48 protein-coding genes and 1 tRNA gene (1 of these 49 only partly in view) are annotated in these 57,671 nt (G+C 57.3%); 28 read left to right on the top strand and 21 right to left on the bottom strand.

The genetic code is table 11. The features are described from left to right. Positions 1 to 163: 163 nt before the first annotated feature. Positions 164 to 1,408 (bottom strand): phosphopantothenoylcysteine decarboxylase, encoded by a 1,245-nt coding sequence (locus H6G53_RS03315; protein WP_099535365.1) that lies wholly within the window; start codon positions 1,406 to 1,408, stop codon positions 164 to 166. A 362-nt stretch (positions 1,409 to 1,770) separates the two neighbouring features. Beyond that, the gene (gene lepB / locus H6G53_RS03320; protein WP_190530910.1) at positions 1,771 to 2,367 is read right to left on the bottom strand and encodes a signal peptidase I; all 597 of its coding nucleotides are present in this window, start codon (positions 2,365 to 2,367) and stop codon (positions 1,771 to 1,773) included. A 378-nt stretch (positions 2,368 to 2,745) separates the two neighbouring features. On the opposite strand from lepB, the gene H6G53_RS03325 reads away from it, so the two are divergent. Continuing rightward, entirely contained in the window at positions 2,746 to 3,885 is a 1,140-nt protein-coding gene (locus tag H6G53_RS03325; RefSeq protein WP_370567778.1) for a DegT/DnrJ/EryC1/StrS family aminotransferase, read from the top strand. Here H6G53_RS03325 and hemB read toward each other — a convergent pair. Next, positions 3,882 to 4,955 carry a porphobilinogen synthase gene (hemB, locus tag H6G53_RS03330; RefSeq protein WP_190530911.1) on the bottom strand — a complete coding sequence of 358 codons (1,074 nt, stop codon included), beginning with the start codon at positions 4,953 to 4,955 and terminating at the stop codon, positions 3,882 to 3,884. The two genes, H6G53_RS03325 and hemB, sit on opposite strands and share 4 nt — an antisense overlap. A 410-nt stretch (positions 4,956 to 5,365) precedes the next feature. On the opposite strand from hemB, the gene folE reads away from it, so the two are divergent. Next, positions 5,366 to 6,001 (top strand): GTP cyclohydrolase I FolE, encoded by a 636-nt coding sequence (folE, locus tag H6G53_RS03335; protein ID WP_190354324.1) that lies wholly within the window; start codon positions 5,366 to 5,368, stop codon positions 5,999 to 6,001. A gap of 617 nt (positions 6,002 to 6,618) precedes the next feature. Here folE and H6G53_RS03340 read toward each other — a convergent pair. Beyond that, positions 6,619 to 6,831 carry a chlorophyll a/b-binding protein gene (locus H6G53_RS03340; protein ID WP_099535357.1) on the bottom strand — a complete coding sequence of 71 codons (213 nt, stop codon included), beginning with the start codon at positions 6,829 to 6,831 and terminating at the stop codon, positions 6,619 to 6,621. A 46-nt stretch (positions 6,832 to 6,877) separates the two neighbouring features. Beyond that, entirely contained in the window at positions 6,878 to 7,000 is a 123-nt protein-coding gene (locus tag H6G53_RS18900; RefSeq protein WP_255512332.1) for a hypothetical protein, read from the bottom strand. Positions 7,001 to 7,143: 143 nt separating this feature from the next. Between H6G53_RS18900 and H6G53_RS03345 the strand changes: the two genes are divergently transcribed. Together H6G53_RS03345 and H6G53_RS03350 are read left to right on the top strand one after the other, a co-directional pair. Next, positions 7,144 to 9,201, top strand: a complete 2,058-nt coding sequence (locus H6G53_RS03345) for an NAD(P)H-quinone oxidoreductase subunit 5 (protein ID WP_190354327.1) — start codon at positions 7,144 to 7,146, stop codon at positions 9,199 to 9,201. 748 nt (positions 9,202 to 9,949) lie between these two features. Beyond that, entirely contained in the window at positions 9,950 to 11,530 is a 1,581-nt protein-coding gene (locus tag H6G53_RS03350) for a hypothetical protein (protein WP_190530912.1), read from the top strand. Here the strand turns inward: H6G53_RS03350 and H6G53_RS03355 are convergent. The 5 genes from H6G53_RS03355 to H6G53_RS03375 all read right to left on the bottom strand — a co-directional run bounded on the left by H6G53_RS03355 (position 11,527) and on the right by H6G53_RS03375 (position 16,122). Next, positions 11,527 to 12,786 carry an ATP phosphoribosyltransferase regulatory subunit gene (locus H6G53_RS03355; protein WP_190530913.1) on the bottom strand — a complete coding sequence of 420 codons (1,260 nt, stop codon included), beginning with the start codon at positions 12,784 to 12,786 and terminating at the stop codon, positions 11,527 to 11,529. The two genes, H6G53_RS03350 and H6G53_RS03355, sit on opposite strands and share 4 nt — an antisense overlap. A gap of 47 nt (positions 12,787 to 12,833) precedes the next feature. Then, positions 12,834 to 13,814: a J domain-containing protein gene (locus tag H6G53_RS03360; RefSeq protein ID WP_099535347.1), complete on the bottom strand. Its 981-nt coding sequence runs from the start codon at positions 13,812 to 13,814 to the stop codon at positions 12,834 to 12,836. Positions 13,815 to 14,093: 279 nt separating this feature from the next. Beyond that, on the bottom strand, positions 14,094 to 14,954 hold the full coding sequence (locus H6G53_RS03365) for an inositol monophosphatase family protein (RefSeq protein WP_190354335.1): 861 nt from the start codon (positions 14,952 to 14,954) through the stop codon (positions 14,094 to 14,096). Positions 14,955 to 15,029: 75 nt separating this feature from the next. Further along, complete coding sequence (locus tag H6G53_RS03370; protein WP_190530914.1) at positions 15,030 to 15,734, bottom strand: thermonuclease family protein; 705 nt, start codon at positions 15,732 to 15,734, stop codon at positions 15,030 to 15,032. After that, on the bottom strand, positions 15,724 to 16,122 hold the full coding sequence (locus H6G53_RS03375; protein WP_099535405.1) for a 2Fe-2S iron-sulfur cluster-binding protein: 399 nt from the start codon (positions 16,120 to 16,122) through the stop codon (positions 15,724 to 15,726). Before H6G53_RS03375 ends, H6G53_RS03370 begins: the two co-directional genes overlap by 11 nt. Positions 16,123 to 16,256: 134 nt before the next feature. On the opposite strand from H6G53_RS03375, the gene H6G53_RS03380 reads away from it, so the two are divergent. From H6G53_RS03380 to H6G53_RS03400, 5 genes are all read left to right on the top strand, one after another. Further along, positions 16,257 to 16,343 (top strand) — tRNA-Ser (locus H6G53_RS03380). A 102-nt stretch (positions 16,344 to 16,445) separates the two neighbouring features. Beyond that, on the top strand, positions 16,446 to 17,585 hold the full coding sequence (locus H6G53_RS03385) for an aromatic ring-hydroxylating dioxygenase subunit alpha (protein ID WP_190354339.1): 1,140 nt from the start codon (positions 16,446 to 16,448) through the stop codon (positions 17,583 to 17,585). Between the two features lie 315 nt (positions 17,586 to 17,900). Next, the gene (gene ilvB, locus H6G53_RS03390) at positions 17,901 to 19,757 is read left to right on the top strand and encodes a biosynthetic-type acetolactate synthase large subunit (RefSeq protein WP_190354341.1); all 1,857 of its coding nucleotides are present in this window, start codon (positions 17,901 to 17,903) and stop codon (positions 19,755 to 19,757) included. Positions 19,758 to 20,304: 547 nt separating this feature from the next. Next, positions 20,305 to 20,925 (top strand): phosphoribosyltransferase, encoded by a 621-nt coding sequence (locus H6G53_RS03395; protein ID WP_190530915.1) that lies wholly within the window; start codon positions 20,305 to 20,307, stop codon positions 20,923 to 20,925. 365 nt (positions 20,926 to 21,290) lie between these two features. Further along, positions 21,291 to 21,965: a hypothetical protein gene (locus tag H6G53_RS03400; protein ID WP_190530916.1), complete on the top strand. Its 675-nt coding sequence runs from the start codon at positions 21,291 to 21,293 to the stop codon at positions 21,963 to 21,965. A 207-nt stretch (positions 21,966 to 22,172) separates the two neighbouring features. On the opposite strand, the gene H6G53_RS19140 is transcribed toward H6G53_RS03400, so the two are convergent. After that, entirely contained in the window at positions 22,173 to 22,523 is a 351-nt protein-coding gene (locus H6G53_RS19140) for a DUF565 domain-containing protein (protein ID WP_099534799.1), read from the bottom strand. Positions 22,524 to 23,287: 764 nt separating this feature from the next. On the opposite strand from H6G53_RS19140, the gene H6G53_RS03410 reads away from it, so the two are divergent. The 4 genes from H6G53_RS03410 (at position 23,288) to H6G53_RS03425 (ending at position 30,115) form a co-directional block, all read left to right on the top strand. Next, positions 23,288 to 24,715: an LCP family protein gene (locus H6G53_RS03410; RefSeq protein ID WP_347278295.1), complete on the top strand. Its 1,428-nt coding sequence runs from the start codon at positions 23,288 to 23,290 to the stop codon at positions 24,713 to 24,715. 64 nt (positions 24,716 to 24,779) lie between these two features. Further along, positions 24,780 to 26,528 (top strand): phospholipid carrier-dependent glycosyltransferase, encoded by a 1,749-nt coding sequence (locus H6G53_RS03415; RefSeq protein ID WP_190530917.1) that lies wholly within the window; start codon positions 24,780 to 24,782, stop codon positions 26,526 to 26,528. Between the two features lie 349 nt (positions 26,529 to 26,877). Further along, on the top strand, positions 26,878 to 29,391 hold the full coding sequence (locus H6G53_RS03420; protein ID WP_190530918.1) for an adenylate/guanylate cyclase domain-containing protein: 2,514 nt from the start codon (positions 26,878 to 26,880) through the stop codon (positions 29,389 to 29,391). 61 nt (positions 29,392 to 29,452) lie between these two features. Then, entirely contained in the window at positions 29,453 to 30,115 is a 663-nt protein-coding gene (locus H6G53_RS03425) for a hypothetical protein (RefSeq protein WP_190530919.1), read from the top strand. A gap of 519 nt (positions 30,116 to 30,634) precedes the next feature. Here H6G53_RS03425 and H6G53_RS03430 read toward each other — a convergent pair. Beyond that, positions 30,635 to 30,964 (bottom strand): DUF3155 domain-containing protein, encoded by a 330-nt coding sequence (locus tag H6G53_RS03430; protein WP_099534815.1) that lies wholly within the window; start codon positions 30,962 to 30,964, stop codon positions 30,635 to 30,637. A gap of 455 nt (positions 30,965 to 31,419) precedes the next feature. Between H6G53_RS03430 and H6G53_RS03435 the strand changes: the two genes are divergently transcribed. Further along, positions 31,420 to 32,970 (top strand): sensor histidine kinase KdpD, encoded by a 1,551-nt coding sequence (locus H6G53_RS03435; RefSeq protein WP_190530920.1) that lies wholly within the window; start codon positions 31,420 to 31,422, stop codon positions 32,968 to 32,970. A gap of 40 nt (positions 32,971 to 33,010) precedes the next feature. On the opposite strand, the gene ispE is transcribed toward H6G53_RS03435, so the two are convergent. The 4 genes from ispE to H6G53_RS03455 all read right to left on the bottom strand — a co-directional run bounded on the left by ispE (position 33,011) and on the right by H6G53_RS03455 (position 38,445). After that, positions 33,011 to 33,982: a 4-(cytidine 5'-diphospho)-2-C-methyl-D-erythritol kinase gene (ispE, locus tag H6G53_RS03440; protein ID WP_190530921.1), complete on the bottom strand. Its 972-nt coding sequence runs from the start codon at positions 33,980 to 33,982 to the stop codon at positions 33,011 to 33,013. Positions 33,983 to 34,063: 81 nt separating this feature from the next. Further along, positions 34,064 to 35,932, bottom strand: coding sequence for an EamA family transporter (locus H6G53_RS03445; RefSeq protein WP_190530922.1), 1,869 nt, complete (start codon positions 35,930 to 35,932; stop codon positions 34,064 to 34,066). A 146-nt stretch (positions 35,933 to 36,078) separates the two neighbouring features. Beyond that, positions 36,079 to 37,167, bottom strand: coding sequence for a thiamine-phosphate kinase (gene thiL / locus H6G53_RS03450; protein WP_190530923.1), 1,089 nt, complete (start codon positions 37,165 to 37,167; stop codon positions 36,079 to 36,081). A 210-nt stretch (positions 37,168 to 37,377) separates the two neighbouring features. Beyond that, a complete protein-coding gene (locus H6G53_RS03455; RefSeq protein ID WP_190354526.1) occupies positions 37,378 to 38,445 on the bottom strand; it encodes a peptidylprolyl isomerase in 1,068 nt (355 codons plus the stop codon). A gap of 466 nt (positions 38,446 to 38,911) precedes the next feature. On the opposite strand from H6G53_RS03455, the gene efp reads away from it, so the two are divergent. The 6 genes from efp to cysK all read left to right on the top strand — a co-directional run bounded on the left by efp (position 38,912) and on the right by cysK (position 43,867). Then, the gene (gene efp, locus H6G53_RS03460; protein ID WP_099534808.1) at positions 38,912 to 39,472 is read left to right on the top strand and encodes an elongation factor P; all 561 of its coding nucleotides are present in this window, start codon (positions 38,912 to 38,914) and stop codon (positions 39,470 to 39,472) included. Positions 39,473 to 39,795: 323 nt separating this feature from the next. Then, complete coding sequence (gene accB, locus H6G53_RS03465) at positions 39,796 to 40,293, top strand: acetyl-CoA carboxylase biotin carboxyl carrier protein (protein WP_099534809.1); 498 nt, start codon at positions 39,796 to 39,798, stop codon at positions 40,291 to 40,293. 22 nt (positions 40,294 to 40,315) lie between these two features. After that, the gene (locus H6G53_RS03470; RefSeq protein WP_190354367.1) at positions 40,316 to 40,657 is read left to right on the top strand and encodes a DUF2288 domain-containing protein; all 342 of its coding nucleotides are present in this window, start codon (positions 40,316 to 40,318) and stop codon (positions 40,655 to 40,657) included. Between the two features lie 467 nt (positions 40,658 to 41,124). Further along, positions 41,125 to 41,973 (top strand): hypothetical protein, encoded by an 849-nt coding sequence (locus H6G53_RS03475; protein WP_190528740.1) that lies wholly within the window; start codon positions 41,125 to 41,127, stop codon positions 41,971 to 41,973. Between the two features lie 263 nt (positions 41,974 to 42,236). Continuing rightward, complete coding sequence (locus H6G53_RS03480) at positions 42,237 to 42,674, top strand: Rrf2 family transcriptional regulator (protein WP_190528741.1); 438 nt, start codon at positions 42,237 to 42,239, stop codon at positions 42,672 to 42,674. Positions 42,675 to 42,907: 233 nt separating this feature from the next. Beyond that, positions 42,908 to 43,867, top strand: a complete 960-nt coding sequence (gene cysK, locus H6G53_RS03485) for a cysteine synthase A (protein WP_190530965.1) — start codon at positions 42,908 to 42,910, stop codon at positions 43,865 to 43,867. Between the two features lie 129 nt (positions 43,868 to 43,996). On the opposite strand, the gene ald is transcribed toward cysK, so the two are convergent. Then, positions 43,997 to 45,079, bottom strand: a complete 1,083-nt coding sequence (gene ald / locus H6G53_RS03490) for an alanine dehydrogenase (RefSeq protein ID WP_190530924.1) — start codon at positions 45,077 to 45,079, stop codon at positions 43,997 to 43,999. Between the two features lie 306 nt (positions 45,080 to 45,385). Between ald and menB the strand changes: the two genes are divergently transcribed. Next, a complete protein-coding gene (gene menB / locus H6G53_RS03495; protein WP_190530925.1) occupies positions 45,386 to 46,219 on the top strand; it encodes a 1,4-dihydroxy-2-naphthoyl-CoA synthase in 834 nt (277 codons plus the stop codon). Positions 46,220 to 46,600: 381 nt separating this feature from the next. Here menB and H6G53_RS03500 read toward each other — a convergent pair whose 3' ends face one another. The 3 genes from H6G53_RS03500 to H6G53_RS03510 all read right to left on the bottom strand — a co-directional run bounded on the left by H6G53_RS03500 (position 46,601) and on the right by H6G53_RS03510 (position 48,348). Beyond that, a complete protein-coding gene (locus H6G53_RS03500; RefSeq protein ID WP_099534814.1) occupies positions 46,601 to 46,942 on the bottom strand; it encodes a hypothetical protein in 342 nt (113 codons plus the stop codon). A 418-nt stretch (positions 46,943 to 47,360) separates the two neighbouring features. Then, positions 47,361 to 47,816, bottom strand: a complete 456-nt coding sequence (locus H6G53_RS03505) for a hypothetical protein (protein ID WP_190530967.1) — start codon at positions 47,814 to 47,816, stop codon at positions 47,361 to 47,363. Beyond that, positions 47,773 to 48,348: a DciA family protein gene (locus H6G53_RS03510; protein WP_190530926.1), complete on the bottom strand. Its 576-nt coding sequence runs from the start codon at positions 48,346 to 48,348 to the stop codon at positions 47,773 to 47,775. The genes H6G53_RS03505 and H6G53_RS03510 overlap by 44 nt, the downstream gene beginning before the upstream one ends. Before the next feature lie 615 nt (positions 48,349 to 48,963). On the opposite strand from H6G53_RS03510, the gene H6G53_RS03515 reads away from it, so the two are divergent. The 6 genes from H6G53_RS03515 to H6G53_RS03540 all read left to right on the top strand — a co-directional run bounded on the left by H6G53_RS03515 (position 48,964) and on the right by H6G53_RS03540 (position 55,379). Next, positions 48,964 to 50,271 carry an SPOR domain-containing protein gene (locus H6G53_RS03515; protein ID WP_190530927.1) on the top strand — a complete coding sequence of 436 codons (1,308 nt, stop codon included), beginning with the start codon at positions 48,964 to 48,966 and terminating at the stop codon, positions 50,269 to 50,271. A 200-nt stretch (positions 50,272 to 50,471) separates the two neighbouring features. Next, on the top strand, positions 50,472 to 51,680 hold the full coding sequence (locus H6G53_RS03520; protein WP_190530928.1) for an RNA-guided endonuclease TnpB family protein: 1,209 nt from the start codon (positions 50,472 to 50,474) through the stop codon (positions 51,678 to 51,680). A gap of 124 nt (positions 51,681 to 51,804) precedes the next feature. After that, positions 51,805 to 52,467: a PspA/IM30 family protein gene (locus H6G53_RS03525; RefSeq protein WP_190530929.1), complete on the top strand. Its 663-nt coding sequence runs from the start codon at positions 51,805 to 51,807 to the stop codon at positions 52,465 to 52,467. A gap of 348 nt (positions 52,468 to 52,815) precedes the next feature. Beyond that, entirely contained in the window at positions 52,816 to 53,595 is a 780-nt protein-coding gene (locus tag H6G53_RS03530; protein ID WP_190528753.1) for a PspA/IM30 family protein, read from the top strand. 211 nt (positions 53,596 to 53,806) lie between these two features. Beyond that, positions 53,807 to 54,157: a co-chaperone YbbN gene (locus tag H6G53_RS03535; RefSeq protein ID WP_099531524.1), complete on the top strand. Its 351-nt coding sequence runs from the start codon at positions 53,807 to 53,809 to the stop codon at positions 54,155 to 54,157. 34 nt (positions 54,158 to 54,191) lie between these two features. Further along, entirely contained in the window at positions 54,192 to 55,379 is a 1,188-nt protein-coding gene (locus H6G53_RS03540; RefSeq protein ID WP_099531525.1) for an LL-diaminopimelate aminotransferase, read from the top strand. 144 nt (positions 55,380 to 55,523) lie between these two features. Here the strand turns inward: H6G53_RS03540 and H6G53_RS03545 are convergent, their stop codons facing one another. Further along, the gene (locus H6G53_RS03545; protein WP_190530930.1) at positions 55,524 to 56,708 is read right to left on the bottom strand and encodes a hypothetical protein; all 1,185 of its coding nucleotides are present in this window, start codon (positions 56,706 to 56,708) and stop codon (positions 55,524 to 55,526) included. Positions 56,709 to 57,052: 344 nt separating this feature from the next. On the opposite strand from H6G53_RS03545, the gene H6G53_RS03550 reads away from it, so the two are divergent. Next, on the top strand, positions 57,053 to 57,671 hold the 5' portion of the coding sequence (locus H6G53_RS03550) for a hypothetical protein (protein WP_190530931.1). Its footprint extends 1,112 nt past the window's final position; the window shows 619 of its 1,731 coding nt (coding positions 1-619); its start codon is at positions 57,053 to 57,055; its stop codon lies beyond the right edge, outside the window.

Below are 57,671 nucleotides of genomic sequence, written 5' to 3' on the forward strand. Positions count from 1 at the left end.
CGCCTATAGCATCGCACCGATCGCTCCAAATCGGCTAACCAGCGCCCCAGCCCCACGGCTTTGCGAGCCGTTAGCCATCGCCATTCGCCAAGCTTGGGAGAATGAAATCAGGAATTAGGACAAGACCTTGAGACCAGAAATTAGGCAAAAAATCAGCCAAAACCTAGAACAGGCTTTCCAGCCAATCGGCAATGCCCATGGCAATTCCCGGCTTGTCTAACATCCGCAGGGGCGATCGATCCCGGGTGACCAAATAGGCCACTTGCTCCCCTCGGGGCCCCGTCTCATTCCCCCGATTGGCCACCACTGCCAAGTGACCCCGCTGGAGTCGATCGTGGGCAATTTGCATCAGGGCTTCGTGAGTCACCCCCTCTTGATACTTGAAGCTGATCAAACCCAACTGGGGAGCCAACTCGCTCACCAGGTCAATCACCTTCTCTGTGGGTTGCAGTTGAATCGTCTTCCACTGGCCGCCGCTGGGAATTTTGCCCGGGTGAATCTGCACGGGTTGATAGTCCGCCACGGCCGCCGAAAAAATCCCAAACCGATAATCCCGTTCCTGCAACAGCGATAACACCCGATCGCGATAGTCGTGATAGGTCGGTGTAATGGTGTGGGGGATCCAGTCCGGTGGCGCGGTGCTGCCCGCCCCATGCACCAGATGCACTTGGGATCCCCGGAGATAGAGTTCTTTGGCGATTTCAATTCCCAGTTGCCCCGTGAAGCAGTTGGTAATTCGACGAATGGCATCCAAGGGAACCGGCGTTGGCCCACCGGTCACCATCACCGGCACACCGTGTAGGGGCGATCGACTCAGCACCCGACAGACCTGCACCACAAGGGTTTGCGGATCGGGCAAATTGTTCTTGCCATAGGCGCGGCGGGGTTGAATCATCCGTACCCCAATCGATCGCAGGGCCTGCAACGAATCCGTCAGGAGGGAGTTGTGCATCGTGCCATGCATCGTCGGAGCCACCAACACCTCCGTGCGGCCCGCCTCCATGCGCCCAATGGCCGAAGCCAGGGTCGCCGTCACCACGCCATCGGCAATCCCCAGCCGCATTTTATTAATCGTGTCGTAGGTGGCGGGGGCCACTAAGTAAGCCGCGAAGGGGTGCGCATCGCTGAGGTGTTCGGCCGCGGCCGTGAGTTTGGTGACAACGGGGTTCGTGGTGCTCCATTCCAGGGCCTCCAAGGTGACGTAGCGGCGGGCCTCCTTCGACACAAAGGCCACCACATCCGCTCCTTGGCGACGCAGGGCCCGGGCCACATCGGGCGATCGATAGGCGGCAATGCTGCCACAAACGAGGAGGGCAATGCGCCGGCCGGCCAGATGCATCCCATCCAACAGCACCTCGCGATCCCCCATTTCAGAGGGCGGCGGAGGCGACAAATCCCAATCATCCATAGGGGGATTGATAGGTCTAAACGAGGGGTCAAAATCCCAGGAAAATGAGTCGGCAACGGTCATGGAGCGATCGGGGTCAGGAAGCTACCTGGATGGCTGGAAGGGTTGCCAACGGATGATGAAAAGTCTATTGAAAAATGGCTATGGCGTGAAAAAAGTCTTCAGAAATCGAGTCAATAGAATTCAAACGGCTGAAATAGTCGAATCAATAATTAAAAACGATTCAAAATGATTAAAAACGATTGAAACAGTTGAATTTAAGTTGCATCTGAGCGAGATCAACTTCAATCCAAGAAAACTTACACGGAGTCATCTTGGATTTAAGCGGTGGGTTGGGTCGCGCTTCCGGCCAGTGGCTGGGGCTAGCGGCTGGTGAGACCGAACCGATCGAGCGGCCAAAACCGCCACCAGGCCCGCCCGATCGCGTTCTCGATCGGCAAAAAGCCCCACACATGGGAATCATTGCTATTGTTGCGGTTATCACCCATGACAAACAACATTTGTGCAGGAACGGTGACGGGCGCTAACTCGTAGGTGGGTGGTTCCAGGGTGTAAGGCTCCGTGAGGGGTTGGTCATCCAAATAAACCTGGCCGTTTTTGACGGCGATGGTTTGGCCCGGAAACCCAATAACCCGCTTAATAAACGCTTGATCGCGGGGGTAACCCAGGGCTTGCAGTTGGGGCGGCGGCGCAAAAACCACAATGTCGCCCCGTTGCAGGGGCCGGAACCAGTGGGAAATTTTTTCCACCACCAACCGATCGCCCACGGCCAAGGTGGGATACATCGACTCAGAAGGAATGACGCGCGGTTCTGCCACAAAGGTGCGAATCAACAGGGCCAGCACTAGGGCAATGCCGATAATTTGCACGCTTTCCCGCCACCGCTGCCAACCGGATGGGCGATCGGGGAGGGGGCTGGACTTGGGGCGATCGACTGAATCCTGACTCAGTGGGGCCATGAACAACGTTCTCCAAAAGTTCTGTTGATTAACCCCCAACAGCATGGGTGGGAACAATGGGGCTGTGTGCCTTGTGGGGTTCCGGACGGTGTTGCCTGAATGGTGTTGCCTGAACGGTGTTGCCTCGAAGATTAAGTGCCCGAGACAGTTACCTAAAGATGGTTGCCGGAGGCGATTCGGGACGATTCAGGAAACCGCAAACGGGACACTGAACGCATGGTACAGGAGCAACTACCACCCGGTGCACACCAATTGGCGAAATCAGGCTCCAAAATCGAGATACTGAACGATCTTCCCGCTACTTTTTGGATTGAGCAATTGACTATGACCGATGCTGTGCCGGCTTCCCTGACCCATGCTCCAATGGTGACCGCTCCGATTACGCCCATGGCAATGCCGATTCCCCTGGTGGATTTGTCGATGCAGCACGAGAGCTTGCGGGCCGAACTCGATCGCGCCATTGCCAGCACGCTCGATCGGGGCGATTTTGTGCTCGGCCAGGCTTTGGCTACCTTTGAGGCGGCTTTTGCGGCGGCTTGTGGTGTTGAACATTGTGTCGGCGTGGGTACGGGAACCGATGCGTTGGCCTTGGGGCTAACGGCCTGTGGCGTGGGGCCGGGAGATCAGGTGATTGTGCCAGCCAACACGTTCATTGCCACGGTGCTGGGGGTGTTGCGATCGGGGGCCCAACCGGTGTTGGTGGATTGCGATCCGGACACGGCGCTGATCGATTTGGCGGCGGCGGAACGGGCGATCGGCCCCAAAACCAAGGCCCTAATTCCGGTTCACCTCTATGGGCAAATGGTGGATCCTGAAGCCCTGTTGGCTTTGGCCGATCGCACCGGTCTGTTGATTTTTGAGGATGCGGCCCAGGCCCACTTGGCGCGGCGGGGCGGGCGGTTGGCCGGCTCCTTGGGACGGGCGGCGGCCTTTAGTTTCTATCCGGGCAAAAATTTGGGGTCGATCGGGGACGGTGGAGCCGTGGTCACCAGCGATGCAGCCGTGGCGGCAAAGGTGCGGATGTTGCGCAATTACGGCGCACCTCGCAAATATTTCCACGAAGAGTTGGGCATGAATTCGCGGCTTGACACGTTGCAGGCGGCGGTGTTGTCCGTGAAGTTGCCCCATTTGCCCCGCTGGAATGAAGACCGGGCCCAGTTGGCGGCGGCCTACGATGCGCGGTTGGCGGCCCTGGCCGATCGCGGCATTGTCCCGATCGCCAATCAGTCGGGGCTGGGCCATGTGTATCACCTCTATGTGGTGCGGGTGCAGCCCACCTGTCGGCTCGATCGCGATCAACTGCTGGCGGCCCTGCAACAGCAACAGATCTTTGCGGGCATTCACTACCCCATTCCCTGCCATCTGCAACCGGCCTTGCAATCCTTGGGCTACGGAGCTGGGGCCTTCCCGGTGACGGAACAGTTAGCCAATGAAATTCTCTCGTTGCCCCTGTTTCCGGGCCTGACCCTGGAGCAGCTCGATCGGGTTGTGGGGGCGATCGAGCTAGCCACCCGCTAGGGCCGCTCCCTTAACCAGCGGGCCGCGTCCACCGCGTGATAGGTCAAAATCCAATCGGCCCCGGCCCGCTTCATGCCCAACAGGGTTTCCAGCACGATCGCCCGTTCATCAATCCACCCCTGCTCGGCGGCAGCTTTCACCATGGCGTATTCCCCAGACACGTTGTAGGCCGCCACCGGCAGTTGGGTTTGGGCCTTCAGTTGCCAAATGATGTCCAAATAGGCCAAAGCCGGTTTCACCATCAACACATCCGCCCCTTCCGCCAAATCCAACAGCGCCTCCTTGAGCGCTTCCCGTCGATTAGCCGGATCCATCTGGTAGGTTTTCTTATCGCCAAACTGCGGGGCGGAATCTAGGGCATCCCGAAAGGGGCCGTAATAGGCCGAGGCATATTTGGCACTGTAGGCCAGGATGCCCGTTTGCCAAAATCCAGCCGCATCCAGGGCTTGGCGAATGGCCCCCACTCGGCCGTCCATCATGTCGGACGGGGCCACAAAATCCGCCCCTGCGGCCGCTTGCATCAGGGCCTGTTGGGTCAAGACCGCCACGGTTTCATCATTCAAAATCCGTCCCGCCTCATCCACAATTCCATCGTGGCCATGGGTGGTGTAGGGATCGAGGGCCACATCCGTAAAGACCAATAGATCGGGAAAGGCGGCTTTGATGGCTTTGACGGCCCGGGGCACAAGGCCGTTGGGGTTGTGGCTTTCGGAGCCGATCGCGTCCTTTTGGGCGGGCGGAATCACGGGAAACAGGGCGATCGCCCCAATGCCCACCCCTTGAACCATCTGCAACTTTTCCAACAACCGATCGAGCGATCGGCGATCGCAACCGGGCATTGAGGGAATTGGCTCCACCAGCCCCGTCCCTTCCATCACAAACACCGGATAGATCAAGTCTTGGGCCGTCAACACCGTTTCCGCCACCATTCGCCGCAGGGTGGCCGATCGGCGCAATCGCCGTGGCCGCGCGATTGGTTCCGCTGTTGGCTCCAGGATTGGTTCCAATGTGGATTCCGGGGCGATCGGGTCTGTGGTCTGGGTGGTCGGTGAAATGGGGGTGACGGTCATTAAAACACTCCGATTTTCAAAAGTCGTTTTCAAAAGTCAGTGCGATCGAGATGGCGCGGTTCGAGACGGTGCTGTTAGAGACGGTGTGGTTAGGTATGGCGCGATCGATGGGTCAGCCTCTCGCTTCAGCCGGCATCAGCGATCTGTATTAGCGATCTGCATCAGCAATTTGATGCAAAAGTGATTGTATGAGAATGATTATCATTATAATTTCTCAAGGGAAATTCAAGCCAGTTGCTCCAAATAACTGGTCTGATGCCAACCCAAGTCATGGAGCCAATGCTGGTTTCTAGGGCTGGATGGGTTGCGCCGCCCAAACTCTGAATCTCTTCAACCTGCACGCTCACCTACCCGATCGGGCTGGGTGGGCGTTTCCCAATCCACTCCAATTCACCGCGATCTCAATTCCTATGACCCTTTCGATCGAGTCACCTCGGCCCAACCTGATCACCACGGCGGCCAAACCCCCCGTCAGCCAGGCCGAGATGGAGCAAGCTGTGCGGACGCTGTTAATTGGATTGGGGGAAGATCCCGATCGCGAAGGCCTGCGCGACACCCCCAAGCGAGTGGTCAAAGCCTTGCAGTTTCTGACTTCGGGCTATCGACAATCCCTAGATGAACTGCTCAATGGTGCTGTTTTTCACGAAAACGCCAATGAGATGGTCTTGGTGCGCGATATTGACCTGTTTAGCTCCTGTGAGCACCACATCCTGCCGATCATTGGCCGGGCCCACGTGGCCTACATTCCTGATGGCCGAGTGATTGGCCTGTCCAAAATTGCTCGGATTTGCGAAATGTATGCCCGACGGCTCCAGGTGCAAGAGCGGCTGACGGCCCAAATTGCCGATGCGATTCAAGGGTTGCTGATGCCCCAAGGAGTGGCCGTGGTGGTGGAAGCAACCCACATGTGCATGGTGATGCGTGGGGTGCAAAAGCCAGGATCCTGGACTGTGACCAGCGCGGTGCGTGGAGTGTTTGCGGAAGATCCGAAAACCCGCCAGGAATTCATGGATTTGGTGATGCACCAACGAGGATTCCGCGCCTAGATCTCTAGGCTCTAGATTTTTAGGCTAGGTCTCTAGGCCTGGGTCTCTGGGCCTGGGTCTCTAGGCTACAGATCTAGAAGTCTCTTGCTGGCGGCGATATTTGGGGGGCTGTTGGCCCCCTGCCAGCCAATCTGGTCTTTTGAGGTGGCTGATTAGACCTCTTGCACGAATCAGCTCGTTGCCCTCATCCCCCAACCCCTTCTCCCAAGGTGGGCGAAGGGGAGCCAGAACTGCTGGGTTACGGCGATCTCGTGGCGGGTGATCAAGTCCCTCTCCCGACTTGGGAGAGGGATTTAGGGTGAGGGTCTTGATTAATGCAAGAGGTCTATTGGGCCAAATTAGGCAACCCCAATCCATCGCCGCCAGGGCTGTAACCAGCAAGGAATTGATCAAAAAAGGGATGAATCCAATAAAGAATTCAGAAATCAAAAATAGAGCAGTAAAAATAGAGCAGTAAAAAATAAAAAAGGACTGCCTAGGCAGCCCTGGATGATTCCTTAGGTGATGGATTCTTTAGAGATCGAAGGGAAACTTAATGTTGATTGACCAAAAGAAGACTTGCTGAGAACGGATCCCCTGAAAAATGAGAATCCGTGAGTCTTGGGGTGGTGGGTCAATTACAGGTTGGTGAGCCAAGTTACAACGCCATGGCCGGTGACCAATTCCACAGCCAGGGCAGACAGGAAGCCAATCATTGCCAGGCGGCCGTTCAGTTGTTCGGCGTATTGGGTGAAGCCCACACGCTGCACGTCGTCTACATAGACCTTGGGTTCAACGGCGAAGTTGTTCAAACGACCCAGTTCTTCCGTGGTGTAGCCGCGTTGCGTCATGGTGGTTGCTCTCGGTTGGGGTGCTGTAAACAATTGTAACTGCTTTTTAAGAAATGTAAAGAGGTTTGTAACTCGTTTTTAACTCAGGGGCTGCCCGATCGCCCCGTGATCCCAAATACCAACGCAAAACTGCCCGATCGCCCTCGGCCACCCATGCCACAATAGTCACTGGTTTTGCCGGATCGTGACGATTACTCTGGGGCCGTTTGTTGGCTGCATCCGTCACTGGCTGCATTCCCCGCCACCAGCCCCAGCCCGATCGCCCGGCCAGACAACTTTTGAACGTCCTGTCTTGTAACACAGGCTTGTGCGATGGAACCGCTTTACGAGTATGCGTGGCTCGTGCCGGTCTTGCCGTTGCTTGGTGCAGCGCTGGTCGGCCTGGGTCTGATTTCCTTTAACCAATTCACCAACAAGCTGCGGCAAATTAACGCGATCGTCATCCTCACCACGATCGGTGGGGCCATGACCATGGCCTTTGCCCTGTTTTGGAGCCAACTCAACGGCCACGAAGCCTTCGCCCGCAGCATCGAATGGGCAGCCGCCGGAGACTTCCACATCACGATGGGCTACACGATCGACCACCTGAGCGCCCTGATGTTGGTGATTGTCACCACCGTGGCGTTCTTGGTGATGATCTACACCGATGGCTACATGGCCCATGATCCGAGCTATGTGCGGTTCTATGCCTACCTCAGCCTGTTCAGCTCCTCGATGCTGGGCCTGGTGATCAGCCCCAACCTGGTTCAGATCTATGTGTTCTGGGAACTGGTGGGGATGTGCTCCTATTTGCTGATCGGCTTTTGGTTCGATCGCAAACCCGCCGCCGAAGCCTGCCAAAAGGCCTTCGTGACCAACCGGGTGGGTGACTTTGGCCTGTTGTTGGGGCTGTTGGCGCTCTACTGGTGTACCGGCAGCTTTGACTTCAACGTGATGGGCGATCGCCTGCAAGAGCTGGTGTCTTCCGGCTCCCTGAGCGCGGGCGTGGCCAGCCTGTTTTGCATCCTCGTATTCCTCGGCCCCGTCGCCAAGTCTGCCCAATTCCCGTTGCATGTCTGGCTACCGGACGCAATGGAAGGCCCCACGCCGATTTCTGCCCTGATCCACGCGGCAACGATGGTGGCGGCGGGTGTGTTCCTGATTGCTCGGATGATTCCGGTGTTTGAAGGGCTGCCCGACGTGATGACCGTGATCGCCTGGACGGGTGGTTTCACGGCCCTGCTGGGCGCTTCGATCGCGATCACCCAAAACGACATCAAAAAAGGCCTCGCCTACTCCACCATGTCCCAGTTGGGCTACATGGTGATGGCCATGGGCGTTGGCGCATCCAGCGCCGGGATGTTCCACCTAATGACCCACGCCTACTTCAAGGCGATGCTGTTCCTCGGTTCCGGCTCCGTGATCCACGGGATGGAAGCGGTGGTGGGCCACAACGCCGTGTTGGCGCAGGATATGCGCTTGATGGGCGGTTTGCGGAAATATATGCCGATTACGGCGGGCACGTTCTTTATTGGAACGCTGGCCATTTGCGGAATTCCGCCCTTTGCCGGGTTCTGGTCGAAGGATGAAATTCTGGGTCTGACCTTTGAGGCCAACCCTGCTCTCTGGGCGATCGCCTGGGTCACGGCCGGTGTGACCGCGTTCTACATGTTCCGGATGTACTTCAACACCTTTGAAGGCGAATTCCGGGGCAATGACAAGGCGATCCAAGAACAACTGCTGGCGGCGGCCGCTGTGCCCGTGCCCGTGGAAGTGGCCCCGAACTTCGGGCCCGGCGCGATGGATCCCAAGGAACTGAGCCACGACCACGACCATCACCACGCCCACGAGCCGCACGAGTCGCCCACCACGATGGTGTTGCCTCTGGTGGTGTTGGCGATTCCCTCGATGCTGATTGGGTTGCTGGGTGTGCCCTGGAACAACTTGTTTGAGCATTTCCTGGAGTCGCCCCACGCCGCCGAGCACGCGGAGCACGCCTTTAACCTCACCGAGTTTTTGGTGATGGGCGGCAACTCCGTGGGCATTGCGCTGATCGGGATTACCTTGGCTTCCTTGATGTATTTCAAGAAGTCGATCGACCCCAGCGCGATCGCCCAAAAGATTCCCTTCTTCTATCGCCTGTCCCTGAACAAGTGGTACTTCGATGAAATCTACGATCGACTGTTTGTCCAAGGCAGCCGCCGCCTGGCCCGCCAGGTGATGGAAGTGGATTTCCGAATCGTCGATGGCGCGGTGAACCTGACCGGTTTCGTCACCCTGATTTCCGGCGAAGGTCTGAAGTACTTCGAGAACGGTCGCGCCCAGTTCTATGCGTTGATCGTGTTTGCGGCGGTTTTGGGCTTCGTGGTGCTATCGGGCATCACGGGCTAGCGGTCTTTTGCTTTGTGGTGCTCTCGGGTATCACCCATTAACAACTGAATTGACGGTTGAACGACCTGTTGAATTGCCGGTCAATTCATCACCCCCTGAACTGGTTCCTGGTTCAGGGGGTTTTTTGTTGAGCGATCCAAACCCTTGAACTCAGCCTGATAGAAATTCCAGTGTCCCCACGTAGAGCTAGGGAATTTTCCCCAAACCCATGACAGCCAACAAAGCTTGATTGTTGAACTGTTAGTGGCTAATGGTGAAGTATTTGGGGGGGAGGGCTGACAACACTCTACCGATAGTGAATCTGAATTTGCTAGACTCGGAATATGTTCATACTTAAGTGTTATTAAGTGCCTTTTTTTACACCAATTTGCTGGTGCTCGTGGTTGCCCCCTGGTTGTCATCACAAACCTTCGCGACTGATGAGCCAGAATTGGCAGAACTTGTCAGGAATTGGCGCTGACCAATGCAAATCCCTACTGAATTGATGTTGATTAAGTTGCTCAACTGTAATCATCAAGCAGCGGCCCTCAACAGCGATCACACAGCTATCACTGAGACTGATGGCTGCGATTTCAGTGAGTGAAGGTTCCGGGCTAATGCGGCAGGTTGGTGATCAGTTTGGAATGAGCAATTTCCAACATTCAACCCCATTTAACGTATTGTTTCTGTTTCATTGCATCTACAACCGATGGGTTTTCGGCACAACTCCACCATGGACGCTCTCCTGCCCTCCTCTCCTCTTTCTGCCATGAGCGATCGATCTGCCAGCCGCCATCAGTCCGATTCTCAGGGACTGGGAGCTTCGCCTGCGCCCAAGGGTGAACTTCCAAGCCGTTTAACGGTTCCGCAAATTCAAGACATTATTTTTCAACACCTGATTCGATCGGTGCAGAATCTTTCGCCGGAGGAAGTTCTGCACGAATTTTGCTGCTTGTTTATCAACTGCTGTGACACAACCGATAGCAAGCCTTTACATGCTTTATATCAACTGGTTTTTCTCAATAATCAAGAGGCCTTTCAAACTACTCTCAAGCGGTCTTGCTACATCTTGATTAATAACTGGGCTAGTCGTCGGAATGAGGCTTTTATTTATCGCCTGATTGCGATGTTTGAGCATTCCCATGAACATAGTGATAGCGCGTCCTTGTCGTTGAATCGGGTGCGCCAGTGGGTTGCGGATTTCATTAGTAGTAATGACTATGATGAGCTAAAACTTTTCATTGCGCGTCACGAACTGGATCACTCCCAAGCTTCTGACCAAAGCCAGTCGGAAATGACGGCCACGCGCACTCGATTACAGTCCGATCAGATCACGGAAACTGCCATTGCGCCCGAGGAGCAGCATTGGAGCAGTCGTTATGTGGGACAACTATTGGTGGCTCAATCGGTGGATCCCAACAATCCCTTGGAGCAACGGGAAGCGGCGGCGGCCTATGCGCGACAGTGGCGGGAGCGTTTTAAGTTTGATTTGGCGATGTATATGGCCAAGTCTCAATCGAGCCGGAGCGATCGAGAGCGCCTGAAAAATCCAACCAATTTGGGTGATCAGGTGCTCAAAATTGTGAAGTCAATTGTTTTGCGGACGGGAAAATATAGCTACTCCAGTTTGGCCAATTTGTTTTTGCAACAAACGGAAGGGCTGAGGTATCACGGCTATAAAAAAAGTCTGCTGAAATACATCATCTTGGAAAGTACCCAAGATCACATGACGAAGGTGGTTCGCCAAAAGTTACAAGACAAGTTAGCGAGCTTGCTGGCGGAACATCATGATGAGGTGATTACGGAAGATTTGCAGGCGGAGACCTGCCGCCACTTAATTCAGTTTCTGACGACGGAAGATTTGCATAATCCCTCGCGGCTTTTTCTGCTCATTTTGTCGAATGGCAGTGCGTTAACGCTGACCATTTTTCTGTTGAAGTTGGTTTTGATTGCCCCCAGCACCCGATCGCACTTGGATTTGTGTATTGCGCGATTGGTGAAATATTACGAACAGTTTGATGAGGAAAAATGTCGCTGGGCCATTTATTTCTTTGACATTTTCAATGTGACGTTTGCAATTTACACGGAAAATGTCCAGTACAACCTGGTTTCGATCGATGGGCCGGAGCCATTACCCTTGGCCCCGGAAACCACCCAGAAGGAAGATCGGGTGGTGTTCGAAGGGTTGTATGACAATGAGTTGCGCCGCAGCCTGCGATCGGCCCAGTTAGATCGCTATCGGCTGTTTTTGCAAATGGCTCCCCATGCTCAGTTGCCGTCCACGGGGGATTTGTTGGAAACGGATCCGGTGCTCGCGGATTCGCTGATTGCCGATGGGCCCGATCACTAGGGGGCTTCAGGCCCTTTGCGTTTGGTGATCGTTTCCGTTTCGATCGAGCCGTCCTCTTGCACCCAAGCCAGCCGCCCGATGCGACGGGCCCGGGCGCGATCGCGGGCCGACTCCCGCGTCACGGTGGCTTGCAAGTCCAATTCCACCCGAATCAAGCTGGGGGCTTCCGTGCGCAGACGACGGGCATAGACAAAGGCCGCGGCCCGGGCGCGCGGCCCCGCTGGAACCACTAACCAGTCACTGGCGGGCAGTTGATTGGGCAGGCGCTCTCCGCTGGAAAGGACGCGGTGCAAAGGTTCCAGGTTTAAGCAAAAGCCAATGCCGGGATAGCTGTTGCCGTCGGGGTCGTATAGGCCCAGCAGTTGATCGTAGCGCCCCCCTTGGCCGAGGATTTCGTGACCGGTGTCGGCGCTGCTGATCGCTTCAAAGACGATGCCAGTGTAGTAGTCAAAGGTTTGAATGAGGCTCAGATCCAGGACGATCGGCAGGGTTTGTTCGGTGGCTCGACCGTAATCTTGCAGCAGGTCAACGGTGGTTTTGAGCCGATCGAGCATGGCTTGCTGGTCGGGGGTTAAGTCCAGTTGGCCCACCTGTTGAATCACGTCCATGGGGCGGCCGCGCAGATCAAACAAAATCAAAGCCCGATCGCGCAGGGCGGGGTCAAGGGGCATGGCTTCGATGGCCAGGCGATCAAGCCGCGCCATGGCTGAACGCACCCGATCTCGCCAGGGTTGGGGGAAGGGTTCCAGGAGCGATCGGGTTAAGCCCGCCTCACTCAAAAGCAAATGCCAATCGGCCACGCCCGATCGCTCCAGGCAGTCCGTCAGCAGCAACAGCACCTCCACATCAGCCGCCACGCCCCCAACACCCAACAGCTCCACCCCCGATTGGAAAAACTCCTGCTGGCGGCTGGCGCTGCCCTTGGGGGGCTTGCGAAACACATTGGCGCTGTAGCAAAGGCGCTGGGGGTGAGTCACGCCGGCCATGCGGGTAACGGCGGCCCGGGCGATCGAAGCCGTCAGCTCCGGCCGCAGCCCCAGATCCTCACTTTCGCTGTCATAGATTTGAATCACCTTGTCCCGGCGCACCGAACCGCCCGCCACCAATGCATCGACCCGTTCCAGGGTGGACGTGACAATCCACTGATAGCCCCAGCGCTGAAACACATCTTGCAGCTTGGTTTCGATCCAATGCTTCTGGGCCACATCAAGGGGCAACAGATCGCGCGCGCCGGTCGGGGGTTGGTGAATTGCCATGGTGTCAGGGGGGAAACGAAATCGATCGGGCAGTGAACATCGGCCCCCTACTTCTTACGGCCAAACAGGCCCCCAAACAACCCACCGCCGGGTTTATCTTTGCCGCCCCCGATCGTTTTGGGCTGTGGTTTGTTGGGTTTGGCGGTTTGGCCCGTGGCTTGGCCCGTGGCTTGGCCGCCCGTGGCGCGATCGAGTTCCTGCTTAGCGGCCAGGGCGATCGCATTGCGCGGATCAATCGCCAACGCCCGTGTCAAATGCACCTTGGCCAAGGTTCCTTGCTTTTGAGCCAAATACACCTTGCCCAACCAGGCATGGCAATCGGCATTGTTCCCATCAATCTTCAGCGCATCCTTCAACTCCTGCATCGCCATCGCAAATTGGCCCTTTGCGGTTAATTCCTCCGCCCGTTGCAAAGCCCGCACCACAAACTGCGTATTGCTGGCGGCCCCTTCTCGGGCCCCCGTGGTTTCCCCGCCGCTGGTGGGAGGGGATGCTGGTCGCTGGGCCGGCGGCGGGGGAGCAGCGGCCGGACGCGCTGGGCTGGCGCTGCCCGATGTGGTTTTGAGCAGGTAAACCAAATTCAGTTCGCTAATTTCGGCAATCCGGTTCAGCACCTGTTCCAAATCGTCGTATTGGTTGGCCGTGAGGGTTTGTAACGCCTTGAGATAAGTACCCTGTACATTGGCAGCCTGACTTAGCTCGCGGGCCAGGGCCCCTTGGATGGCCACCTTGTTGGCCTGCTGGGGCAAGCGGCTATGCAACGTGCGCAACACGGCCTCGTAATCTGCCCGCTTGGCATCGTTGGAGAGGGTAGCGTAGGCGGGGTTCACCAGCCGCGACATCAGTTGCTGGGCATAGGCTTTGCCCTGAGCATTGGCAGCGGAGCAGGTGTCGGGATGCAGTCGGGGGGCAATTTGTAAAAACCGCTTGCGCACGGTTTTGGGATCTGTCCCCAACGGAATGCCCAGGATGGCATAGTGATCCGTCACATCGTGACCAAAAAGCCCTCGTTGAATCTCGAATGACATAGCGCGCCGCCGGTGCTGTGAGTCGCTAAAGGGGGATGGGAGCAGGAGAAGTAGACGAGACAGGGGCAGAGCCTGGCCGGATAGAGCCGGGCTGAATGCCGTTGGGATGGATGCAGCCTGAGGGGCAATCGGAAAGATCGCCGTTGAATTGCTATTTGGTTAATCGCTATCTAGTAGTGTATCGGGTTCCTGGGTTGACCATGGTGATCAGTGACTATGGTGATCTGGGTTGCGGGTGGGGACTGAGGAATCTGGCGGTTGATTAACCCCCAATGGGCCCTATTGACCAACTTTCGGCCAGGTGGCAGGGGGCTGGTGCCACAGGTCAAGCTTGGGAACCGTTGCCAGGGCCGCACAGAGTTGATCATGTAGGTGGCCGTTGGTGGCCACGAGTCGGCCGCTGCTGGGATTGACGGGGCTGCCATCGTAGGCGCTGACTTGGCCGCCAGCCTCTTGCACTAACACGATGCCGGCGGCAATGTCCCAGAGGGAGAGGCCCCGTTCCCAATAGCCATCCAACCGCCCACAGGCCACATAGGCCAGGTCGATCGAGGCGGATCCGCCGCGTCGTACCCCTTGGGTTAAGTGGGTGAGGTAGCAGAATTCAGGATAGTTGGTGTCGTTGGTGTCGCGGCGATCGTAGGCAAAACCGGTCACCAATAGGCTGCGGCTTAGTTGATCGGTGCGTGATACCCGCATTGGGATCCGATCGCGCGTGGCCCCGAGTCCTTTGGCCGCTCTAAACAGTTCCCCGCGCTCGGGATCGGCCACGACCCCAACGATCGGTTGACCCTGAAAGAGCAGCCCGATCGAAACGGCAAAAAATGGGTATTGGTGAGCAAAATTGGTGGTTCCATCCAGGGGATCAATCGCCCAAAGATAGTCACTGTTTTGGGTTCCCCCGATCGCCCCGGACTCTTCCGCCAAAATGGGAATTTGCGGACAGTGGCGACTCAGTACCTCAATGGTGGCGGTTTCCGAGGCGCGATCGGCCGCAGTCACCAGGTCGCCCGATCGCCCCTTTTCCTCGGCCTCAATTTTGCCCAAAAACGATCGCACCACTGCCGCTCCGGCCAGGGCCGCTTCCGTGGCAATTTCCAGCAGTCGTTGCAACGTTGCCTGATCCGGTAACTGACTCATGCTTCAATCCGACGTTGTTTAAGGTTATGCATCCTGCAAAAGCTGTTGATTAACCTCGCAGTCTGTTTCCGCCAGTTAGGAGGGGTTTTGGCGACGGAATTCGCTGGGCCGCAACCGCATGGGCGATCGGGGATCCCAAACACCCAACTCCAAAATCCGCGCATATTCCTGGGCGTAGAAAATGCGGCGATCGTACTTCAGCAGTCCCGATCGACTGGCCGGAACCGCATAGCCCGCCTTGGTCAGTTGCTCATTCACAAGCTGCCCATCCCGCCAAACATAGGCCAAGAGCCGACCGAGGCGATCGCGTGCTTCCCCGGACTCAAATTCCAACCAAACCGTTTGCCCCGCCACCAACTCCATCAGGGTTTGTTGGGCCTTAATCCCCCAGGGCTGTTGGCGCAAGTCCGGAGCATCAATGCCCAGAAGGCGGACGGTTTCCAGCCGCTTGGCATCGGCTCCCGTGCCGCGCACCTCCAGGGTGTTACCGCTGGGCACGCGGTTCACCACCACCTGCACCCCGGTGAGGGCCGAATTGCCACAACCGGTGAGCAACCCCAGGATCAGGCCAAGGGCGATCGCCCTTGGCCAAGGCTGGCTGCGAATGACTTGCGGGAGTGGCCCGGTGCGGGGTTGAGTGGGTATGTTGGCGAGCTGTTTGGGGCTGGTGGCTGTCCCGATGCGTGGGATTGCTGATGGGGTCGCGAATGGGCTGGTTGATGGGGTGCTCGATCGCCCTTGGGGCAATGGTTGACCCCGATCCAATGGCTTAATCTTCATCCAGGGGCAGGCCGCGGCGGACTTTGCCCTTGCCAAAATAGCGGCCAAATTGCAGTTCATATACTTCGTCTTCGTCCTGGGTTTCCACCACCAGATCCGATTCGGCATAGCTGACACAAAGCAAGGCATAGCCCCGATCGCGCAAAGCAGGCGACAGGCCCATGGCCTCCGGCTGGCTCAGTTTGCCTTCCAGCACGCGCACCGCACAGGCCGTGCAAGCCCCGTTGCGACAGGAAAAAGGTAGTGTTGCCCCTTGATTTTCTGAGGACTGCAAAATGTAGCGATCGCCGGGCACTTGCACTTCATGAACCGTGCCCCGCTGGCGGTTATGAATCCGCACCCGATAGGTTTGGGTGGCGGTCGATCGATCTTCAGCACTGTAGGTCATGGGGGATTTGGGCATCTAGGGGCCAACCAGCACAGCGCGATCGGGTCGCAGGGATTGCCGCCGCGCTGAAGCTAGATTTTATCGTTCTCTTCCCATAACCGGCATCAGCCTGATAAGATAACGTCCTGTCATCTGGAGAGATGGCCGAGCGGTTGAAGGCGCAGCACTGGAAATGCTGTTTAGGGGTAACTCTAACGAGGGTTCGAATCCCTCTCTCTCCGTTTCTGCGATCGCGTTTTGCGATCGAGCGACCTAAACCACAAGAACGACGCTGTACTAAGCTGGCAGAGTCGTTTAGTTGCCAATCAGTTGCCAAAGTTGTCATGGTGACATCTGCCAATCAGACTCCTGAGCAGTCTGCCAATTCGGCCTTGGGTGATTCCAGCGACGGAGCAGCCCCCATCAGGGCGATCGCCCTAGAGCAGCACGAGGTGCAAAACAGCGTGCGCCAGGCGGGAATTAATCCCAATTTCTGGTATGCGGTGGCTTGGTCTAGCCAGTTGGCAGCGGGGCAAGTGTTGGGCGTGGAAGTGTGGCAGCAAAAAATAGCCCTCTATCGGGATCGATCGGGAGCCGTCCAGGCCCTCGAAGATGCCTGCCCCCATCGCGGCGTGGAACTGAGCCGGGGCAAGGTGATGGGCGACCATCTCGCCTGTCGTTACCATGGCTGGGAGTTTGACGGAGCGGGCCAATGTCGCAAAATTCCTTACTTGCCACCGAGCCAAAAGCTGCCCTGTGCCCAAGCCCAGAGCTATCGAGCGGTCGATCGCTACGGGATCATTTGGGTGTTTCCCGGCGACCAGAGCCTAGCGGATCAAATGCCGCTGCCGGAAATTCCTGAATTTGACGATCCCCAATGGCTGGCCGTGCCGGTGACGGGACAGTTTCGGGCCCATTTTTCGGTTTGTAATGAAAACTCGATGGATGTGTTCCACGGGTTTTTGCACGAAGAATTGCAGGGCTGGTTTGATCCGGTGTTGCTGAAGCTCAAGGACGAAGGCAACGCGATCGTGGCCGATTACCAAGTGTCCTATAAGGGGCAAATGGCCAAGTTTTTGGGCTTTACGGAGTCGGCCGATCAAGTCACCACCAAAACCGTGACGGTGCAATATCGCTATCCGCACTTTTTCAGTCGCCTAGAAGGGGTTTCGAGCCTTTATCTAATGCGCCTGCCGGTGGGGCTGCGGGAGAGCCGATCGTTTGCGATTTTCTTTTTGCGGTTAGGGCTGCCCGGTTGGCTGGTGCAGGCGTTGCGGCCCTGGGCTGCCAAGCTCATTGAGCAAAAAATCTTTATGCGCTTTCTGAATCAAGACATTGAAATGATGGAAAGCGAGCAACGGGCGATCGATCGCGATCCGCAACGGCGGTATGTGGAAATCAATCCGGCAATTATTGCGGTTCAGCGCATGATTTTGCGCCAATATCAGCAATTTTTGAACGGCCAAGCCAAACCCTCGCGGTGAAGCAACGCCAACAAACAAACTGGATCGCCAACCCGAAGCGGAGCAGAAACCTTAAGCGGATCGAAAATTTGTGATCTACATCACTCTTTGATCCTGAACGGGGGATCACCACAGCGTCCCAATCACAACCGAATTGCCCCCATGCCCAAACTCGCGATCGGGGCCAGAAAACCTTGACAGAGACCTAGCTTCCAATCCCGATCAATCGGTAAACTAGGTTACGATCGCACCGATCGAAGTCATGTTGTGGTAGAGCTTTCCTTCGATGTGATCGTTTGCCCACCGTTTACTCTTCGCCTTTAGAGGTTCCTGCTCGTGCGATCGCGAAACGCTTCCCAAATTGACTCTTCGATCGTGCCTGTGACGCGGCGCACGGGCGCTTATGCTCTGCTCGATAGCCTGTGCCGTCATGGTGTGAAGCACATTTTCGGCTATCCCGGCGGCGCGATCCTGCCGATCTATGACGAACTCTACGGCTTTGAAGTATCGGGCCAACTGAAACATATTTTGGTGCGCCATGAACAGGGCGCGGCCCACGCGGCGGATGGTTACGCCCGCGCCACCGGTCAGGTAGGGGTTTGCTTCGGAACTTCTGGCCCCGGAGCCACCAACCTGGTGACGGGGATTGCCACGGCCCACATGGACTCGATTCCCTTGGTGGTGATTACAGGCCAAGTACCGCGCACGGCGATCGGGACTGATGCGTTCCAAGAAACGGATATTTGGGGCATTACGCTGCCGATCGTTAAGCATTCCTACGTGGTGCGCGATCCGGCCGATATGGCGGCGATCGTGGCGGAAGCGTTCTATATCGCCTCTTCCGGTCGTCCGGGCCCGGTGCTGATTGACGTGCCCAAGGATGTGGGCCTGGAAGAATTTGACTATGTGCCGGTGGAGCCAGGATCGATCCGGCCGGCGGGCTACAAGCCGACCGTGAAGGGCAACCCGCGCCAAATCACCCAGGCGATCGAACTGATTCGCCATAGTCAGCGTCCCTTGCTCTATGTGGGTGGCGGGGCGATCGCGGCTGGGGCCCACGCGGAAATTGCCCGTTTGGCCGACCATTTCCGCCTGCCCACCACCACGACTCTGATGGGTAAGGGGGCCTTTGATGAGCATCACCCTCTGGCCTTGGGCATGTTGGGGATGCATGGCACGGCCTACGCCAACTTCGCCGTGACCGAGTGCGATTTGTTGATTGCGGTGGGGGCGCGGTTTGACGATCGCGTCACCGGCAAGCTCGATGAGTTCGCCAGCCGTGCCAAGGTGATCCACATCGACATCGACCCGGCCGAGGTGGGCAAAACCCGCGTGCCCGATGTGCCGATCGTCGGTGATGTGAAGCAAGTGCTGATTGAACTGCTCGATCGGGTGCGGGAGCTGGAAATCGTCAGCGATCCGGCCCAAACGGCCGCTTGGCACACCCGCATCAACCAATGGAAAACTGACTATCCCTTGGTAGTCCCCAGCTACGACAACGAAATCGCCCCCCAAGAAGTGATCGTCGAACTGGGTCGCCAAGCCCCCGATGCTTACTACACCACCGATGTGGGGCAGCACCAAATGTGGGCGGCGCAGTTCCTGAAGAACGGCCCCCGTCGTTGGATTTCCAGCGCTGGCTTGGGAACCATGGGCTTCGGGATTCCGGCGGCCATGGGCGCGAAGGTGGCCTTGCCAGATCACCAAGTGATTTGTGTGGCCGGCGATGCCAGTGTGCAAATGAACATTCAAGAGCTGGGAACCCTGGCCCAGTTTGGAATCAACGCCAAGACCGTGATTGTGAACAACGGCTGGCAAGGGATGGTGCGCCAATGGCAGGAAGCCTTCTATGGTGAGCGCTACTCGTCGTCCAACATGGAAGTGGGGATGCCCGACTTTGGCAAGTTGGCCGAAGCCTTTGGCATCAAGGGCATCTTGGTGACGGAGCGCAGCCAGCTTGCGCCGGCCGTCGCAGAAATGCTGGCTTATGATGGCCCGGTGCTGTTGGATGTGCGGGTGCGGCGCGATGAAAACTGTTACCCGATGGTGGCTCCTGGTAAGAGCAATGCCCAAATGTTGGGTTTGCCGGAAGTGAAGCGGGAAACCCCCGTGAGCCACCAAACTTGCACCAACTGTCAGACGGATAATCACCCGAGCCACCAGTTCTGTTCCCATTGCGGGGCCAAGCTGTAGGGCTTGAGAGTTGGCTAGTAGCGTGACAGGCTTAAGGCATTGGGTCAAAGTTGCGGAGCCAGTCGTGGTAACAAGGGGCTTAAGCCCCTTGCTGCTTAACGATTAGGTGACGGTAACAGTCATGTGCTTTGACCAAGCGAATTAAGGTAGCCGCGCTACTAGGAACTGTTGAAAAAGCCTGTTGGATCTATTGGATCTATCAGAGTTGGCTCTAGTTGGCTCTAATAGACCGCTTTCGATGGGTCTATCCGATCAAAAACAATCAACAGGTTTCAACGGCCCGGCTCGCAATCACTGCCCAAGTCTGAAATTACAGCGGCGATCGACCCATTCTCCATACCCAGATCTACGCGATCGGGCTGGAGGTGAGTTGGTGGCCGCTCTTTGTTGTGGGTTTGGATTCCCGGTTTCCCGGTTGCCCGATTGCCTGGCCCTTGCTGACGATCGCGTTATGGATCGTGCTCTTCAATCTATTTGATCTATTCAGTTTGATCTATTCAATGTTTGTTTGATGATTTGATCGATACTCCTCCTGGATATGGTTGCCATGCCCTCTGATTCGCCCTGCAATTCCCAAGCCCCATCCCCGATCGCCCCTGGAACCCCGATCGAGACTGAAACACCCAAGCGGCAATTACGGATAGAAAATAACGATCTAAGTAATGATTTATACATCTCATGGGAGGACTATCACCGGGCGATCGAACGGTTAGCCTGTTCAGTGCATCAATCGGGCTGGGCATTTGACCAAATTGTCTGTTTAGCCCGTGGGGGCCTGCGAGTGGGTGATATTTTCTCGCGCCTGTTTCACAAACCCTTAGCCATTCTGTTTGCCAGTTCCTATGCCGGAGAGTTGGGGCGGGAACGGGGGCAGCTCAAATTTGCCCAAAGCTTGGCTATGACGGGCGATCGCCTGGGGCCGAGGGTGTTGGTGGTGGATGATTTAGCCGACTCGGGAGCAACCCTGAAGGCTTCGATTCAGTGGCTGCGCGATCGCTACGATCTCAGCGACCTGCGCACGGCCGTGATTTGGTACAAGGGCTGTTCATCGATCGCCCCGGATTATTACGACTGTTATTTACCCCATAATCCCTGGATTCATCAGCCATTTGAGCGCTATGACGTGATGGAACTGGCTGAGCTTGCTTCCTCGATCGAGGCAGATTAATCAAAGTTAACGACAATTCATGGGGCGATCGCATGACCGGGGGGCACTATTGGGGCATGTTACGCTTGAGGCGGAGCCTGAAATCTCGAAAATTCTCCGTAATTACTCGGATGACAAATCCAGTGCCATAATATTCTGAACATGACCAGATTCAACGATGGCAACCCCCTAGGGGGCTAAACCCCACTGAACCCTCCGTTAACTCTGTAATAACGTGGATGGTCAGTTCCGTTGCTTCGTTGCAATCCAGTTCCTTTCCTTCTCTGGTGGTTCCCGAATTCGGCTTTTGCGGAGGGACGCATCTGGATTCTGCCCTGCCATGATCGCGCTCCCGCTTGTATCCCTTGTCGTAGTAGAGGTTGGCTATGGAGAATCAACCGTCTCCCAGCACAGATCGATCGGTCTCAGGACAGCCAGCAGCGCGGCCCCGGTCGATCGGCCTTAAGCCCCTGGGTCAATACCTTGTGGAGGCGGGTTTGCTCGCGCCCGCTCAAGTCACGGTTGCTCTGAATGATCAGAGTGTGACGGGGTTGCGGTTTGGGGAAATTTTGTCGAAACGGGGTTGGGTTCGCGAGCAAACCATCGAATATTTCATGGACAAAGTGATCGAGCCGGAACGTCGATCGCTCCGTCAGTCCATGGCTGTGGCAACCCAGCGCACCAGTGCCGCCCGGGCCGCCGCGCCCGCCAGTCCCCACCGCAAAGGGTTTGTGCGATCGGCCTCGACCTCGGTGGAACCTAACAAGCGGCCCCCGGCTCCCCCATCTGCCAGAATGCCGATTGCTGTGTCGGATCCGGCGGGCAGTTTCCGCACCGATGATGCTAGTTTGCGCCACCGCAAGCATTACGGCCCCACCAGCGCAAAAACCACGGCGGGCTTAACTCCACCACCGCCGCCGCCGCCTTCCTTTCCACCACCGCCGCCCCCACCCGATCGCCCCCGCGATGGTGAGGAGTCCCCGGAAATTACCACCTGTAATGGTGTGTCTGCGTCCGACGATTTTCGAGACGCGGCTGAGAACTTGGTCTGGATTGGCTAGCAAGTCGCTCATGGTGCGTTAGAGCGCGACTAGGAATCATGAGGGCGTTTGGGTAGTGCCGTAATGGGTAGTGCCGTAATTCAGGCACGATCAGCTCGTGAAAGCCTTGCAATGTCAGCGCTCACTCGCTGTAAATCATCACCTCACAGGCACTCCCCAACTTCAGGCCATCCGCCCCAGCAGAGCGGGGCCTTTTTCCTATTTGGGTTAGCTTCCCAACTTGAAAGCCTCTAAGAACAGGCCGTAAACCATTCCTAATTTCAGTAAATTCAAAACCGACAGCCACAGGGGCGATCGCCCGTTAAAATCTGTAGCCCGAGCATTCCAGCGGCGATAGACCACAATGCTCACCACCTCGCAGAACACTGCCAAAATGCCCGCCATGGACAAGTCCCAGGCGGCTTCCTGGCCTGCTGTGGTGATCAAGGCGGAAGCCCCAAAGAACCCCACCAACACCGCCAAACACTGTACAGAAGTGCGCCGCCAAGGATTTTGGAGCCATCCTCCTAATCCCCGGGCGATCGCGCCTAGGAGGTTGTTGAGCCTGGTATCTTGCACGGTTTCAACGCCAGCTTCAATAGTGTTAACGCCGGTTCAATTCAATATTGCATCTCAATATTGCATTCCAATATCGCATCTCAGCATCGCCTCAACAGCGCCTTAACATCGAATCGCCACCAACTCGCCATCGAATTGCCACCAAGTCGCTACTAAATCAAGACTCAAACAAGACCCGCTAGCAGTCAGGTTCCCAGCTTGGCGGCTGCCAACAGCCTGCAATCATGAGCTGGCCCAACCCTACCCCAAACAAATCTGGGGCCGATCCTGGACTGATTCCCAACCCATCCTGAGCAGCCCTGAAAAGAGCTGAGATCTAGGAATGGGATTTGGGAATGATGATCGGGAACCGCTTGGGGAATCGCATTTTCGGCTGAACTCTCAGTCAAAGCTAGTTAAATCCTGCTAAAAAGTTCCGGCGAATTTTTGCTCAGTCTTCTCCGGATGATCCACCGCGATCGCACCAAAACGCCGCTAAAATGACGGCAGTTTTGCGCACCCATCCCCGATGATTGCGCTACGGCAGTTGCACCTAGTGGTTTTCCCCGCCGATGCGGCCGGGTCGCTGTGCTCTGCTTTCCATGGTCAGAACGGTCAGATTGGTGTCTGGGCAGCCACCCCACACCGCACTCCTAGCGGTTCTCAGAGCCTCATCAAGTGGAGATCGCCCTGCCAGAGCCACCTGAGTGCCCCTGCCCGATCGCCCATTCAGTGCGCTACTCTCTCATCAACTCTCCGCCCTTGACCCCCTTTTGAGGAATTCCGTGTCCACTCGCCATTCCAACCGCGCCTCCTCACCCTTGACCGATCGACATCCCCAAACCAACGCTACCGATATGTCTCGCTCCCCAGCGCCGCAACCCAAGCCTCGGGCCAATCGCTTCCGCTGGTTCTGGTTGTTGTTTAGCCTCTTGGGCGTGGCCACCATCTCCGCAACCACGGGGGCGTTGCTGGCCGTTTCCCTCAGTTCCCCCAGCCTCAGTCAGCGGGAATTGAGCAAAGAGGAAAAGGCGGTTTTTGGGAACAATCAACCCATTTCCAGCCTGGGTCTGCAACTGCCGCAGCTCACCCGGCCGGTCAATATTTTGGTGCTGGGGATTAAGGTCATTACCTCCGACGTGGATGATAGCCTGAGTCGCAAGTATGGCTACCATGCGCTGGTGAACTCCTTTGAGGGTCTGTCGGACACGATGTTTTTGGTGCGGTTTGACCCCAGCCAGAAAAAACTATCGGTGCTGTCGATTCCTCGGGATACGCGGGCTTGGGTGGATGGCCTGGGGATGACCAAAATTAATGCTGCTAACAGTCGTGGGGGGCCGGCCCTGAGCGCCAAGGCGGTGAGCGAGCTGCTGGGGGGTGTGCCGATCGACCGCTACATGCGGATTAATGTCCAAGGGGTGGAAAAGCTGCTGGATGCTTTGGGGGGCTTAACGGTCTATGTTCCCCGTGACATGAAGTATCAAGACGACAGCCAACACCTTTACATCAATCTGAAACAGGGACGGCAACACCTGAATGGGGAACAGGCGCTGGCGTTTTTGCGGTTCCGCCACGATGAGTATGGAGACATTGGCCGGGTCCAGCGCCAGCAGATGGCCATGCGCAGCCTGAAGGAACAGGCCCTGAACCCCACCACGCTGCTGAAGTTACCGGACATTTTGTCGGTGATTCGGGAGAATTTGGACACCAACCTCAGCATGGAGGAGATTGTGGCGCTGGCGGGCTTTGCCACTCAGGTCGATCGCCAAAATGTGCAAATGCTGGTGACTCCGGGGGATTACGGAGATATTGCCCGTTACGGCACGAGCTATTGGTTGCCCTACCCGAATCAGATTCGGGACATGATGGCTAAGCATTTTGAACATGGGGTCGGTTCCGGCGACAGTCGATCGATGTCGCAGGTGCGTGTGGCGGTGCAGGATGCCAGCGGCAATCCGGAGGCCGCTAGGGCGGTGGCGCGGCAATTAGAAGCGATGGGCTATCGCCAAACGTTTGTGGCGCGGTCTTGGAAGGAAACGATCAGCACGACGCGGGTGATTGCCCAAAATGGGGATGCGGATACGGCGGAACAGGTGAAGGCAGCGATCGGGCGGGGTGATGTGCGGGTGGATAGCTCGGGCATTTTGGGATCCGACGTGACGATTCAAATCGGCAGCGACTGGCAAGGCACGGGTTCCAACGCAAATCCTTAAGCGTCCGTTCGCGGGGCCTCGCAATTGCGGCCGCTGCAATGGCCCTTAAAATGGCCTTTTTTCCATGGGTTTTGTCATGGCTGATGTGCGATCGCCCCTAGACCACTCACCACACCAGGAAGCTCAAGCCGATCGGGGGGATTTTCCAAGATCTTCCAGGTTGCGATGGGACTGGGAATCCCATTGGTGGTGGATTCTGGGGGCGATCGTGCTGGCGGGGGCGATCGTTCGATTTTGGCACTTGGGCCACCTGAACACCTTGGTGTTTGATGAGGTTTACTTTGCCCAGTTTGCCCGCGATTACTTGGTGGGCAAACCCGTTGAAGATGGCCATCCCCCCCTCAGTAAGTATCTGATTGCGATCGGGATTGCCATCAGTGAGCATTTTCAGTGGGGGCGCGACAACACCAACCAAGCAACCGGTTCCCTGCTAGCCACGGTCAGCTATCGCTGGCTGAATGCGCTGGTGGGATCTTTGATGCCGTTGGTGGTGGCCTGGTTGGCTTGGTTAATTTCCGGGCGGCGGCTGTTGGCCCTGGTGGCGGCGGGGGCGATCGCCCTGGATGGGCTGTTTTTGGTGGAATCCCGCTATGGGTTAAACAATGTTTACCTGGTGATCTTTGGCCTGTTGGGCCACTGTGGCTGGCTGATGGCGGCGCGGGCCATGGCCGGGCGATCGCGCTATCACTGGCAGGTGTGGGCCTGGCTGGTGGTGGCGGGCTTGGGGTTTGGTTGCACAGCCAGCGTGAAGTGGAATGGCTTGGCCTTTTTGGTGGGGGCTTGGGGCAGTTGGGCCCTGTGGCGAGTGTGGCATTGGCTCGATCGCCCTGGTTTCACGACCCGGCAATCAACCGAGTCGATCGAGAATGCCGAACCACCCGAGAGCATTGAAAACAGCCCCAGTTCCCGCATGGGGCGATCGGCCGCAAATCCCTTAACACTCCTTCAGCGCTTCAGCCCGATCCAAATGGGATTGATGTTGGGGCTGCTGCCGTTGGTGATTTATTGGCTGCTGTGGATTCCCCATGCCCAAATGAATCCCGGCAAAAGCATTTGGGAATTTAACCAAGACTTGTTGCGCTACCACCATCGGGTTGGGGGTGATGATGCCCATCCCTACTGTTCCCGTTGGTTCACTTGGCCCCTGCTGTTGCGCCCGATCGCCTATTTCTATGCCCGCACCAGCGGCCCCAACGCCCCGATCGATTATCAAAACCCGATTCCCAAGGATCTCCCGGCCGGTACGCCAACGGTTTATGACGTACATGCCCTGGGAAATCCACTGCTTTGGTGGCTGACGGCGGGGGCGTTGGTTGTGGCCCTGTGGTGGTTGGGGCGGTACAGGTGGCGATCGATCGCGCAACCGGCCGCTTTGGCGAACCCCTTGGTCAGCACCGATTATTTGGAAAGTCCCGTGGTGCGGTTGGGATCCCACCGCTGGCAATTGCGGCTGATGTGGGAACGATCGGGCGCGATCGGGGCCGCCGCGCGATCGCCTGAAGTTTTGATGCTGACCTATTGCCTGGTGAACTACGGGGCGAACTGGCTGCCCTGGGCCAAGGTCTCTCGTTGCACCTTTCTCTACCACTACATGGGAGCGTTTGTGTTTTCGAGCTTGGTCTTGGCTTGGCTGCTCGATCGGCTCTGGCAATCCCGCTCCGATCGCCCCCTCTCGATCGCCGCCATGATTTTGATTGGGCTGTCTTTTCTGTTTTGGCTGCCCGTTTATTTGGGCTGGCCCCTCACCCCCTTTGACTGGCAACTGCGGATTTGGGGAATTGAGGGTGTGCGCTGGTTGCCTTACTGGATTTAACGATCTTCGGGTGGGCCGCAGCGGGTCGATCGGGTCGATCGTCCCGATCATGATCAACCGTCGCGCCGCAGGAAGTCACAAGCTGCGCCTAGGTGTATCACCCCACAAGTTCCCCCGAGAATGCCAGAATCAAACCACCGTCCTCAGCGATTCTGATGCCTGCGCGAAGGCTGTAACCCAGACTCGTTCAAGTCTCGGCACGTTTTTCATCGGAGCACTTTCGTCGGCTGCTGCAATTTGCTGCGCAGGTTTCTCTCAGCCGCAACAAATTGCAACATGGAAACCCAAGCGAGGCCTGGTTTTCCATTCCTGATCCTGACCATGCCCCACCCGCACCGTTAGACACCCTATGAAACTCGTGCAACCCATCCAGTCGATCCCGAAGCGGTTCCGACAACTACGCTTGCGCTGGTTGGTCGTGCCGCTCGTCCTGCAAGTGGCCGGGGCCGTTGGACTCACGGGATGGCTCTCACTGCGAAATGGCCAGCGGGCCGTGAATGACCTCGCGGCCAGGCTCAGTGGCGAAATTGCGGCCAAGGTGGAACAGCATGTGCAGGGGTATTTGGGCACATCCGAGCTGTTTTTGCGCATTGATGCCGCATCCGTGGCGGCGGGTAACCTCAACCTCAACGACTTCGCCGCCCTTCAGCGCTACTTTTGGCATCAGGTACACATCACACCGGCGGTCTCCACCCTCTACTACGGCAACGCGGAGGGCAATTTTTTGCAGGTTGAGCGCGGCAACCCTTCCACGGTCTCCGTGCGAACAACGGCAACGGCTCCCAACTGGAGAATTTACACCCTGAACAAGCAGGGCCAGCGCGATCGCTTCGTTAGCTCCCGGCCCTACGACCCCCGTAAACGCCCTTGGTATCGGGCTGCTGTGGCTCGGGGGGGCTTGGCCTGGTCGCCCATTTATGTGTTCACGGAGCCGCCGGTTTTGGGCATTACTCCGGCCTTGCCCGTTTACACCAGCAACCCCAGTACGGTGACCGCCAGTGGCACACCGCTGACCACGGAAACGCTCAAGGGTGTGCTGGCGATCGACCTTCCCTTGGAGCAGCTTTCCACCTTTTTACGGGGTCTGAAGGTAGGGCGAACCGGAGAAATGTTTATTGTGGAGCGGTTGACCGGGGCCCTGGTGGCCACGTCATCCGAGGAACCCCTGTTCTTGCGGGATGCCCAAAACCAACCCCAGCGGCTGAAACCGGAGGAGAGCCGCGATCCTCGAATTCGGGCAGCGGGTGAGTTTTTGCGGGAGCGCTTTGGCACCTATCGCCAGGTCAGCAAGCGATATCAGGGCATTGTGCGACCGAAGGGGAGCGATCGTGTCTTCATCGATGTGTTGCCCCTGGAAAATGACTATGGACTTGACTGGGTGACTGTGACGGTTGTCCCCGAGCGGGATTTCACATCCCAAATCCAGGAAAATACCCGCATCACCGCTCTGCTCTGTTTGGGCGCTTTAGGCTTGGCCGTCTTAATGGCGATCGCCACCACACGCTGGATTGTGGATCCCGTTAGTCGCATCAGCCGGGCCGCCGAGGCGATCGCTGAGGGCAATTTAAATCAGACCGCCGCCGCCAGCCCAATTCTGGAGGTCGATCGCCTGGCCGAGTCCTTTAACCGCATGGCCTTTCAGTTGCGGCAGGCCTTCGCCGCCTGGGAGGAAGCCAACCAAAATCTAGAGCTGAAGGTGCAACAACGCACCGCCGCCCTCACCCTTTCGGAAGCCAAGCTGCAAGAAAAGGAACGGTATTTGCGGCTAATTCTCGACAGCATTCCCCAACATGTGTTTTGGAAAGATACCGATCTGGTCTTTCAGGGTTGCAACAAAAACTGGGCAGAAGCGGCGGGGCTGGAAAACCCTGAAGCAGTGATTGGGCTAACGGATTTTGACCTGGTGCGAGATCCAGAGGCAGCGGAGGCCTTTCGGGAGCAAGATCGTCGGGTGATTGAGAGCGATCGACCCGTTTGGCACGCGATCGCCCCCAAGCAAAAACCGGGAGCCACGGGCGAAACCATTTGGCTAGATATCAGCAAAATTCCGATTCACGACAATCAACGCCGCGTGATTGGGTTGTTGGGGGTGGTGGAAGATATCACCTTACGCAAACAGGCCGAAGAAGCCCTGCGCCGGGAACAGGAAAAATCAGAGCGATTGCTGTTGAATATCCTGCCCCGCACCGTGGCCGATCGCCTAAAGCAAAATGTGCAGCCCGATGGATCCACGGAATCGGAACCGATCGCCCAACATTTTGAAGAAGTCAGCATTCTGTTTGCGGACATCGTGGGTTTCACGCCCCTCTCATCCCAACTGCCCCCGATCGATCTGGTGACCTGGTTGAACCGCATCTTTTCCCAGTTTGACCACCTGGCAGAACGCCATCACCTGGAAAAAATCAAAACCCTCGGAGATGCCTACATGGTGGCGGCCGGGCTGCCCCTGCCCATGGAAGATCCCACCGCAGCCATGGCTAACATGGCGCTGGATATGCAGCGGGTGATTCACGGCTTTCAGGATGAGTTTCAGCAAACCTTGGGGCGATCGCTGGAAATTCGCATTGGCATGAACACCGGGCCCGTAATTGCAGGTGTAATTGGCATTCGTAAGTTTATCTATGACCTGTGGGGCGATACGGTCAACATTGCCAGTCGCATGGAGTCTCAGGGCTTGGCCAGCCGAATTCAGGTGACCGAAACGGTGTATCAGGCCCTACGCGATCGCTATGAGTTTGAATCCCGAGGCGAGATTGATGTGAAGGGCCGCGGCCCCATGCGCACCTATTGGCTCACGGGTCGCCAAACCACCGCCGTTGTGGATGTGGTGGCCGCTGCGATCGATTCTGGCCCAGAGTTTTAGCGCACGCACGCTTCAGAAAATCCTCATTAGAAAATCCTCATTATTGGTTGATTAACCCCTGGTGATCGCTCCTCTGGGCCCGATCGAGGCCGAATTGGTGATCCTGACTTTCCCCCAACGGCCGCGAAGTAATCAGTTGGCGGATTCGATCGCCCGATCGAGTCCTTCCGTTGGCACTCACAGTCTTCCGTTGGAGAAGTTGGTTATGGCTTGCAAATGGACTTGCGCAGTGATGGGTTCGATCGCCCTGTTGGTCACCACCGCCACCCTGGCCCCCTTGCCCACCCGGGCAGAAATGCCGGAAGTGGTGTGGATGGTGGGGCCCGCTGAGAATGTGGAAATTGTGACCGGCGAGATTCAAGATTTGGTGGGCGATCGGGTGCGATTGTTGCTGACCGATGGTTCCACGCGCTTGGTGGGCATTACCCAGCTCGATCGCACCCGACTGGGCCTCGATCCGGGAGATCAAATCACCTTGGCCTTGGTCGATGGTCGTTTCTTTGCCCAAGCCGTTGCCCTGGGAAACGATGCCCTTGTGATTCGCAATGGCTCCATTCAACTGGCCAATGCTGACAGCGCCTACGTCAGCACCAGTCAAGCCAGCGTGACCACGACCACCACCGTGCAACAACGCACCGTACAACGCAGCGGCCAACAAACCACTGTTCAACAAACCACCGTCATCCCCGATCGCCCCGCACAACCAATTCGCGGCATGTGGTAACTGCTGATTTGCTGATGAACCCATTGACGGGTCGATTTTTCCGTTCCTTGCTGTCCCAGGTTGCCTAGCTCAAAAGAACAGCACAACCCTAGAACCCACACCTGCAAACCCATAAAAAAACCAGCAACGCCCACTGATCAGCGGACTGATCGCGGACGTTGCTGGATTTTTTTGAATTGGAAGCACCCAGGGCCGCACAAGGCCATCGCGCAAGAAGCGATCGCGCTTAGGCCCGTCGTTAGTCGGCTATTGAGCTTTTTGCTAATGAGAGATTGATGTGTCAACTGTGATGCACTTGATCGTCCACTGGCGCTGCGATGTAGGAGTCGATCGCCAAGGGAAGGTCAACAGTCATCACCCACCAATCAATAACAAATCACCAATTAATCCACGTTTCCGTGCATCCATCCCCCAAGACGATTTGCACCTTAACTTTGCCCGAATTGCAGAACAGCCACGACCTCAAACGTCTGATTTCAGGCTCCACACAACGCGGGTTTCAGTTTTGTTGCCATGGACTTAGCGGGCCGCAGCGGCCACCATTCCCAAAGCAGGCACATCCCCTTCTTGATCGCCCCAGAGCCGAAGACTCGGGAACAGGAAGTGGTTTTCTTCAACGTATTGCGCTCCGAACAACCCTTTTTCGGCCCAAAAGTAGCGATCCGTGGTGTGTTCGTTGCGCTTCACCAACACCAAAGCGGGGGGATGAATTCCCTCTGCCTTAATGAATTTGCGAGCGGCCGTGACCGGCTTATCTTCGCCACATTCGATGCTATACTGTGGCACATTCTCAAGAATCCGTCGCCCTTCTTGCCGCCGACGGCTCTTGCGCTTGCGTCTCCTTGCCAACCTCCTTACCTCCCGTGCCAAGATAAGTGTAGTGACGGTTACAAAAGCCGTGCAAAGTATATCGCCTTTGCGCCAAAATTTCAACTTGTTTTAATTGATCGACATGAATTCAATTACAATGTTTTATTCTGTCGATTTCTTAGCAGTTTGATTGTGAGTGCTGGCCCATCCAGAAACCTAGAGACCGCCTGGATTTTGCACAATTGTCGCCCCAGGTTCTTGCGATCCCTCGCGGCTTTTTAATGGTTTTTAATCAGTTTAGATGGAGCAATTTGAATAGAAGCGGTTTGAGATAGCTCCAGCTTAAGGAGTTCTCAAGCCTTGGGGAGAGCAACGCCGTAATTCTTCACAAAGCCGGCGATCTCCCCATGCGGGAAACCGGGCGCGGCCGCTCCCCAATCCCTGGCAACCGCGAATGTTCCCCGATGGAGGCCCCCAGGGGGGAGTGGCGAGCAATGGCGAGTTCAACCTTTTTGGCCCTGTGCCAAGCGCAGTTGGCCTTGATGGCGGAAACGCTGCACCTGGGACGGGGTGTGGTGTATTTGGCGCAGGATTGGTCGGGAACGGCGGAACCGGCTTGGATGCCGGTGTTGGAATATCCGGCTCGGGCCAAGACGCAGTTTTTGGGGGAAACGGGAACGGGCCGATCGCGCAGTCGGGGCCGATCGCGGTTGCTGTCGGGGTCGGGCCCTTGGGCAGCGGCTCCGGCGGAGATCACCTCTGCGATCGCGCCTGAGACTGAGGTTAGTCACCAAGCGGGCGATCGGCCGGACGTGCTGGACTTCTCGATCGCGCCGGAAGCAATTCCTCCGGCGGTTAACCAGATCACGGATGCTGACTATTCAGCCTCTGCCCATTCCACCAATTCCCATTCAGCCAATTCCCATTCAGCCGTTGACCCCGCGTTGAATCCCCTATTCAATCCCCAACCCCACCCGGGCCGATTGGTGCTGCCCTTGGCCCGAGGGGGGATGATGTTGGGGCTGTTGGTGCTCGATCGCCCTAAACCTTGGACTCCCAAAGATCGCCAGCAGGCGGGGCGGGTGGCGGTGACCTTGGCGGCGGCCTGCGAACTCGATCGCCGCAATCAACTGCTGGAGGCGGCCTATCGCCAACAACAGACCACGCAACAGCGCCAGGCGGAATTACTACATAATTGGCTGCACCAGTTTCGCAATCCCCTGACGGCCATTCGGACATTCGGCAAGTTGGTGCTGAAGCGGTTGGGGGGCGAGGATCGATCACGCCCACATCTGGAAAGCTTGCTGCGGGAGGGCGATCGACTCCAAGGGATGTTGACGGACTTTAGCCAAGTGATTGATACGCCGGACTGGACAGGGGCAGCGGCCCCCAGTGCCGACCAGCATTCACCGTCAGAATTGCCCGCCCCCACCGAAAACAGGGCGGCCCTGCTGTTGCCGGGGGTGACGATCGCCCCTTGGCCAGTCGAGGCCTTGGTGATGGATGCGATTGCGGCGGCGGAAGCGGTGGCGATCGAACGCGGGCGATCGTTTCAAATGTCGTTACCCGCCGATTTGCCGCCGGTTTTGGCCGATGGCACGGCTTGGCGAGAGGTGTTTAGCAATTTGCTGGATAACGCCATCAAATACGCCTGCGATCGGGGTCGGGTGCAGGTGCTGGCCCGGGTCGCCGCTTGGCAAGATGCGCCCGCGGCCGGGTGGGGTCTGGCGCTGGTGGTCAGCAATCAGGGCAACAATATCCCGCCAACAGACTTGGAGCGGCTGTTTCAGCGCGGTTTTCGGGGAATTCAGGCCGCCAGCCCGATTCCAGGCACGGGGTTGGGTTTGGCGATCGCCCGTCAGTTGATGACGCAGATGGGCGGCCGCTTGGAACTGTTTAGCCCCCCGATCGCCCTACCTGCTCGGTTGCGGTTGCGGGAAACTCCCGATCGACTCCTTCCCCCGATCGCTCAGGGAACGATGGCCGTGGCTTGGTTGCCCCTGGCGGAAACGAATTCACCGCCTCCTGAATTAACCTCTGAGTAAATCCCTGAATAAATAGCTGAATCCACGGCTGAATCCACCGCTAAACCGATGGGTTAACGGGCCGAATGCCCGCCGCACTGAATTGGGTGACCCAAAATTCTAAATCCGGATCCGGCAGGGCCGATCGCGCGGCGGCTTGGATTTCCTGGGCTTGGCTGGCGGATTCGGCCAGAGCGAAAACCGAGGGGCCAGAACCGGACATCATCGCTCCCAGCGGGGCCAAGCGATCGAGCAAGTCCCGCAACTGCGCAATTTGGGGATGGGCCGGCAACACCACCCGTTCCAGGTCATTGCGCAACAGGGGCCGTAACCCCGACAGACCAGCTCGATCGCCCGTAGCCAAGGCCTGGAGCGATCGCACGAGGGGCCCAGACTTGGCCGCCGTATGCCGAGCCGCTTGGGCCTCTGGAGTGCGGGCATATTCCGCCCCAAACTGAGCGCGATAGGTTTGATAGGCCCAGGGGGTGGAAACGCCCAAACTGCGGTACTTTGCCAACACCAACCACACCTGATCCACCCCCGCGAGGGGATCCAGCACCTCACCGCGTCCCGTGGCCAACGCTGTTCCTCCGCCCACACAGAAGGGCACATCGGATCCCAACTCAGCCGCCAACTCCTGCAATTCTCCTTGGGTGAGGCCCAAGCCCCAGGCCAAGTCCAGCCCCACCAACACCGCCGCGCCATTGCCCGATCCCCCAGCTAAGCCAGCGGCCACGGGAATTCGCTTTTCAATTTCGATCGCCACGCCCCCACATTTGGCGAAGGCTTCGGGAAACCGCTCGCTCATCAGGGCTGCGGCCCGATAGGCTAAATTGCTGGCATCGTTAGGCACACCCTCGGCGGCGCACTCCACTTGGATTACGCCCTGCATTCCCGATCGCACATGGACGAGATCCGCCAAGTCAATGCTCTGGAACACGGTGGCCAACTCATGGAAACCATCGGGACGATCGCCCACAATTTCCAAATAGAGATTAATTTTGGCGGGCGATCGCAGCGAATAGGATTTCATCGGCACGCAAGCATCAGGACAAAAGCGTCCCCATTGTCTCAGAAGGGGCCCACGAGACCATCGATGGTTGATTAACCTGGCCTAGCTTTGGGGCGATTGGCGCGATCGGGGCGATCGGCGCGGCTTGCTCAACTGTTCCACACTCAGCAGCGTCACCCCAAGGGTCACCAACCCAATGCCCAGCCATTGCCCCCCGGCCAGCGATTCTTGGATCAAAATCCAGGCCGCCAGGGCCGTCAAAGCATTGCCCGAGGCGCTGAGAATGGCCGTCCAAGCGGCTCCCACCCGTTGCACCGCCAAGTTATTCAGCAGGTAGCCCCCCAAGGTCAACAGACCCAAAATGACTCCACCCAACAGCAGGCCGCCCCAAGTCCCCGGCAACACCTGCACCGTCACCGCCTCCGGCCGTGCAATGAGTCCAAAGCAAGCCAACACAAACACCCATAGGAAGGAAACCAGGGTGAACGGCACGGGATGCAAGGTTTTGGTTCCCCATTGCACCGTGAGTAGATAGCCTGCGAAGGCTGCGCCGGCCGCTAGCCCGCTGGAGAGGCCCACCCAGTTATCGCCTGCGGTCGGGCCCCCCTCGGGCAGGGCCAAGCCGCCCCCCAGCAGAATCAGGGCCGTGAGAAACAAGCGCAGGGCCGTGGGGCGATCGCCCAATAGCCACCAGGACAGGGGCAGGGTAAAGACGGGGTAGAGAAAAAAGAGGGTGACCGCCAAGCCCGTCGGCAAATTCCCGATCGCCACATAGAGCAGCACTTGGGACACAAACATGAAAAAGCCGTTCAGCAAGATCATTTGCCAAGACCGGCGATCGCGGCTTTGGCACAGGTGGCGAATTTCCTGCCAAGTGGCGGGATAAAGCCAAGTGGCCAGCGCTGGAAACACCAGGACGATCGCCAGGGTGCGCAACAGCAAAATCAGCAGGGAATTGCCCAGTCCTGGCGCAATGATGCCGGGTAGGGTCACCACCCCTAACAGGGTTTCCGGAGCATTGCCCGTAAATAACAGCTTCAGGGCCACATTGAACAGGGCCAACAACAGGGCCGCCACCAGGGCCAACAGCCAGCCCGGTTGCCGCAGGGTCTGAGGATGGGGGACGGAGGGTTTCACGGCCACAAGGGGGGGAGGGAACAACACAGGAGCCGGATCGGACAAGGGGGCGATCGGGGAAGCAGGCCGATCGGGCGCGGTTGATTCAGGCTCAGGAACCCCAAGCTCAGACCCAAGGGAATCGGGTGCGAGAGCATTGGGCGCGATCGAGGTTTCCCAACGAGCCATCACTTGCTTCAACAACAATTCCCCCTGCTGTTGTCGCCGGGCCAATCGGCTGAGTCGTTGGGCCAGCGCCTGTTCATAGGCCGCTAAGTCTTGATGGAGATGGGTGAAAACTTGGGCCAGGGTTTGATCCAGCGCCATCAATTGTCGCTCAATCGCGGTGCTACTGAGACGACCATGGATCACCACGGGCGAGCCGATCGCCTCGCCGGAATCCCTGGGCCGCAATTCCTGAGCCAAGGCCTGAAACCGTTGGTCGATCGCCCTTTTCAGGTGGGATCCCATGTGTTGAGCCAGTTGTTTTGCCCACTGTTGGGCCCAAGCTTGGCTGGTGGGATCCAACAGAGATTGTCCCGGAGCGGGCTGTGCTCGCAGTTGTTGGCGATAGCGAGCTAGGCGATCGAGATCCAACAGTAATTGGGTTTTCTCGGCGCTCAGGCGATCGAGGTCTTGGGCAAGCTGGTCAAGTTGCGATCGCTGAAAAATTTGCAATTGCTCAATCACTGCCGACCAATCCGGTGCTGATTCTGGGGCGATCGGGGCCAGGCTCGATCGATCATCACGGGCATCTTTTGCCGCCGACTCAGGGAGATGCGAATTGGAATCGAGGCCCATGGGGGCGATCGTGGGTTCTTCAATGGGCAATGTTGGTTGCTCCGATGGGCCCATGGAGATGGCTCAGGTCAGTGGCTCAGGTCAGTGGCTTTGCGGTTGAACAGCTCCGCATTTTGCGCCTCTAGCATTGCTCAATCATGATGGCTCAATCCTGGGCCAATTGGGCATAGCCGCCTTGGGCCTGGCCCAGCGGGACAGCCTTAAGCGGGCCCGGTGGTGGCCGATGTTCCGAAATGTTGGAAGCTGGCCGATCGCCCGATCGGTTCGATCGCCCCTGAATCCACCACCCAGGCGATCGGCTGCTGGGTTAACGCCTCTGAAAACGCCTCAGGATCCGCCTCTGGAGCCACCATTTCCCCCACAATGGCCGCCGAACCGCCCAAGGACTGCACCAAATCAGCAGCCAAATCCGGCGGTAAACACAGCACCAATTCAAAATCTTCGCCCCCATAGAGCGTCCAATGGCGGGCCCGCGCCAGCCCCACCGCCGCCACCAACCCCGCCGGCATTGGTAGCCGATCGCCCCACAGTTTCGCCCGCAGGCCGCTGGCTTGGGCCAATTGCACCACCGCATCGGCCAGCCCATCACTGGAGTCCATGGCAGCCAGGGGGCGATCGGCCAGCCTGGGGCGCAGTTGATTCAGTTGATCCAACTGAGCAATTACGTCCAAGCGGGGGGTTGGGTATTGGTGGGCCCGAATCCAGGTCGATCGCGCTGCGGCCGAAGGTTCCGCAGCCTCCGGGGGCCAGTCAGTCAACAGCAGGGCCAACCCCGCACGGGAAGCCCCATGTTCACCCGTCACGACGATCGCATCTCCCGGTTGGGCCGCGTGGCGCTGGAGGGATTGATCGGGCAAAACCGACCCGATCGCCGTGATCGCCACCGTGGCCACAGTCGATCGGGTCACATCACCCCCCACAATTGCCCCGCCAAATTGGGCTAAGCAATCGGCCATCCCCCCATAGAGAGACTCCACCCAGTCGATCGCACAATTCCCCGGCAGAGACAGCCCCACGGTGATTGCCCGAGGCGTTGCCCCCATGGCCGCCAAATCGGACAAATTGGCCGCCACCGCTCGCCACCCGATCGACCTCGGAGGGGTGGTGCGATCGCTAAAATGCACCCCGTCCACCAGCACATCAGTTGTGACCACGAGCGATCGACCCTCGGGCCAGTCCAACAGGGCCGCGTCATCACCCACCACCGAGCGATCGCAAAAGGTAAACAACCGCGCCAGTAACCCCGCTTCCCCCACATCCGCCAACCGCAACGATTCCACCGCGTCCATAAGCTCTCGCACTGACTCCAAACGCACCCAACCCAAACATAATGACCCCGCAACCTAGGCAACCCAAGCAACCCAGCTAACCGGAATGGTTCCCAACGCCCAAAGCAAAGTCCCCCTTGGCATCCAGGCCAAGCGGGGACTCAATCCTCGGGGAGGGGTTCGCTGCAAGACAGGTTCTGGGCAAACGGCATCACTCAGAACCCGCCGCACCTAACTGGGCTGCACCAGATTTTCCAACCCATCCACCACCGTTGCCTTCACCACCTGGTCACCGGGGCGAATCTTATCCAACACCGCCTTGGCATCGCTAATCGAGTAGCCAAATACCGCATAGCGACCATCCAGCAGGTTGGCCCCGGCGGGAGTCAGTTCCGGTTCAAACAGGAAGAAAAACACCTGAGACGAACCGCCATCGGGATCCGGTTCCGGTCGGGCCATGGCCAGGGCTCCATAGGACGAGAAGGGCAGCACGGGCAAATCGCCATAGCGGCCCGCATCTTCGAGCGTGATGCCGTAGGTGGGTTCCTTGTCGCCGCTGGCCAGGATTTCTAGGGGAATGGCGCGATATTCGTTGTTTTTGGGATCAATGAAGCCTTCAGCGGGGCCAGCCGGATCGCCAAATTGCAACACGTAGGAATCTTCGGCACGGGTGAAGGGCAACCCGTCATAGAAGCCTCGCTGCACCAAGTCCACAAAGTTGCCGGCCGTGACGGGGGCGCTGTAGCCATCCACCACCACGGTGACGCTGCCTTTGCTGGTTTCAATCTCGATCGTGGCGCGGCCCTTCAGTTGGGGCAGGTTGGCATATTGAGCAGGCACTTCAAAGGGGAAACCCTGCACCATATCCGCTTCGATCGCCCCCACTGCGTCCAAAATCTCCCGGCGCAGTTCCCAAACCGTGGACTTATTTTTGGTTTCCACGGCGGCTTGGGCCTTGGCGATCGTCTCGCTAATCTGATCAAGCTTTTGGGCAGCGGCTTCCTGGCGATCGGGACGAACAGCCGCCAAAATCTGGTTGCGCTTGTAGGTCACCGTCCGATCGGCCGTTTTCAAGCTGGTGGCCACGGGACTCCAACGCTTAGCCCGCAAGGATCCGGCGATCGATTCCACCTCCGACTGCACCTTGCGAATCGGCACATTGTCGATCGGCAAGGAATAGCGCAGCAGGGCCTTGCCGTCAGTGATGGCATTCCCGGCCGGCAGTGCTGCCCAAGCGGGAGCCGCCCCGATCGTCCACAGCACCATCACCAGGCTCAGGGCGATCGCCCAACCGCCCATCCACCCTTGCTCCCGTCGTTGCAGTTGTCGATCGACCACCGCTGTCCAGGTTTCGATCGTCTTCGCCCACCCGGAGCGGGTTTGCCCTGCCTTAAGTCGCCTTGGAATAGCCATGATCGAAGATAAATCGAGGTCAATCGAAGTGAATAAAAAATATGGCTGCTTGACGGCTGGCTGACGGCTGGCTGACCACTGGCTACACCGGCAATTGCGCCAGCCCACCCGCAAGCCAGCCCCCAGGACTCGCAAGGAAGCCCTAAACCCTAGCCCGCAAGCCCTCAAACCATCGCAACAGCCCCAGCGCGATCGCCCGTTTCCATGGGCGCATCGGGAGACTGCCAATCTTCCAATCTTGCCATAGCCCGGTCGATTCCAGATTCCTAGGCCCAATACCCAACGGCCCCAAAAAGCGGTAGAGTGTATCCCGTCCTATGCCCGCCTGCGGTGCTTTGTAAACCAGCTTCCGATGATTTCCAGTAACGATTTCCGCCCCGGTGTCACGATCGAGCTAGACAATGGTGTCTGGCGAGTTGTTGAGTTTTTGCACGTCAAACCCGGCAAAGGCGCAGCGTTTGTTCGCACGAAGCTGAAAAACGTGCAGACCGGTAGCGTGGTTGAGCGCACCTTCCGCGCAGGGGAAACGGTTCCACAAGCGACCCTGGAAAAAAGCGACATGCAGCACACCTACATGGACGGTGAGCAGTATGTGTTCATGGACATGAAGACCTACGAGGAAATGAACATTTCCGCTGCCCAAATTGGCGATCGGGTCAAATACCTGAAAGAAGGGATGGAAGCCCAGGTGGTGACCTGGAACGGCAAGGTGATTGAAGTGGACTTGCCCAACACCGTGGTTCTGGAAGTGGTGGAAACGGATCCCGGCGTGAAGGGCGACACCGCCACCGGGGGCCAAAAGCCCGCCAAACTGGAAACCGGCGCAACGGTCATGGTTCCCCTGTTCATTTCCGTGGGCGAAAAATTGCGGATTGACACCCGCGAAGACAAGTACCTTGGCCGCGAAAATTAATTTCCTTCTGAAGCTCCTGGCGATTGGGCCCTGGAACGCCACGACCGATCGCCAGGGGCTAGGCAATTAGTGTTACAACCGATACTGAATCAGCCCCTACCCTTGGTCTGGGCAACCCTTGGGAATCTCCAAGCGATCGTCCTCAGACCAGGCAGCTCTCTAAACTAAATCCTGACTAAATCCTGCATTTTGCATTGCCTTGGTTTGCATTGCTTTAGATTGCCTCTTTTTCAACTCGGAGCCTGGGCCCAAGGCCCCATGGACGGCTCTTTTTTGAATCCCTTTAACGCTTTAACATTCTGCGATTAGGAGCGAGACGACCCGTGCCGCTGGACTTTGACGAATTGCGGGAACTGCTGCTGGTTCTGAACCAGACGGATATTGCCGAAGTGACGCTCAAGCAAGGTGACTATGAGCTGACCGTGCGAAAGGCAGTGGCGGCGGCAGCAGCAGGCACGGCGATCGCCCCGGTGGCCATGGCAGCGGCCCCGATCGCCCCGGTCGCGGCCCCGGTGACCACGGCCGCCCCTCTGGAGCCAGCAGCGCCGCCCGCCTCGCCACCGCCCCTCAACGATCCCAAACTGCTGGAAATCAAGTCCCCGATGGTGGGCACGTTTTACCGGGCCCCGGCCCCCGGCGAGCCGCCCTTTGTGCAACCGGGCGATCGAATCACTTCGGGGCAAACGGTTTGCATCATCGAAGCCATGAAGCTGATGAACGAGCTAGAGGCCGAAATCAGCGGTGAAGTGGTGGAAATTTTGGTGGAAAATGCCCAACCCGTCGAATTCGATCAAGTTCTGATGCGGGTGCGGCCCGCCTAAATCACCTGCCCCCATCAAGCGCATGGATAGCGAACCCAGCAACCCCAATTTTCCGGCCGATGACTCCTCCAGCGGCAACCTGCGATCGAGCCTCACGGAATCGATCGACCTAGCCGAATGGGATTGGCTGAAGCCCCACATCGGCCGCGATGCCGTCATTGTGGTTACGCCAGATTTGGACTTGGCCGAAGTGGGCGAGGCCCTGGCCAGCGACAACACCGCCGTCGTGCAGCGCTGGATTGATGAACAGGCGATCACAAAACCCACCCAAGCCGAACTTGCCGAGTGGGATCGATCGGGCGATGTTCGTTTTCAGGCCATGATTGTTGCGCCCTTTGTGCTGGTCAAGCTGATCACTGGCTAGGTTCGCTTCCCAAGATCAGGATTACACTAACCTAAGAGTGATTGATGCTTGAACACAAAGCATCATAGCTGTATCTATGGGACACAAAATCTAAGGGATAAAAGCCCATGATTCCTGGCTGGACAGTTGCCCGCGCAATCCCCACTGAAATCCTAGTTGGCTTAGTGGCTGGACAGTACAAACTCTATGGTGGCGTAATTCGTTGGGCTGCTGGAACAGGACAAGGAGGTCAAATTGTTCGGCATCTAATCCCCATCAGTTCTGATCTTTTTGGCGCTATTCCAGGACTCAGTTTTGTACCGGGAATCATCGCGAATGTCCAACTGCATGACCTACAAAAATTAACAGAAGCAAATACTCAGCAACTCCTCCAACTCTCAGGGCAAATTAGCGTCCTGTCTCAATCGACTCAGCAAATTTTGCAAATGGCAACCGGAGCAGCAGTCTTTTCCGGATTGGGCCTGGCCGTGAGTTCGATTGGTTTTTTGGCAATGAACCACAAGCTCAGCAAAATTGATAGTCGGCTCAAGGAAATTCAGCAAGAAGTGCAGGCGATCAAATCGTTTCTTGAAAGTAGTGAACGAGCCAAACTTTTCGCCGCTTTAAATGCCTTACTGAAAATTGATGAGCGTACCGATTCAGCCCATCGCCACACCATTTTGCATCAATCGCGGAATGTCTTGGCGGAGATTCACATGCGCTATCGGGAACTCTTAGCGGAGTCCCAGGCACTGAAAGTTACGATCGCCCATGAGGAATATTTTTCTCTCACTGCTTTAGCGCAAATCCGCTGCACCGCAGAGCTAGGAATGCTAGACATTGCTCGTAAGGAAGCACAGGAAGTCAATGAACTCTGGCAAGCACAAGCCCGCCGCATCGCTAAGGACATTCTGATTGGTGAATACCCCGAGCGATTCCTAGCTACGGATTTTGCGGATACGGTTCCTGTGACGGAATTAGCCCAGTGGATGGACTTTATTCAGCCCGAACAACGGGGATTAGGTTGGGTAGATGAGCTGCGATTGAAGATGAATGAAACCTGGTACGCCCGAGGCTGGCTCCCGAATCTGGGCAACTTGGGATCGGGCCTCAGCCGAAATGCGGGGCTAGGGCTTGACCAGGAAAAGCAAGTGGTGATCCCAACTCTGCGAAAGCTACTGGCTCGGAGCGCAGTCTTTGAAGGTTATGTCGCCCAATACAAGTTGTTGGAAGACCAACAGCTAACTCCCTCGGCCCTGGAAGCCAAATTGTTAAGCTTGCCAGAGTCGTCAGTAATCAAGGGTTATATCGTTTTGGAGCCAGAGCCAGCGACTTAGGAAGTCTTGACTGAAGGCCTTTTTCTGACCTAGCCAATCGCTCAGTCGTGGCGGATTGGCTTGAATTTTCCATGCCCCACACCTCTCTCGAAACCCTACAAAACCCAGCGGAAAACCGGGGTATACTAGGATCGCCCCGCAGCTATCTCGATCGACTCGCCGATCAACGATTCAGATCCATGACTTAGATCCATGATTCAGATCAACGATCATGAGGCGATCGGGCGCTTGGGGATCCAGCCTCGCTCCTAGGTTCTCCACCCGTGGAACTGTCATCCAAAAGCGAATATGCCCTTCTGGCCCTGTTGCAACTCGCCGATCGCTACCAAGACGACGAGCCGTTGCAAATCCGCCAAATTGCTGCCGATCAGGATATTCCCGATCGCTACCTTGAGCAACTCTTAGCCACCCTGCGCCGAGGCGGTTTGGTCAAAAGCCAACGCGGGGCCAAAGGCGGCTATCTGCTGGCGCGATCGCCCTGGACGATCTCGCTGCTGGATGTGCTGCGATGTTTAGAAGGAGCCGATGCCAACATTGCCAACGACGGTGGGCGCGATCGCCCGCTCGAAAGCGCCATTATTTACGAGATTTGGGTTGAAGTGGATCAAGCCGCCAACGACGTGCTGCAACGCTACACCCTCCAGGATCTCAAGGATCGTCGAGATGCCCGCAAGCAACTTGACCTGATGTATTACATCTAGGCTCTGGGGATCATGGCTGCCCAGGGGCAATCAAGAGCACTGAAAAAATCCTTAGAAGGCTCGGGATATTTTGGGTTGCTTGCGGTTGCTTGATTTTTGCTGAATGGCTGGCTGAATGGCCGGATGATTCGACTGATCTACTCACTGCCCAATGCTTCGTTGTTCGATCCGACCCGTGCCATAGGGGCGATCGACCCCCTCAGACCTGACGAGAGAGTTCCAGCCAGATGCCCATGAACGTCGCCAACAACATCACCGAACTGATTGGCCGCACTCCCCTAGTTCGGCTTAACCGCCTGCCCCAAGCGGAAGGCTGCCTGGCCGAAGTGCTGGTCAAGCTGGAAAGCATGAACCCTTCCGCTTCGGTGAAAGACCGGATCGGCATCAATATGATCGAAGCCGCCGAACAGGCCGGCACGATCATTCCGGGTAAGACCGTTTTGGTGGAACCCACCTCTGGAAACACGGGGATTGCCCTGGCCATGGCCGCCGCTGCCAAGGGCTATCAACTGATCTTGACCATGCCGGAAACCATGAGCGCCGAGCGGCGGGCCATGCTGCGAGCCTACGGGGCACAGTTGGAACTCACGCCGGGCATTGAAGGGATGGGCGGTTGCATTCGGCGGGCCCAGGACATTGCCAACACGGTTCCCAATGCCTATATGTTGCAGCAGTTCCGCAACCCGGCAAATCCAGATATTCACCGCCGCACCACCGCTGAGGAAATTTGGACAGATACGGACGGCAAGATTGATTTCTTGATTTCCGGTGTGGGCACGGGCGGCACGATTACGGGCGTGGCGGAAGTGATTAAGCAGCGAAAACCGGAATTTCAGGCGATCGCCGTGGAGCCGGCCAATAGTCCGGTGCTGTCTGGCGGGCAACCGGGGCCCCACCGGATCCAGGGGATCGGCGCGGGGTTTGTGCCCGAGGTGCTGAAGGTGGATCTGATTGATGAAGTGATTACGGTGACGGATGACGAGGCGATCGCCTATGGTCGTCGGCTGGCGCGGGAAGAGGGCTTGCTGTCGGGGATTTCTTCGGGAGCAGCGATTTATGCGGCGATTCAGGTGGGTCGCCGCCCGGAAAATGCAGGCAAGTTGATTGTGGCGATTCAGCCCAGCTTTGGGGAGCGCTACCTGAGCACGCCGTTGTTCCAAGACGCGGAGCCGGTTACGAATATTCCGTTGTAGTGAGGATTAATCCGGGTAGGGGCGTACCGCTGTACGCCCCTACAGGGTTGATGGGTCTCGATCGACCCGAATGGGGATGATTTTGATCACGCCGTAACCGTGGATGGTTTTAGCGACCCCTCCTCATTCCTACAAATCTGGGAAAACCGCTTGGACGGCTGGATGTTCGATCCGGCCGTCTTTGATGTTGAGGCCCTTCGCCAAGGCCGGGTCGCGATCGAGCGCGGCCAGTCCGTGATCCGCCAGGGACAACACGTAGGGCAAGGTGCTGTTTTCCAGGGCTTGGGTGGAGGTGCGAGGCACAGCACCCGGCATATTCGGCACGCCGTAATGCACCACGCCGCATTCGGTGTAGGTGGGATGGCTGTGGGAGGTGGGGCGCAGGGTTTCGATGCAACCGCCCTGATCGACAGCCACATCAACGATTACGGCTCCGGTGGGCATCTGTTCCACCAGCGATCGCCCCACTAGGATCGGGGCCCGCCGCCCAGTCACCAGCACCGCGCCGATCAGCAAGTCCGTGTCCGGCACAACGGCTTCGATCGCGGCGCTGCTGCTGTAAAGCAATTCCACCCGCGAGCCAAACAGGGTTTCCAGATAGTTCAGGCGATCGACATTCACATCCAAGATCCGCACCTTGGCCCCCAAGCCCACGGCCATCTTGGCGGCTTCGGTGCCGACCACACCGCCACCGAGGATCGTGACGCGGCCCGGCGCAACCCCCGGCACGCCGCCCAGCAAGACTCCGCGCCCGCCCTGTTGTTTTTCCAGGTAGCGGGCCCCAAACTGCACGGACAACCGCCCGGCGATCGCGCTCATGGGGGCCAACAGAGGCAGGCGGCGATCGGGCGTTTCCACGGTTTCGTAGGCGATCGCACTGATCCCCGATTTCAGCAAGGCCTCGGTTAAGCGCCGCTCCGCCGCCAAATGCAAATAGGTAAACAACAGCGGCGTAGTTTTCAAGAAGCCATATTCACCGGGCAGCGGCTCCTTCACCTTCACCACCAACTCGCAGTCCCAAGCCAAATCCGCTTCGGGCACAATCCGCGCCCCAGCCGATCGATAGTCCTCGTCGCCAAACCCCGCACCCGCACCGGCCTGGGTTTCCACCCGTACCGAATGCCCCCGATCGACCAACGCCCGCACACCCTGGGGAGTCAAACCCACCCGAAATTCCAGATCCTTAATTTCCTTGGGAACACCGATTTCCACGGGGACTACCTCCTGTTGAAGCGGTCGTGAGTGGCTAAACGCGCCCGATCGCCCTGTTGCTGTTTTGTTGCAGAAACCTTAAGGGTTTTGCCCCAAAATCAAAAATCACGTGCGATCGTGCATTTGCATGGGATCCCCTCTAAGCTAACGGCTCGATCGGGGATCGCGGTGTGCCCCTCGTCACAGATGCCATTTCCAGAGCGCAAGGCTCCATTGGCAAAGACGCGGCCCGGCCCGCATCCGGGCGATCGCGCCAACCCCTATGCTGGTCAAGCATCCAATTTTTGATTAACAAACCAGCCAACCATGACCATTCAGTGGCAAACCGTTAAACCCTACGAAGACATCCTCTACGTCAAAGCCGACGGCATCGCCAAAATCACCATCAACCGCCCCCACAAGCGCAACGCCTTCCGCCCCAAAACGGTGTTTGAGCTGTACGAAGCCTTTTGTGATGCCCGCGAAGATGCGGCCGTGGGTGTGATTCTGCTGACCGGCGCGGGCCCACACACCGATGGGAAATATGCCTTCTGTGCCGGTGGGGATCAGAGCATTCGCGGGGAAGCGGGCTATGTGGATGAGGCTGGCGTGCCCCGGTTGAATGTGCTGGATTTGCAGCGGCTGATTCGATCGATCCCCAAGGTGACAATCGCCCTGGTAGCGGGCTATGCGATCGGGGGTGGCCATGTGCTGCACCTGCTCTGTGACTTGACGATCGCCGCTGACAACGCGATTTTTGGGCAAACGGGCCCGAAAGTGGGCAGCTTTGACGGCGGTTTTGGAGCCAGTTATCTGGCCCGAATTGTCGGCCAGAAAAAAGCTCGGGAAATTTGGTTTTTGTGTCGGCAATACGACGCGCAACAGGCCTTAGATATGGGTCTGGTCAACACCGTGGTTCCCGTGGCGGAACTGGAAGCGGAAGGCCTGCGCTGGGCCCAAGAAGTGCTCGAAAAAAGCCCGATCGCGATTCGTTGCCTAAAAGCCGCTTTGAATGCCGATTGCGACGGGCAAGCGGGCTTACAGGAATTGGCTGGAAATGCCACCATGCTCTATTACATGACCGAAGAAGGCAGCGAGGGCAAACAGGCTTTTCTCGAGAAGCGATCGCCCAATTTCCGTCGCTATCCCTGGCGACCCTAAGCCATAGCAGGGAACCTTTTTCGGGTTTCTGAGTATCAGGCTCACCCTTGCCCAGTTGACACAAAATCCGATCTAAAAAAATGAACCAGGAGTATCTTAGTCTCCTGGTTCATTTTTCGCTTTTGAATGATTGATGACATGGCGTTTACCCAGTCGCATCCATCAGTCGTTAATGGTGGGTCAAAGTTGGTTTCAATCGTTGTTTCAGTCCCTATTTCAAACCCGATCGCGATCTTTAAGTATTCATCCTGAAAGCGGAGCAAGATCCCAGGGAACTACTACCAGAAAATCGCCTGATTGGCTAGGCACTGAATTGAGGGCTTGATGCACCCTGAAGCTAGCATCCATCAGCCCTTGATTGCCAACGGCGTGACTGATCCCCTAGGCAATGGAAGCAGAAGCATTCGATCGCAAAACCGGCGTAGTGGCCGCCAGGGCCGCTTCATTTTTAAATTCCACCGTCGCCACGATTGCCACGCCCGTTTCTGCGGGGCTGTGAACCAACCGCTCTAACGATTCCCAAGATGGAGCGAATGCTGGCATTGCGAGCGGACAAGCCTTCCAGCCCGCACGAACCACTGCATCAAACTGACCGCAATATCCACCACGTCGCCCTTCTGGGGTGTAGTAGCGACAATGGCGGCAAGCAGAAACTTGGAAGGGCGTAGCACTCATATTTTGCACTGCCAACGCAGAGCGCCGCTGAGAATTTGCTAACTTCATTATGGAATTGAGACGAATTGCTGTAAAAGTCCTTAAGACCTAGATCTACTCTGAGATTCAGCGATCCCAAACACTTTTAGAAATTTAGATTATCTTCAGCTTCCACTTTGGCTTTTTCAGAAAGTTTCTTCAGAAGCCCATTGATTTTCCTGAAAAATCAGTTAGGGGATCAAAGAAAAATCACTTAAAATCAATCGTTAATCATTTTGAAGAGTTTTTGTCAATTACTTTAAAAAGTCTTTAAAAAGGGTATGCGCTTTCTCTGATGGCGCTAGGAACCTGGGTTTTTAGTAATGGTAGGTTATGAAAGTCTAGGAGTGAACGGTTACCTAGAATACCGTTTCCCAAGAGATGTCATCATACAAAACGCAATATTTGGCAACATCTCTTGAAATTGACGAAGGCAGGACATTCGAGATCAATTTTTTTTGGACATACTGTTGGCCTCATTGCTCGATCGGGAAGCCATTTGGATCTGCGATGAGTTTGGGATTGGGATCAATCGAGTTGAGCTATTTTTGATACCTTTTCCAGGAAATTTCGCAAGAAACCCTCCCAGAATTTTGGTGAGCAAATCCTGCAAGCAAATTCTGCGCAAGGTTTTGAGGCTTCCATGAAACCAGCGCCCGCATTTCACTGCTTGCATTGATTCGCATTGATTCGCATTGATTTCGCGTTGATATTGAATTGGTATTGATCTGTATTCACCCACATTCATATGATTGTGGAGTTGTGGTTTTTCTGTTCCTGTGCTTCTGGCTTGGATTTCTGGCTTGGGGTTTCTGGCTTGCGCATCGAGCTTCCAACTGCAAGCTGAATACAAGCTGATCTCAAGATCCAGAGCCGGGTGAACGGTCTTGAGACCAGCGCTCAACCATGCACAAACTACAAACTCCCCAGCGCTCTAATTCCGCTGGCGGGGTCGATCGCCCGCAATGGGGACAGCAATCATAGCGCTTCAGTTGACTTTGCACGGAAGCGGCCCACTGGGTAAACGCTTCGGTGGCGGTGGCGGGTCGGGGTCGATCGGGAGGGTGCTGGGATCTTTGGGGTGATCGGGCAGTGGCAGCGGGCCCCAGGGCGATCGACTGAGACCGATTTTCAAACCAGCGGGCCGTAGAAAATCGCGCGTCGGTCAGGGGCGGGTTGAAAGGGGGCGTAATCGATTGGTTAATTTTGGCGGTCAGGCGCGATCGCTCAAACATCAGGGTTTGGGCCCAAGCGGAATTGGACACCGCCACCCACAGCACCCCCTGATGCACGGAAATGGGGCGGGTGTGACCGGCCAAGGCCTCGCCCACAATGACTCGCCATTGCTGACAGAGTTGCAGGAAAGATCGGTTTGACTGCCAAGCCGGGTGTTGGTCAAGCCGTTTGAGCAGTCCATCGATCGGGTCAAAGGCCATGGAAAGTACGGGGGAGCAAAGGGATTAATCAGCAGAGATTTGGGAAACAACCGGGATCGATCGAACCAGTCAGCCTTGTGAATCCAGACCATGGCCCTGCTCAACAATTCCGTGAACCCAATCACAACTCGCGGCTCAGAATCAGTTCGATCGGGTTAAATTCGATCAGGTTGAATCTGCGTTGAACCTGCGTTGAATTTGCGCGGATTGGGTTCGCTCAGGCTGCATCAGCTCAGATCACATCAGATCACAGCGGCTCAGATCGCAGCAGCTCAGATTCAGAACCCGTGGGAAAGCCTTATGGGTTAAGCAAACAGCGTTTAATCTGGACAAACGCTTCGCAAAATCTAAAATAGGCGAGAAGCAAGCCCGCTGAGAGGATGTTTGAAAAATATCTTGAAGCCCTAGTCAAGCCCCAATTGTCGTCGGGGCAAGGGGCTTAAGCCCCTTGTCTGTGTCGATCACTATCGATCGCTGGGGGAAGCGGTGTATCCATTTTGGCTTTTCAGACACCCTCTGAGGCATTCGTTTAATCTTTTCTGGTCACATCTTTCCTGGTCACGTTGAACCATTTGGGTGATTATTAACCCTGCACCGAGGAGCCTCGAAACCGCTATGAAATTCCGCCCAGCGCGCCAACAACCCGCGCGATCGGAGACCGAGCCAACCCTGCACCGTCGCCTGTCCTTGGCGTTGGAATGCATGGAGTTGGACTTAGACGCGGAACTCGCGCGCTATCGTCGCCTGCGGGGCCCTCGCCAAGGCATTGTTCGCCGCTTCTTTCTGAAGCCCCCGGAACGGGCTGGAGAACCGCCCCTGTTGGCTTCTGCGGAGGCGCTGGAGGCTTCTGGGGCCCTGAGCTTGCCCCCTGTGCCTGATACTAGCGATTTGCAAGCGGCTTTGGCTCAGCAAAACCGCCGCCCGGCTTCGCCTCGATTGCTGACGGCGGCGGATGAGTTGGGCGAGGATGCACCCTTGGCGGCGAAGTCTGTGGTGCAGGCGGCGATGCTGCTGGAGGGGGCCCAACCGGCTGCCAATGGCAATGGCTGGGATCGGCGGCGGGTGCGTCGGAGACAGGAACCCACCTGGACGGGGATTGGGGTCGGAACGATTTTGGTGATGCTGTCGGGCACAATTTGGACTTACTACAGCAACTATCCCGACAGTGACGGTTGGCTAAAGGTGGGTGGATTTTTGGAACGAACGGGCCGGGCGATCGGGCTGAATCAACCGGCCACTCGATCGCCAGAGCCGGTTTTGGCAGAATTGCCCCCTGCGGAACCCACCCCTTTGCCCACGGCTCCCACTGGGGTAACGGTGGATTTGACGCGGGATGAGTTTGCTGATTTGAGCCTGGAGAGCCTTTCGGTTTTGGGCGATCGCCCGCCAATGCCCACGGGAACGATCGGGGCCACCGCGCCCGCTGGGGCTAACTTGGCCCCGCAACCGGCCCCCAGCCCCTTGCCGTTTCCCCAAGCCCAGCGTGCTCCAGCCAATCCCCCAACCAACTCACCCGCAGCTCCAGCGGTGACTAATCCGAGTGCGGATGGGCGTTGGTATGTGGTGGGGCCCTACAGTGGCCCCGCTAGCCTGATTGCCGCGCGCAAACAGGTGGCCGATGCCTATGTGCGGGAATTGTCGATCGGGCGGCGAATTCAGTTTGGGGCCTTGGACAATGCACAACAGGCCAACCAGCTCATTCAGCAACTGAAGGCGGCCGGAATTCCCGCCACGGTCTATCGCCCCGTTGCCCCCAGGCCAGCCGCTAGCCCAGGGGCCAAACCTAGCCCGAATGCGAATAGCGTCAATCGCAACCAACCCAATAATCGCAACGCCGCTAACCGTAACCAGCCCAATAGTCGCAATCAATCTGCGGCCGGCAACCGCTCCCAACCCAGTTCCAGCCCGAAGCCCAGTCCCTGAGCCAATCCGTAAACCAGCCAGTCATCGGCCGGTTCAGTCAACAGTCAGCAAGCCAGTCAGCATCAGCCAGCAAATGATTATCAGTTGAGCGGTCATTGATCGGTTGAGTAGTAATTGATCAATTGCTGACCAAAAGAAAGGGTACAAGCCCCGCCCTTCTAGGGCGGCTTTTTCGATCAACCCCGCTTATAATGTTAGTTATGAAAGCACGATTTCGCTACCGAATTTATCCCAATCGCCTGCAAAGATTAATGCTGGCGAAGACGTTCGGTTGCGCTCGTGTGGTCTACAACGATGCAATTCGGTTGCGTCAAGACCTCTATCAGCAAGGGGAGAAAGTTAGCGATACTGAAATTCAGAAACGGGTGATTACCCAAGCCAAGCTAACCGTTGAACGTGAATGGCTATCGGAAGTTGCATCTGTGCCGTTAGTCCAATCCTTGCAAGATGCCCATCTGGCTTTTCGTAATTTCTTCAAAAGCTTGAAGGGTGAGCGCAACGGCCGCAAGATTGGATTTCCGAAGTTCAAAAAGAAACACTCAACTCAATCCATTCGCTTCACAACTAACGGTTTTTCGGTTAAACCCAACTCGGTTTACCTAGCCAAGATCGGTTGTGTACGAGTCAAGTGGTCACGGGAACTGCCATCGGATCCATCATCGGTGACGATCATCAAGGATGCAGCCGATCGCTACTTCGCGTCGTTTGTCTGTGAAGTGGATCTGATCGCCCTGAAGGCTATCAATGATGGAGTGGGGATCGACCTGGGCTTGACCACCTTCGCCACCCTGTCCACAGGTGAAAAGGTGCTGAGTCCCAAGCCGTTGGCTAAATCCCTCAAGCGATTGCGCCGTGCTCAAAAATCCCTCAGCCGCAAGGTTAAGGACAGCAAGCGCCGATATCTAGCCCGCCGCAAGGTGGCTCGGATTCATGCCCGCATCAAGGATCAACGAACCGACTTCCTGCACAAGCTATCGACCCGAATCGTTCGCGAGAACCAAGCGATCATTCTGGAAGATTTGAATGTGTCGGGCATGGTGAAAAATCGCAAGTTGGCGCGGGCAATTTCTGATGCTGGCTGGTACAGCTTCCGACAGATGATCGAGGGCAAGTCGATCCGCTACGGGCGGGATTTCCAGGTGATTAGCCGATGGGAACCGACCAGTCAGCGTTGTTCATCTTGTGGTCAATTGGGCGGCAAGAAACCCCTTGATGTACGCGAGTGGACGTGTATGCACTGCGGGGCAATTCACGATCGCGATGTGAATGCGGCCATCAATATCCAAGTCGCGGGCGGGCAGTCCGAGACTCAAAATGGACGTGGAGGCCAGCGTAAATCCAGTTCGCTGGTAGCAGCCGATGAAGCGTCAACCCGTGGTCTAGTCGAGCAACTTCAGTTGTTTGCCTAGGGCCGGAATCCCCGCTCCTTTAGGACGGGGAGGATGTCAACAACCGCAACGGCATCGCCCCCCAAAGGCCCCACCGAACGATCGAAGCGATAGGATCGGGGCAAGAGCCAGAAGGAGATCGAGCGTGGGACTATTGCAGCGACTTGGGAAACTGGTGCGCGCCAATGTGAACGCGGCGATCGCCCAGGCGGAAGATCCTGAACAGGCCTTGGATCAGGCCCTGATGGACATGCAGGATGATTTGGTGCAGTTGCGCCAAGCGGTGGCCCAGGCGATCGCCACCCAAAAGCGCACGGAGCGCCAACGGGAGGCCGCCGCCCGCGCCGCTGAGGATTGGTATCGACGGGCCCAACAGTTGCTGAATGTTGGTGACGAGCCAGGGGCCCGATCGGCCCTGAGTCAGTGTCACGGTCAGCAAGACGCAGCCGCCCACCTTCAGGAACAGTGGGAAACCCAACGGGACACGATCGCCCAACTGCGCAGCACCCTGCGGGATTTGGAAGCCAAGCTGCTGGAAACTCGCACCAAGCGCGATTTGTACGTGGCCCGCGCCCGATCGGCTATGGCCACCCAACGAATGTACGACACTCTGAATTACCTGAGCCGGCCCAACAATCCGCTGGAGCGTTTGGAGTCTTGGACCATGGAACTCGAAGCTCGTGCCCAGTTGTCCCAGACCGCCGGTCGCGATCCATTGGAACAGGCCTTCCAAACCCTAGAGTCTGACCAGCGCCTAGAGCGGGACTTAGAACAACTGAAAGCCCGTCGCCCCCCGGAGCTTCGATAATTTCGATCATTCAGCAGCATCACAAATCCGTCCTTGGGCAATTCCCGGCAGCGGTTCCCAGCGGCGATTCCCAAACCTCCTAGCCGCCAAAATCCCCGGTTTTGGGCAATTGCACAGGGCCCGGGCCCCTCAGCCCCCCAATAGCCGATCACGGCGGGAGAGCTAACCGAACTTGCCATGGGCTGCTGATTTTCGGTATCTAGGCTAATAGGACGATCGCAACTGCCGGGCTTGATCACGCGGCCGTTGACCGATGGAGTTGGTAGTTTGGATAAAGCAGTTGGCCTTGGGGCCAAGCTTCCCAATCCCGATCGCTTCCCCGATTTAACCAGCAGGAGAGCCACCGTCATGGGCCTTTTCGATCGCGTCAGCCGCCTGATTCGGGCCAATGTCAACGACCTTGTGAACAAAGCCGAGGATCCCGAAAAAATCCTTGAGCAATCGATCATCGACATGCAAGAAGACCTGGTGCAAATGCGCCAGGCCGTTGCCCGGGCGATCTCCGCTCAACAAAAAATTCAGCAGCAATATAACCAGGCCCAAAGTGAGGCCAACCTGTGGCAACAACGCGCCCAACTGGCTCTGCAAAAAGGCGATGAAAGCTTGGCTCGCGAAGCCCTCAACCGCAAAAAGGTGCAGACCGAAGCTGCCACCGCCCTCAAGGGCCAACTGGATCAGCAAGTGGGGATGGTGGATCAGCTCAAGCGCAACCTGATCGCCCTGGAAGGGAAGATTTCGGAAGCCAAAACCAAGAAAGACATGCTCAAGGCCCGGGCCCAAGCCGCCAAGGCCAACGAGCAACTGCAAGGGGCCCTCAGCTCCATGAACACCGGCAGCGCCATGTCCGCCTTTGAGCGGATGGAAGAAAAGGTGCTGGAAATGGAAGCCCGCTCCACGGCAGCGTTGGAACTGAGCGGCGTTTCGTTGGAGCAACAATTTGCATCCCTGGAAGCCGGTAGCGATGTGGATGATGAACTGGCGGCAATGAAGGCGCAAATGTTGGGTGGTTCCTCAACGCCAGCGGGGGCCCTGCCGGCCAGCAATGCCGCACCAGCTACGGAGGCAAAAGACGCGGCGATCGATGCCGAGTTGGAAGCCCTGCGCCGTCAGCTCAACGACACCAAGTAGGCAGGACACCAAAACCGCCAAACCAAAACCGCGATTGAGTCCGGGTGGGGGCGTGCGGCCGTGCGCCCCTATGCGTTGCCCATGCAGTGGTGAATCAACGCATTTTGCGACCTAACCCGCAGGCGGCCGCCCCCTCGAAATATTGCCCTTACCGCCAAGACACCTGTGGATTTAAGATGCAAAAGGCGAATTTTCAGAAGCAAGGACAACGATCGTGAGTCAAGTGCGAGTCATTTCGGATGCCGAATTTGAAAGCGACGTGCTGGGAGCCTCGGGAACGCCCGTTTTAGCGTATTTTTGGGCATCTTGGTGTGGGCCTTGCCGGTTGATGAGTCCGAGTGTGGAATGGGCGGCGACCACCTGGGGCGATCGGCTCCAGATCGTGAAATTGGAAGTGGATCCTAACCCCGTCAGCGTCAAACATTGCCAGGTGGAAGGGGTGCCCGCCCTGCGACTGTTTCAGGATGGCCAATTGCTGGACACCAGCGAAGGGGCCCTGACCAAGGAGAAGTTGGCGGACTTCCTCAAGCCGCATGTGGGCGCAGTGCCCAGCGCGGTTTGAGGATCATCGCAGCAGCATCCTGAGGCTTCAATCCATGCAATTTGCCGATCGACTGAAACCGCTGCAATTTAACGTGTTTGCGGAAATGGATCGGGCGAAGGCTGCGGCGGCTGAAACCCACGAAATTGTGGATTTATCGCTGGGATCGGTGGACTTGCCCACTTCGCCCCACGTGCTGGCGGCGATCGGGGAAGCGCTTCAGGATCCCAGCACCCACGGCTACCAACTCTTTCGCAATACGGCGGCCTTCCGACAGGCAGTGGCCGATCGCTACGAACGGCAATTTGGCCTGGCGATCGACCCGGAAACGGAAGTGCTGGCCTTAATTGGCTCCCAGGAAGGAACCGCTCACTTACCCCTGGCGGTTTTAAACCCGGGGGATGTGGCCCTGTTGGGCGATCCGGGCTATCCCTCCCACTACGGCGGCGTGCATTTGGCGGGCGGTGAGGTTTATCCGATGCCGCTACTGGCAAAACATGGCTATCTGCCCCAGTTTGATCAAATTCCGCCGGCCGTGGTCGATCGGGCACGGCTGATGGTGCTGAACTATCCCCACAACCCAACCACAGCGGTCGCTAACCTGGACTTTTTTCAGCGGGCGGTGGCGTTTTGTCAGCAGCACGGCATTGTGCTGATTCATGACTTTGCTTACGACGGGATGGCCTTTGGCGATCGCCCGCCGTCGGTGCTGCAAGCGGATCCAGAAAAGACGGTTTCGATCGAGTTTTTCACCCTGTCCAAGGCCTTCAACATGGGCGGCTTTCGGGCGGGCTATGCCATCGGGAACCGCGACCTGATTTCGGCCCTGCGCAGTGTCAAGGCCGCCGTGGACTTTAACCAATACCAGGGCATCTTGAGGGGGGCGATCGCAGCGCTTCAGGGGCCCCAAGCCGATGTGCAAGAACGGTTAGCCATTTTTCGCGATCGCCGGGATGCGTTTGTGGCCGCCATGAATCGGATTGGTTGGCCCCTGGAAACGCCCCAAGCAACTATGTTCGCCTGGGCTAAGTTGCCGCCGCCTTGGGAAAACCAGTCGATCGAATTCTGTAAGCAACTGGTGGCTGCCACGGGAATCGCCGTGGCCCCGGGGGTGGGCTTTGGCCCTTCCGGTGAAGGTTATGTGCGTTTTGCGCTGGTGCAAACCCCGGAACAGTTGGCGCTTTCGGTTGATCGCATCGCCGCCTTTCTCAAAACTACTCTCAAAACTGCCGCGTTTGCATAAACCGCTTCGCCAGCCAATTACCAGGTATAACCGCAGAGGTTGACCTGAGTGATCGGCTGCTCGAAAACTGCCCAAAAACTGGTCAAAGGTAGGTCAAGAGTAGATCAACACTCAACACATAGACCAATTTTTCGCCCTCAGTCCCTACCAAGGATTGCTGAAGGTGCGCACCGGTCGCCCACCGATGTTGGATTGGGATGGCTGTGTCACGGGTTCCGGAGCCACGGCCGGCTGGTTGGGCGGCGGGGCGATCGCGGGGCTGTTGGGAACCGTGTTGTAACCGGCGTTTAAGGGCACACCAGAACCCGTGGAACCATAGCCCGGCATCGGAGCTGTTGGGATTTTGGGCAAGGTGCTGCCCGCCGTTGCCGGGCCAGAGCCATAGCTGGGATAACCGGTGGGGCTGCCAAAGCCGCCATAGTTCCCATTGTCGGCCCCAGCATTGGGAACCGCCACATTCGGTAGTGCGGGATTGGTTGTGCCGCTGCCGATGGTGGAAGTTGTGCCGCTGGAACCCGTCACGGGAACCGTCGGAGTGGTGGTGTTAGGGCTGGTGGTGGGGGTTGTGCTGCTGGAATCGCTGCTGCCATCACCGTTGTTGAGGTAGAGGCGATCGAGCGCCGCTTGCAGGGGACTCACGGGCTGGCCGGTGGTTGTCCCATTGCCATTGAGCATGGTCGAGCTTCCCCCCACGCTGTAGGTACTGCCATTGGCACTGGCTGCCCGGGGGTCATTGCTCAAAAATTGATTCACCGCCCTTGGGGCCAAACCGCTGCCCTCGCCACCGCGCGATCGACTGCCCACGGGGCCCGCCGAACCGCCACTGAGCAACTGCAAAATATCCGCCAGCTCAGAGTTGGTATTGTTCGCCGTTTTTTCTTCATTCTGGCGATCGCGGTTATTGCGATTGTTCCGGCGCTGGTTTTGGGGCAGGGTTAGCTCCGTTGCCAACACATTAGACGAGTCAATATCAGCCGCCACCGAATCATCATCGGGTTGGGACTCCAGAATCGAGAGCCAATCCACCTTGTCCGGCTCAGGTTCGGCATTAGTCCAGCGATCGGGATTTTTCCAAAAAACCCAAGCCCCCAAGGTCGCCATCGAAATCGCCATGGCCGGCAACCAGATGAAGGGTTCACCCAACCAGCGCAGATTTCTCAGCACCAGCGTTAGGCTGAAGGTTTCGCGCAGTTGCGACACCCAACCCTCATGGGTTCCTGGCTCATGGGTTCCTGAGTGCGCCTTGTGGCCATGATGACCCGCCGGGTGATGGCTCGATGGGTGATGGCCCGATGAGTGATGGTGATGCTCGGACATAGTTAGGGTCACCGGAGCAGGATCAGAGAGTGGTTGGAGCGTCGATCGGGGTTGGGGAGGCTGAACGAGAGCCGCTGGACAGAGACGGCGGAGAAGTGAGCGAAAACCCTAGACGAGAACGAGCCTTGGAGCGATGGCCCAGTTTTAGGTAACAATTACTGCCTCCATTCTATCGGGTCTGGCAACCCTGCAGCCAGGGCCCAACCCCAAAGCCCCTCTGTCGCTGGGGCCCGCCCCCTCAATTCGCCATTACCCAAACGGAGAACCGACACCAGCGATCGCCCCAAACGGCCCAACCTTGGTTTAGGGTGGCTTCTGGCTGATCAGTTGCCGGGAATCCCGAAAGGTTTGGTTGGATGAAAAACGCATGGGCTTGGATAGGGGCGCGATCGGGCGATCGGCGCTGGAGCATGGTGCTCAGTGGAGCCATGGCGTTGTTTTATGGCTGGCAGTCGGTGCAGTGGGCCACACGCAATCCCTATATCGTGCAAGACGATGTGCGCCAGCATGTGTTTTGGGCCTTTCGTTACCTGGATCCTGGCCTCTTCCCCGGCGACTGGATCGCTGACTATTACCAATCCGTTGCTCCCCTGGGCTATCAGTGGCTCTATCACGGAGCGGCCCTCCTCGGCTGGGATCCCCTAACGGTCAGTAAATATTGGCCGGTGATTTTGGGGCTGGTGACCACGGCGCTGACCTGGCGCGTGATGATTCGGCTGTTGCCCGTGCCGTGGGTGGCCCTGCTGGGTTGCATTTTGGTGAATCAAAGCCTGTGGATGGAGGATGATTTGGCCTCATCCACGCCGCGAGCCTTTGCCACGCCCCTGGTGTTGGCGGTGATGGATGCGCTGCTGAGTCGATCGCTCTGGGGCTGTTTAGGGGCGATCGCCCTCAGCGGTTTGTTTTATCCAATGGTGGCGGTGGTGGCGGCGGCGGCCCTGACTGTGAATTTGGGTCGGCGCTGGTGGGCCACCC

The organism is Limnothrix sp. FACHB-406 (genome assembly GCF_014698235.1).
Lineage (GTDB): Bacteria > Cyanobacteriota > Cyanobacteriia > CACIAM-69d > CACIAM-69d > CACIAM-69d.

Bases quoted from the DNA above. Each gene is read 5' to 3' on its own strand.
- H6G53_RS03315 (WP_099535365.1), bottom strand. From the start codon at position 1,408: ATGGATGATTGGGATTTGTCGCCTCCGCCGCCCTCTGAAATGGGGGAT.
- lepB (WP_190530910.1), bottom strand. From the start codon at position 2,367: ATGGCCCCACTGAGTCAGGATTCAGTCGATCGCCCCAAGTCCAGCCCC.
- hemB (WP_190530911.1), bottom strand. From the start codon at position 4,955: ATGACCGTCACCCCCATTTCACCGACCACCCAGACCACAGACCCGATC.
- folE (WP_190354324.1), top strand. From the start codon at position 5,366: ATGACCCTTTCGATCGAGTCACCTCGGCCCAACCTGATCACCACGGCG.
- H6G53_RS03340 (WP_099535357.1), bottom strand. From the start codon at position 6,831: ATGACGCAACGCGGCTACACCACGGAAGAACTGGGTCGTTTGAACAAC.
- H6G53_RS03345 (WP_190354327.1), top strand. From the start codon at position 7,144: ATGGAACCGCTTTACGAGTATGCGTGGCTCGTGCCGGTCTTGCCGTTG.
- H6G53_RS03350 (WP_190530912.1), top strand. From the start codon at position 9,950: ATGAGCGATCGATCTGCCAGCCGCCATCAGTCCGATTCTCAGGGACTG.
- H6G53_RS03355 (WP_190530913.1), bottom strand. From the start codon at position 12,786: ATGGCAATTCACCAACCCCCGACCGGCGCGCGCGATCTGTTGCCCCTT.
- H6G53_RS03360 (WP_099535347.1), bottom strand. From the start codon at position 13,814: ATGTCATTCGAGATTCAACGAGGGCTTTTTGGTCACGATGTGACGGAT.
- H6G53_RS03365 (WP_190354335.1), bottom strand. From the start codon at position 14,954: ATGAGTCAGTTACCGGATCAGGCAACGTTGCAACGACTGCTGGAAATT.
- H6G53_RS03370 (WP_190530914.1), bottom strand. From the start codon at position 15,734: ATGAAGATTAAGCCATTGGATCGGGGTCAACCATTGCCCCAAGGGCGA.
- H6G53_RS03375 (WP_099535405.1), bottom strand. From the start codon at position 16,122: ATGACCTACAGTGCTGAAGATCGATCGACCGCCACCCAAACCTATCGG.
- H6G53_RS03385 (WP_190354339.1), top strand. From the start codon at position 16,446: ATGGTGACATCTGCCAATCAGACTCCTGAGCAGTCTGCCAATTCGGCC.
- H6G53_RS03395 (WP_190530915.1), top strand. From the start codon at position 20,305: ATGCCCTCTGATTCGCCCTGCAATTCCCAAGCCCCATCCCCGATCGCC.
- H6G53_RS03400 (WP_190530916.1), top strand. From the start codon at position 21,291: ATGGAGAATCAACCGTCTCCCAGCACAGATCGATCGGTCTCAGGACAG.
- H6G53_RS03415 (WP_190530917.1), top strand. From the start codon at position 24,780: ATGGGTTTTGTCATGGCTGATGTGCGATCGCCCCTAGACCACTCACCA.
- H6G53_RS03420 (WP_190530918.1), top strand. From the start codon at position 26,878: ATGAAACTCGTGCAACCCATCCAGTCGATCCCGAAGCGGTTCCGACAA.
- H6G53_RS03435 (WP_190530920.1), top strand. From the start codon at position 31,420: ATGGCGAGTTCAACCTTTTTGGCCCTGTGCCAAGCGCAGTTGGCCTTG.
- ispE (WP_190530921.1), bottom strand. From the start codon at position 33,982: ATGAAATCCTATTCGCTGCGATCGCCCGCCAAAATTAATCTCTATTTG.
- H6G53_RS03445 (WP_190530922.1), bottom strand. From the start codon at position 35,932: ATGGGCCCATCGGAGCAACCAACATTGCCCATTGAAGAACCCACGATC.
- thiL (WP_190530923.1), bottom strand. From the start codon at position 37,167: ATGGACGCGGTGGAATCGTTGCGGTTGGCGGATGTGGGGGAAGCGGGG.
- H6G53_RS03455 (WP_190354526.1), bottom strand. From the start codon at position 38,445: ATGGGCGGTTGGGCGATCGCCCTGAGCCTGGTGATGGTGCTGTGGACG.
- efp (WP_099534808.1), top strand. From the start codon at position 38,912: ATGATTTCCAGTAACGATTTCCGCCCCGGTGTCACGATCGAGCTAGAC.
- H6G53_RS03470 (WP_190354367.1), top strand. From the start codon at position 40,316: ATGGATAGCGAACCCAGCAACCCCAATTTTCCGGCCGATGACTCCTCC.
- cysK (WP_190530965.1), top strand. From the start codon at position 42,908: ATGAACGTCGCCAACAACATCACCGAACTGATTGGCCGCACTCCCCTA.
- menB (WP_190530925.1), top strand. From the start codon at position 45,386: ATGACCATTCAGTGGCAAACCGTTAAACCCTACGAAGACATCCTCTAC.
- H6G53_RS03500 (WP_099534814.1), bottom strand. From the start codon at position 46,942: ATGAAGTTAGCAAATTCTCAGCGGCGCTCTGCGTTGGCAGTGCAAAAT.
- H6G53_RS03510 (WP_190530926.1), bottom strand. From the start codon at position 48,348: ATGGCCTTTGACCCGATCGATGGACTGCTCAAACGGCTTGACCAACAC.
- H6G53_RS03515 (WP_190530927.1), top strand. From the start codon at position 48,964: ATGAAATTCCGCCCAGCGCGCCAACAACCCGCGCGATCGGAGACCGAG.
- H6G53_RS03520 (WP_190530928.1), top strand. From the start codon at position 50,472: ATGAAAGCACGATTTCGCTACCGAATTTATCCCAATCGCCTGCAAAGA.
- H6G53_RS03530 (WP_190528753.1), top strand. From the start codon at position 52,816: ATGGGCCTTTTCGATCGCGTCAGCCGCCTGATTCGGGCCAATGTCAAC.
- H6G53_RS03540 (WP_099531525.1), top strand. From the start codon at position 54,192: ATGCAATTTGCCGATCGACTGAAACCGCTGCAATTTAACGTGTTTGCG.